At 74.9% G+C, this 56,401-nt stretch carries 51 protein-coding genes (1 of these 51 running past the window's edge); 17 read left to right on the forward strand and 34 right to left on the reverse strand.

What is annotated here, in order from left to right:
- Positions 1-3: 3 nt before the first annotated feature.
- Positions 4-1,290, reverse strand: coding sequence for a tyrosine--tRNA ligase (gene tyrS, locus GA0070606_RS04885; RefSeq protein ID WP_091107309.1), 1,287 nt, complete (start codon positions 1,288-1,290; stop codon positions 4-6).
- 77 nt (positions 1,291-1,367) lie between these two features.
- Here tyrS and GA0070606_RS04890 point away from each other — a divergent pair, with 77 nt between their 5' ends.
- A complete protein-coding gene (locus GA0070606_RS04890; protein ID WP_176737238.1) occupies positions 1,368-1,778 on the forward strand; it encodes a PaaI family thioesterase in 411 nt (136 codons plus the stop codon).
- A gap of 169 nt (positions 1,779-1,947) precedes the next feature.
- Here GA0070606_RS04890 and GA0070606_RS04895 read toward each other — a convergent pair whose 3' ends face one another.
- The 3 genes from GA0070606_RS04895 to GA0070606_RS04905 all read right to left on the reverse strand — a co-directional run bounded on the left by GA0070606_RS04895 (position 1,948) and on the right by GA0070606_RS04905 (position 4,570).
- Positions 1,948-3,264: a hemolysin family protein gene (locus GA0070606_RS04895; protein WP_091095448.1), complete on the reverse strand. Its 1,317-nt coding sequence runs from the start codon at positions 3,262-3,264 to the stop codon at positions 1,948-1,950.
- 117 nt (positions 3,265-3,381) lie between these two features.
- A complete protein-coding gene (locus GA0070606_RS04900; protein WP_091095450.1) occupies positions 3,382-4,026 on the reverse strand; it encodes a hypothetical protein in 645 nt (214 codons plus the stop codon).
- Between the two features lie 61 nt (positions 4,027-4,087).
- Positions 4,088-4,570: a GNAT family N-acetyltransferase gene (locus GA0070606_RS04905; RefSeq protein WP_091095452.1), complete on the reverse strand. Its 483-nt coding sequence runs from the start codon at positions 4,568-4,570 to the stop codon at positions 4,088-4,090.
- 142 nt (positions 4,571-4,712) lie between these two features.
- Between GA0070606_RS04905 and ppdK the strand changes: the two genes are divergently transcribed.
- The 6 genes from ppdK (at position 4,713) to GA0070606_RS32865 (ending at position 12,898) form a co-directional block, all read left to right on the forward strand.
- Positions 4,713-7,370: a pyruvate, phosphate dikinase gene (ppdK, locus tag GA0070606_RS04910; protein WP_091095454.1), complete on the forward strand. Its 2,658-nt coding sequence runs from the start codon at positions 4,713-4,715 to the stop codon at positions 7,368-7,370.
- Positions 7,371-7,382: 12 nt separating this feature from the next.
- Positions 7,383-7,853, forward strand: a complete 471-nt coding sequence (locus tag GA0070606_RS04915) for a hypothetical protein (RefSeq protein ID WP_091095456.1) — start codon at positions 7,383-7,385, stop codon at positions 7,851-7,853.
- A gap of 404 nt (positions 7,854-8,257) precedes the next feature.
- Positions 8,258-9,268, forward strand: a complete 1,011-nt coding sequence (locus GA0070606_RS04920; protein WP_091095458.1) for an alcohol dehydrogenase catalytic domain-containing protein — start codon at positions 8,258-8,260, stop codon at positions 9,266-9,268.
- Positions 9,269-9,338: 70 nt separating this feature from the next.
- A complete protein-coding gene (pflB, locus tag GA0070606_RS04925; protein ID WP_091095460.1) occupies positions 9,339-11,582 on the forward strand; it encodes a formate C-acetyltransferase in 2,244 nt (747 codons plus the stop codon).
- A complete protein-coding gene (pflA, locus tag GA0070606_RS04930) occupies positions 11,579-12,328 on the forward strand; it encodes a pyruvate formate-lyase-activating protein (protein ID WP_091095462.1) in 750 nt (249 codons plus the stop codon). Before pflB ends, pflA begins: the two co-directional genes overlap by 4 nt.
- A 273-nt stretch (positions 12,329-12,601) precedes the next feature.
- Positions 12,602-12,898 (forward strand): hypothetical protein, encoded by a 297-nt coding sequence (locus GA0070606_RS32865; RefSeq protein ID WP_218105984.1) that lies wholly within the window; start codon positions 12,602-12,604, stop codon positions 12,896-12,898.
- Here GA0070606_RS32865 and GA0070606_RS04940 read toward each other — a convergent pair.
- A complete protein-coding gene (locus GA0070606_RS04940; protein WP_091095464.1) occupies positions 12,868-13,344 on the reverse strand; it encodes a cyclic nucleotide-binding domain-containing protein in 477 nt (158 codons plus the stop codon). The genes GA0070606_RS32865 and GA0070606_RS04940 overlap by 31 nt on opposite strands.
- A gap of 256 nt (positions 13,345-13,600) precedes the next feature.
- Between GA0070606_RS04940 and GA0070606_RS04945 the strand changes: the two genes are divergently transcribed.
- From GA0070606_RS04945 to GA0070606_RS04955, 3 genes are all read left to right on the forward strand, one after another.
- Positions 13,601-16,186: a cation-translocating P-type ATPase gene (locus tag GA0070606_RS04945; protein ID WP_091095466.1), complete on the forward strand. Its 2,586-nt coding sequence runs from the start codon at positions 13,601-13,603 to the stop codon at positions 16,184-16,186.
- Between the two features lie 42 nt (positions 16,187-16,228).
- Complete coding sequence (locus GA0070606_RS04950; protein WP_091095467.1) at positions 16,229-17,128, forward strand: universal stress protein; 900 nt, start codon at positions 16,229-16,231, stop codon at positions 17,126-17,128.
- Positions 17,129-17,328: 200 nt separating this feature from the next.
- The gene (locus GA0070606_RS04955; RefSeq protein WP_091095469.1) at positions 17,329-18,210 is read left to right on the forward strand and encodes a universal stress protein; all 882 of its coding nucleotides are present in this window, start codon (positions 17,329-17,331) and stop codon (positions 18,208-18,210) included.
- 53 nt (positions 18,211-18,263) lie between these two features.
- Here GA0070606_RS04955 and GA0070606_RS04960 read toward each other — a convergent pair whose 3' ends face one another.
- From GA0070606_RS04960 to GA0070606_RS04985, 6 genes are all read right to left on the reverse strand, one after another.
- Positions 18,264-18,887, reverse strand: coding sequence for an FMN reductase (locus tag GA0070606_RS04960; protein WP_091095471.1), 624 nt, complete (start codon positions 18,885-18,887; stop codon positions 18,264-18,266).
- Positions 18,884-19,990, reverse strand: coding sequence for an LLM class flavin-dependent oxidoreductase (locus GA0070606_RS04965; protein WP_091095473.1), 1,107 nt, complete (start codon positions 19,988-19,990; stop codon positions 18,884-18,886). Before GA0070606_RS04965 ends, GA0070606_RS04960 begins: the two co-directional genes overlap by 4 nt.
- 133 nt (positions 19,991-20,123) lie before the next feature.
- Complete coding sequence (locus GA0070606_RS04970; RefSeq protein WP_245724907.1) at positions 20,124-20,756, reverse strand: DNA-3-methyladenine glycosylase; 633 nt, start codon at positions 20,754-20,756, stop codon at positions 20,124-20,126.
- A 153-nt stretch (positions 20,757-20,909) separates the two neighbouring features.
- Entirely contained in the window at positions 20,910-22,181 is a 1,272-nt protein-coding gene (locus GA0070606_RS04975) for an SGNH/GDSL hydrolase family protein (RefSeq protein WP_091095476.1), read from the reverse strand.
- A 14-nt stretch (positions 22,182-22,195) separates the two neighbouring features.
- Positions 22,196-22,675 (reverse strand): cupin domain-containing protein, encoded by a 480-nt coding sequence (locus GA0070606_RS04980; protein ID WP_091095478.1) that lies wholly within the window; start codon positions 22,673-22,675, stop codon positions 22,196-22,198.
- A gap of 37 nt (positions 22,676-22,712) precedes the next feature.
- Positions 22,713-23,303, reverse strand: a complete 591-nt coding sequence (locus GA0070606_RS04985; RefSeq protein WP_091107311.1) for a dihydrofolate reductase family protein — start codon at positions 23,301-23,303, stop codon at positions 22,713-22,715.
- A gap of 161 nt (positions 23,304-23,464) precedes the next feature.
- Between GA0070606_RS04985 and GA0070606_RS04990 the strand changes: the two genes are divergently transcribed.
- The 3 genes from GA0070606_RS04990 to GA0070606_RS05000 are packed head-to-tail and all read left to right on the forward strand — an operon-like array spanning position 23,465 to position 27,120.
- Positions 23,465-26,281, forward strand: a complete 2,817-nt coding sequence (locus GA0070606_RS04990; RefSeq protein ID WP_141721590.1) for an ATP-binding protein — start codon at positions 23,465-23,467, stop codon at positions 26,279-26,281.
- 12 nt (positions 26,282-26,293) lie between these two features.
- A complete protein-coding gene (locus GA0070606_RS04995; protein ID WP_091095483.1) occupies positions 26,294-26,713 on the forward strand; it encodes a DNA-binding protein in 420 nt (139 codons plus the stop codon).
- A gap of 50 nt (positions 26,714-26,763) precedes the next feature.
- Positions 26,764-27,120 (forward strand): MmcQ/YjbR family DNA-binding protein, encoded by a 357-nt coding sequence (locus tag GA0070606_RS05000; protein WP_091107313.1) that lies wholly within the window; start codon positions 26,764-26,766, stop codon positions 27,118-27,120.
- A 104-nt stretch (positions 27,121-27,224) separates the two neighbouring features.
- Here the strand turns inward: GA0070606_RS05000 and argH are convergent, their stop codons facing one another.
- The 11 genes from argH to GA0070606_RS05055 form a co-directional block, all read right to left on the reverse strand.
- Positions 27,225-28,688 carry an argininosuccinate lyase gene (gene argH / locus GA0070606_RS05005; protein WP_091095485.1) on the reverse strand — a complete coding sequence of 488 codons (1,464 nt, stop codon included), beginning with the start codon at positions 28,686-28,688 and terminating at the stop codon, positions 27,225-27,227.
- A 17-nt stretch (positions 28,689-28,705) separates the two neighbouring features.
- Positions 28,706-29,908 (reverse strand): argininosuccinate synthase, encoded by a 1,203-nt coding sequence (locus GA0070606_RS05010; protein ID WP_091095486.1) that lies wholly within the window; start codon positions 29,906-29,908, stop codon positions 28,706-28,708.
- Positions 29,905-30,420: an arginine repressor gene (locus tag GA0070606_RS05015; RefSeq protein WP_091095488.1), complete on the reverse strand. Its 516-nt coding sequence runs from the start codon at positions 30,418-30,420 to the stop codon at positions 29,905-29,907. Before GA0070606_RS05015 ends, GA0070606_RS05010 begins: the two co-directional genes overlap by 4 nt.
- Positions 30,417-31,394 (reverse strand): ornithine carbamoyltransferase, encoded by a 978-nt coding sequence (argF, locus tag GA0070606_RS05020; RefSeq protein WP_091095491.1) that lies wholly within the window; start codon positions 31,392-31,394, stop codon positions 30,417-30,419. The genes GA0070606_RS05015 and argF overlap by 4 nt, the downstream gene beginning before the upstream one ends.
- Positions 31,391-32,749: an acetylornithine transaminase gene (locus GA0070606_RS05025; RefSeq protein WP_245724567.1), complete on the reverse strand. Its 1,359-nt coding sequence runs from the start codon at positions 32,747-32,749 to the stop codon at positions 31,391-31,393. Before GA0070606_RS05025 ends, argF begins: the two co-directional genes overlap by 4 nt.
- Positions 32,746-33,687 carry an acetylglutamate kinase gene (gene argB / locus GA0070606_RS05030; protein ID WP_091095493.1) on the reverse strand — a complete coding sequence of 314 codons (942 nt, stop codon included), beginning with the start codon at positions 33,685-33,687 and terminating at the stop codon, positions 32,746-32,748. Before argB ends, GA0070606_RS05025 begins: the two co-directional genes overlap by 4 nt.
- Entirely contained in the window at positions 33,684-34,856 is a 1,173-nt protein-coding gene (gene argJ, locus GA0070606_RS05035) for a bifunctional glutamate N-acetyltransferase/amino-acid acetyltransferase ArgJ (RefSeq protein ID WP_091095495.1), read from the reverse strand. Before argJ ends, argB begins: the two co-directional genes overlap by 4 nt.
- A gap of 175 nt (positions 34,857-35,031) precedes the next feature.
- Complete coding sequence (gene argC, locus GA0070606_RS05040; RefSeq protein WP_091095496.1) at positions 35,032-36,033, reverse strand: N-acetyl-gamma-glutamyl-phosphate reductase; 1,002 nt, start codon at positions 36,031-36,033, stop codon at positions 35,032-35,034.
- 160 nt (positions 36,034-36,193) lie between these two features.
- The gene (locus tag GA0070606_RS05045) at positions 36,194-37,219 is read right to left on the reverse strand and encodes an NAD-dependent epimerase/dehydratase family protein (protein WP_091095498.1); all 1,026 of its coding nucleotides are present in this window, start codon (positions 37,217-37,219) and stop codon (positions 36,194-36,196) included.
- A gap of 8 nt (positions 37,220-37,227) precedes the next feature.
- A complete protein-coding gene (locus tag GA0070606_RS05050) occupies positions 37,228-38,010 on the reverse strand; it encodes a glycosyltransferase family 2 protein (protein ID WP_245724568.1) in 783 nt (260 codons plus the stop codon).
- A gap of 8 nt (positions 38,011-38,018) precedes the next feature.
- Complete coding sequence (locus GA0070606_RS05055; RefSeq protein WP_091095499.1) at positions 38,019-39,224, reverse strand: nucleotide sugar dehydrogenase; 1,206 nt, start codon at positions 39,222-39,224, stop codon at positions 38,019-38,021.
- Positions 39,225-39,498: 274 nt separating this feature from the next.
- On the opposite strand from GA0070606_RS05055, the gene GA0070606_RS05060 reads away from it, so the two are divergent.
- A complete protein-coding gene (locus GA0070606_RS05060) occupies positions 39,499-41,325 on the forward strand; it encodes an AfsR/SARP family transcriptional regulator (RefSeq protein WP_091095501.1) in 1,827 nt (608 codons plus the stop codon).
- On the opposite strand, the gene GA0070606_RS05065 is transcribed toward GA0070606_RS05060, so the two are convergent.
- The 3 genes from GA0070606_RS05065 to GA0070606_RS05075 are packed head-to-tail and all read right to left on the reverse strand — an operon-like array spanning position 41,295 to position 44,266.
- Positions 41,295-43,142, reverse strand: a complete 1,848-nt coding sequence (locus GA0070606_RS05065; RefSeq protein WP_091095503.1) for an ABC transporter ATP-binding protein — start codon at positions 43,140-43,142, stop codon at positions 41,295-41,297. The genes GA0070606_RS05060 and GA0070606_RS05065 overlap by 31 nt on opposite strands.
- Complete coding sequence (locus GA0070606_RS05070) at positions 43,139-43,678, reverse strand: TlpA family protein disulfide reductase (protein ID WP_091095505.1); 540 nt, start codon at positions 43,676-43,678, stop codon at positions 43,139-43,141. The genes GA0070606_RS05065 and GA0070606_RS05070 overlap by 4 nt, the downstream gene beginning before the upstream one ends.
- 36 nt (positions 43,679-43,714) lie before the next feature.
- Positions 43,715-44,266 (reverse strand): MauE/DoxX family redox-associated membrane protein, encoded by a 552-nt coding sequence (locus GA0070606_RS05075; RefSeq protein WP_091095507.1) that lies wholly within the window; start codon positions 44,264-44,266, stop codon positions 43,715-43,717.
- Between the two features lie 156 nt (positions 44,267-44,422).
- Between GA0070606_RS05075 and GA0070606_RS05080 the strand changes: the two genes are divergently transcribed.
- Positions 44,423-44,638 (forward strand): hypothetical protein, encoded by a 216-nt coding sequence (locus GA0070606_RS05080; protein WP_091095509.1) that lies wholly within the window; start codon positions 44,423-44,425, stop codon positions 44,636-44,638.
- Between the two features lie 152 nt (positions 44,639-44,790).
- Here GA0070606_RS05080 and GA0070606_RS05085 read toward each other — a convergent pair whose 3' ends face one another.
- The 9 genes from GA0070606_RS05085 to GA0070606_RS05125 form a co-directional block, all read right to left on the reverse strand.
- Positions 44,791-45,261 (reverse strand): S26 family signal peptidase, encoded by a 471-nt coding sequence (locus tag GA0070606_RS05085; protein ID WP_091095511.1) that lies wholly within the window; start codon positions 45,259-45,261, stop codon positions 44,791-44,793.
- A 3-nt stretch (positions 45,262-45,264) separates the two neighbouring features.
- Positions 45,265-47,844, reverse strand: coding sequence for a phenylalanine--tRNA ligase subunit beta (gene pheT / locus GA0070606_RS05090; RefSeq protein WP_091095513.1), 2,580 nt, complete (start codon positions 47,842-47,844; stop codon positions 45,265-45,267).
- Positions 47,845-47,883: 39 nt separating this feature from the next.
- Complete coding sequence (gene pheS, locus GA0070606_RS05095; protein ID WP_091095515.1) at positions 47,884-48,966, reverse strand: phenylalanine--tRNA ligase subunit alpha; 1,083 nt, start codon at positions 48,964-48,966, stop codon at positions 47,884-47,886.
- A gap of 217 nt (positions 48,967-49,183) precedes the next feature.
- Entirely contained in the window at positions 49,184-50,023 is an 840-nt protein-coding gene (locus GA0070606_RS05100) for a TrmH family RNA methyltransferase (RefSeq protein ID WP_091095517.1), read from the reverse strand.
- A gap of 32 nt (positions 50,024-50,055) precedes the next feature.
- Positions 50,056-50,448, reverse strand: a complete 393-nt coding sequence (gene rplT / locus GA0070606_RS05105) for a 50S ribosomal protein L20 (RefSeq protein WP_091095519.1) — start codon at positions 50,446-50,448, stop codon at positions 50,056-50,058.
- Positions 50,449-50,479: 31 nt separating this feature from the next.
- Positions 50,480-50,674 carry a 50S ribosomal protein L35 gene (gene rpmI / locus GA0070606_RS05110; RefSeq protein WP_007458415.1) on the reverse strand — a complete coding sequence of 65 codons (195 nt, stop codon included), beginning with the start codon at positions 50,672-50,674 and terminating at the stop codon, positions 50,480-50,482.
- 20 nt (positions 50,675-50,694) lie between these two features.
- Entirely contained in the window at positions 50,695-51,345 is a 651-nt protein-coding gene (gene infC / locus GA0070606_RS05115) for a translation initiation factor IF-3 (protein WP_091095520.1), read from the reverse strand.
- Between the two features lie 486 nt (positions 51,346-51,831).
- Positions 51,832-52,305 carry a PH domain-containing protein gene (locus GA0070606_RS05120; protein WP_091095522.1) on the reverse strand — a complete coding sequence of 158 codons (474 nt, stop codon included), beginning with the start codon at positions 52,303-52,305 and terminating at the stop codon, positions 51,832-51,834.
- Positions 52,306-52,372: 67 nt separating this feature from the next.
- Positions 52,373-53,260, reverse strand: a complete 888-nt coding sequence (locus GA0070606_RS05125) for a Crp/Fnr family transcriptional regulator (RefSeq protein ID WP_245724569.1) — start codon at positions 53,258-53,260, stop codon at positions 52,373-52,375.
- Between the two features lie 173 nt (positions 53,261-53,433).
- On the opposite strand from GA0070606_RS05125, the gene GA0070606_RS05130 reads away from it, so the two are divergent.
- Together GA0070606_RS05130 and GA0070606_RS05135 are read left to right on the forward strand one after the other, a co-directional pair.
- The gene (locus GA0070606_RS05130; protein WP_091095524.1) at positions 53,434-54,264 is read left to right on the forward strand and encodes a hypothetical protein; all 831 of its coding nucleotides are present in this window, start codon (positions 53,434-53,436) and stop codon (positions 54,262-54,264) included.
- Positions 54,261-56,401: the 5' portion of a hypothetical protein gene (locus tag GA0070606_RS05135; RefSeq protein ID WP_091095526.1), read on the forward strand. Its footprint extends 112 nt past the window's final position; only the first 2,141 of its 2,253 coding nucleotides appear in the window; it begins with the start codon at positions 54,261-54,263; the stop codon falls past the right edge of the window. The genes GA0070606_RS05130 and GA0070606_RS05135 overlap by 4 nt, the downstream gene beginning before the upstream one ends.

Genomic DNA, 56,401 nt, shown 5'->3' on the forward strand with positions numbered 1-56,401 from the left:
CGCCTAACCGCGCAGCTCGACCCCGGCGAACGACCGCTTGCCGCGGCGCAGCACCAGGTAACGGCCGTGCAGCAGGTCCTCGGCGCCGACCCTCGCGTCGGTCTCGGTGACCCGCGTGTTGTTCACGTAGGCGCCGCCCTCGGCGATCACCCGGCGGGCCTCCTTCAGGCTGGGGACCAGGCCGGAGTCGCGCAGCAGCCCGGCCACGTCCGGCAGCTCGTCGAGGTGGACGAGGCCCGCCTCGGTCAGCGCGGCGCGCAGCGTCGCCGGCGCGAGCTCCTCCAGGGAGCCCCGGCCGAAGAGCGCCTGGCTGGCGGCGACCACCTGCGCCATCTCCCGTTCGCCGTGCACGAGCGTGGTCAGCTCCTCGGCCAGCGCCCGCTGGGCCGCCCGCGCGGCGGGCCGCTCCGCCGTCTCCTTCTCCAGCGCCTCCAGCTCCTCGCGCGAGCGGAAGCTGAAGTAGCGCAGGTAGCGGCTGACGTCGCGGTCGTCGACGTTGACCCAGAACTGGTAGAACGCGTACGGGCTGGTCATCTCGGGGTCGAGCCAGATGGCGCCGCCCTCGGTCTTGCCGAACTTCGTCCCGTCCGACTTCGTGACCAGCGGGGTGGTGAACGCCTGGACGGGGCCGGCCCCGCGCCGACGGATGTAGTCCACCCCGGCGGTGATGTTGCCCCACTGGTCGGAGCCGCCGAACTGGAGCTGGCAGCCGTACCGGCGGTGCAGCTCGAAGAAGTCGTTGGCCTGGAGGAGCTGGTAGCTGAACTCGGTGAAGCTGATCCCGCTCTCCAGTCGCGCCCTGACCACCTCCCGGGCGAGCATCTTGTTGACCGGGAAGTGCTTGCCGACGTCGCGGAGGAACTCGACCACCGACATCTCGCCGGTCCAGTCGAGGTTGTTGACCAGCCGCGCGGCGTTCTCCCCCTCGTACGAGACGAACGGGGCGAGCTGGTCGCGGATCCGGGCCACCCAGCCGGCGACCACCTCGGGCGGGTTGAGGGTGCGCTCGGCGCTCTCCTTCGGGTCGCCGATCTGGCCGGTCGCGCCGCCGACGAGCAGCAGCGGCCGGTGCCCGGCGAGCTGGAGCCGACGGGCCGTGGCGACCTGCATGAGATGGCCGACGTGCAGGCTCGGCGCGGTCGGGTCGAAGCCCACATAGAAAGCGGCGGCACCGCCGTCGAGCAGCGGGCGCAGCTCGTCGAGGCCGGTGGAGTCCTGGATCAGGCCACGCCACCGCAGGTCATCGGTCAGGGAGTCCCGCCCGGATGGCGGGAGGCTGCTGTCGGTCACGGTCACCGATTCTCCCCCATGACGGGGCGTCGACCGTAGCGGGTTTGCCGCGCCGGGCGGCGTAGGCTGGCGAAACCATGATCGGGAAGGGGAACGCGGTGGAGATGCCGGATCTGTCGGGCGGCTTCGTCGCCCTGCTCGGCCTCACGTTCGACGAGGTCGGCGGGGACCGCGTGGTGATCCGCTGGAAGGTCCGCCCCGAGCTGCACCAGCCGTTCGGCATCCAGCACGGCGGCGTCTACTGCGCGGTGGTCGAGACGGCCGCCAGCGTCGGCGGGTCGCTGTGGCTGGGCGACCGTGGCCGGGTCGTCGGCGTGTCGAACCAGACGGACTTCCTGCGCGCGGTCCGCGAGGGCGAACTGACCGCCGTCGGCACGCCCGTGCACCGGGGGCGCAGCCAGCAGCTCTGGCAGGTGGAGATCACCGACGCCGACGGCCGGCTCGTGGCACGGGGTCAGGTGCGGCTGCAGAACCTCGCCCCGGCCTGATCCGACGCGGCCGGGAAACCGGCGCGGCCGGGAAACCGGCGCGGCCGGGAAACCGGCGCGGCCGGGAAACCGGCGCGGCCGGGAAGCCGACGCGGCCTGGGACGTCCGGCCGGGACACCCGGGGAGCGCGGCGACGTGCGTGTCGCGCCGGCTCGCCGCGAGACGCCGGTCAGCCGCGGGCCTCGTCCAGCGTCGGCTCCTCGGCCTCGTCAGGCGCGGCGGGCCGGCGCAGCCGGACGCCGGTGATCGCGCGGTGGTCGATGCCGGTCACCTCCAGCTCCCAGCCGTCGACGCTGACGCTCTCCCCCGCGACGGTGGGGATGTGCCCGAGGCAGGTGAGGACCAGCCCGGCGATGGTGGTGTAGTCGCCGGCGGGGCGGCCGGGCAGCTCCACGCCGACGTCGGGTAGGTCGTGCACGGGGAAGGTGCCGGGGAGCAGCAGGGCGCCGTCCGGCTCGGTGCGCACGGCCCGCACGTCCCGGTCGGTCTCGTCGTAGATCTCCCCGACGATCTCCTCGAGGATGTCCTCCAGGGTGACGATCCCGTCGACCGCGCCCCGCTCGTCGACCACCAGGGCGATGTGCTGCCGTTCGGCCTTGAACTGGCGCAGCGCGTCCACGACCGGCAGCGAGTCCGGCAGCAGCATCGGCGGGCGCACGCACTCGTCGACCGGGCGGTCGTCGCGGACGCCCACCAGGTCGCGCAGGTGGATCACCCCGACCGCGTCGTCCAGGCCGCCGTGCCGGGTCACGGGCGCCCGGGAGTGGCCGGTGGCGGCCAGCAGCAGCCGCGCGGACTCCGCGGTGGTCCCGCTGTCGAGCGTGAAGACCTGCAACCGGGGTACGAGCACCGCCTTGAGCTGCCGGTCGGCGATCTCCACCGCCCCGGCGATGATGGTCCGCTGTTCCTTGGTGAAGCCGTGGTTGCCGGAGACGATGTCCCGCAGCTCGTCGGGGCCGATCTCGTCGGGCTCGTGCTTCGGGTTGAGCCCGACCAGGCGTACGACGAGGTCGCTGGTGGCGCCGAGGGCCCAGACCGCCGGGCGGGTGATGCTGGCCAGCAGGTCCAGCGGGCGGGCCACGAGCAGCGCCCACCGCTCGGCGGCCTGCATGGCGATCCGCTTGGGGGCCAGCTCGCCGAAGACCAGGGTGACGAAGGTCAGCGCCAGGGTGACCACCACGATCGCGACGGTCTCGGCGGCGCCGCCCAGCGCGGACAGCAGCGGCACCAGGGGCCTGGCCAGCGACACGGCCGCCGCGGCGGAGGCCAGGAAGCCGGCGAGGGTGATGCCGATCTGGATGGTGGCGAGGAACCGGTTCGGATCCTTGGCGAGGCGGGCCAGCACCCGGCCGGCCCGGCTGGCGCGCTCCAGCCGCTGGATCTGGCTGTCCCGCAGCGAGACCAGCGCCATCTCGCTGCCCGCGAAGACCGCGTTGAGGACGACCAGGACGCCTACCAGGGCCAGTTGGCTCCAGATGCTCTGCACGCCCGGATCTCCTCACGCGGACCGGTGCCCCTCGGCACCGCCGGCCGAGGGCCGACCGGCGTAGGCCGTTCTGTGCCCACCGGGCCGGCCGGTGAATCCTCGGCGGCCCGGAAGTGCTCAGGCTCGCTCGGGGGCCGGCGAAGCCGGCAGATCCAGCACGTACGAGCGGCCCTCGGGGCGGAACCCGAGCCGGTGGTAGTAGGGGGCGACCATGCCGGGCGGGGTGACCACGCGGCGGAAGCCCCGGTCGGTGAAGAGGCGGCTGCGCCGGTAGACGAACTCGCCCGGGGTGAAGTCCCGGAACCGGCGGGTGACGTAGTCGAGGTCGACCTGCGCCACGCCGTCGGGTTCGGCGTGCGACAGCACCACGCCGACCACCTCGTCGGCCCGCAGGACGAGGAAGGCGGAACGCTCGGCGGAGGTGCCGGGCGGCCAGCGGAAACCGGGGTTGAACCGGGCGATGTCGGCGGCGTGCACGCGCAGCGTGTGGGCCAGGAACTGGTCGTCTACGCCGACCTCCACGACCTGGTAGGTCGCGTCGTCGTGGCGGGTGGCGAGCATGGCGCGCAGATACCAGACGTTGATCACGGCCAGCACGACGTTCAGCCCGACCATCGGCCAGACCTGCACCGCGGCGTTGTAACCGATCAGGATCAGACAACCGAGCAGGTTCAGGGCGCGTAGCCGCAGGATGCGTGTCTGCAGCAGCGACCAGACCAGCAGCGCCGAGCCGGTCCAGCCGATCAGTTCCAGCCAGTTCACCCCGCGAGAGTAGTGGCCGCCCTGGTCAGGCCGCTCGGTGGGCGGTGGCGCGCGGGGCGGCTCACCGGTCGGCGAGCTCCAGCACCCACTCCTCCACCTCGGTGCCGCGGGCGTTGGCGTACCCCTTGTCCTCGCCGGTGACGACGAAGCCGCACTTGCGCAGCACGGCGAGGGAGGCGCGGTTGTCCTTGGCGGCGCGGGCGTGCACGGGCCGCCGCGGCAGCTCGCGCAGCAGGGCGGTCAGCGCCGCCGTGGCGTGCCCCCGGCCCCAGCGCCGCGGGTCGATCCAGTAGCTGACCTCGGTCTTGTCGTCGACCGGGAAGGCGGTCACGTAGCCGACCACCTCGTCGCCGACGACCGCCGTGCGGGCGACGATCCGCTCGTCGGCGCGCAGCCGGCGCCAGTGCGCGTCGAACCGGGCGCGATCGGCCGGGTCCTCCGGGCCGAAGGCTGCCATCCAGTTGGCCTCGGCGTCCTGCTGGTGGCTGAAGAAGGCGGGCAGGTCGTCGTCGCGCACGGGGCGCAGGCGCAGGTCGGCGGTCACCGCCCGAGGATAGGGCCGGGGGCCGACATTCCGGGACCTCCGGCCCGGTCGACGTCCCGTCCGGCCCTGTCGGGCGCGGTGGCCGCGTTGCTACCAACGAGGAGGGACGACGTTCCCGGCGGACGCGGAGGAGGCCGGCATCATGGCGAAGTACGTCTACGACTTCATCGAGGGCGACCGGAGCAGAGCCGACCTGCTCGGCGGCAAGGGCGCCAACCTGGCCGAGATGACCCGGCTGGGGCTGCCGGTGCCGCCCGGATTCACGGTCACCACCGAGGCGTGCCGGGCGTACCTGGCCGAGGGGCAGCCGCCGGTGGGGCTGTTCGACGAGGTGAACGCGCACCTGCGGGAGGTCGAGGCGCGGCTGGACCGTCGGCTCGGCGACCCCCGCGACCCGCTGCTGCTGGCCGTCCGCTCCGGTGGGCGGTACTCGATGCCGGGCATGATGGAGACGATCCTGGACATCGGGCTCAACGACACGACGGTGGCGGGGCTGGCCGCGCAGAGCGGCGATCCCCGCTTCGCCTGGGACTCCTACCGCCGGCTGATCCAGATGTTCGGCCGCACCGTCCACGGCGTGCCGGCCGAGGAGTTCGAGCGGGAGCTGGCGGCGGTGCGCGCCACGGCCGGGCCGGCGGGACCGGACGCGGCGCAGCTGCGGGCGCTGGTCGAGACGTACAAGAAGGTGTTCGCGGCGCAGGTGGGGCACGACTTCCCGCAGGCCCCGCACGAGCAGCTCTACCTCGCCGTCCGGGCGGTGTTCGAGTCGTGGAACTCCGAGCGGGCGGTGCTCTACCGCCGGCAGGAGCACATCCCGGGCGACCTGGGCACGGCGGTCACCGTGATGGCGATGGTGTTCGGCAACCTCGGCCCGGACTCGGGCACCGGGGTCGCGTTCACCCGCGACCCCGCGACCGGGCAGCCCGGCGTCTACGGCGACTACCTCGTCGACGCGCAGGGCGAGGACGTGGTGGCCGGCATCCGCAACACGGTCGCGCTGCCGGAGCTGGAGCGGATCGACCCGGCCAGCTACCGCCGCCTGACGGAGATCATGGTGACGCTGGAGCGGCACTACCGCGACCTCTGCGACGTCGAGTTCACCGTCGAGCGTGGGCGGCTGTGGATGCTCCAGACGCGGGTCGGCAAGCGGACCCCGGCGGCGGCGTTCGTGATCGCCGCGCAGCTCGTCGACGAGGGGTTGATCACCCTGGACGAGGCGCTGCACCGGGTCACCGGGGCGCAACTGGCCCAGCTGATGTTCCCCGCCTTCGACCTCGCCGCCGCGCCGGCGCCGCTGGCCACCGGGGTGGGCGCCTCGCCGGGCGCGGCGGTGGGCCGGGTGGTCTTCGACTCCGCTGCCGCCGCGGCGGCCACCGAGCCGGTGATCCTGGTCCGCCCGGAGACCAACCCGGACGACCTGCCCGGCATGATCGCCGCGCGGGGGGTGCTCACCTCGCGCGGCGGGAAGACCTCGCACGCGGCCGTGGTGGCCCGTGGCATGGGGCGGACCTGCGTGTGCGGGGCCGACGCGCTGCGGATCGACCCGGAGCGCGGAGAGTTCACCGTCGGCGACCGGGTGGTGCGCGCCGGCGACGTGATCTCCATCGACGGCACCACCGGCCGGGTCTACCCGGGACGGGTGCCGGTGCGGCCCTCCCCCGTCGCGCGCTACCTCGCCGGTGAGCTGGCACCCGAGGGCGACCGCCTCGTCACCGCCGTGCACCGGCTGCTCTCGCACGCCGACGCGGTCCGCCGGCTGGGCGTACGTGCCAACGCGGACACCCCGGACGACGCGCGGCGGGCACGCGAGCTGGGGGCCGCCGGGATCGGGCTCTGCCGCACCGAGCACATGTTCCTCGGCGCCCGGCGGGAGCTGGTGGAGCGGCTGATCCTGGCCGAGGACCCGGCCGAGCGGGACGCCGCCCTGGACGCGCTGCTGCCGTTGCAGCGAGCGGACTTCGAGGGGATCCTCGCCGCGATGGACGGGCTGCCGGTCACCGTCCGGCTGCTCGACCCGCCGCTGCACGAGTTCCTGCCCCCGCTGCACGAGCTGACCGCCCGGGTGGCCCGCGCCGAGGCGCGGGGCGAGGACCCGGGCCGCGACGGCACGCTGCTGGCCGCGGTACGCCGGATGCACGAGAGCAACCCGATGCTCGGCCTGCGCGGCGTGCGGCTCGGCCTGGTGGTGCCCGGCCTGTTCGCCATGCAGGTGCGGGCCGTCGCCGAGGCCGCGGCGCGGCGGGTCCGCGCCGGCGGCGAGCCGCGGCCGGAGATCATGGTGCCGCTGGTCGGCGACGTCCGGGAGCTGGCCGCCGTGCGCGCCGAGGCGGCGGCGGTGCTGGCGGGTGTGCCGGGGATCCCGCCGATCCCGGTCGGCACGATGATCGAGACGCCGCGCGCCGCGCTGACCGCCGGCGAGATCGCCGCCGAGGCGCACTTCTTCTCCTTCGGCACCAACGACCTGACCCAGACCACCTGGGCGTTCTCCCGTGACGACGTGGAGGGCTCGTTCTTCGGCACCTACCTGGAGCGCGGCGTGTTCGGCGTCTCCCCGTTCGAGACCGTCGACGCCAAGGGGGTCGGCCGGCTGGTGCGGCTGGCCGTGGCCGAGGGGCGGGCCGCCCGCCCGGAGCTGACCGTCGGCGTCTGCGGGGAGCACGGGGGCGACCCCGACTCGATCGGCTTCTTCGCCGACGCCGGCCTGGACTACGTCTCCTGCTCGCCGTACCGGGTGCCGATCGCCCGGCTGGCGGCCGGGCAGGCCGCCACCGGGGGCGGCGCCGTCCCCGACTCCCGCTAGGAGGTGTCCGCGATGACCGCCATCCTCAACCCCACCGGGCCCGCCCCGTTCACGCCGCCGGCCCGCCCGGTTCCCGCGCCGGCCGCACCGCCGGCCCGCGACGCCACGCCCCCGCCGGCGCCGGTTCCCGTGCCGGTGGGGCCGGTGCTGGAGCTGCCGGGCACGCCCACGGCGGCGCTGGTGCCGGTGACCCACCGGGGCCGCCCGGTCGGCGCGTTCGTCCTGCACGGCGGTCGGGTCCGCTACCGGCCCGTGTTCGACCCGGACCGGCTGCTCGGCGCGGCCGCCGGGGTGCTCGCCGTCGGTCTGGCCGCCGCCGGGGTGGCGGCGCTGGGCCGGCGCCGGCCGCCGGCCATCGGCGCGCTCAGCATGGGGCCGGGCGGCTGGGTCAGCCTCAAGGGCCTGCCCCTCCCGGCGCCACGGGCGCCCCGTCCGTGGTGGGCCCGGGCGCTGCGCGCCCGCCGGCTGGTGGTCGAACGCTGAGCCCGCGGGCGCCGGAGCGCTCCGGCGCCCGCACACCGGCCGCACCCCGGTGCGGCCCCGCTGTCCCGGCACGACGCGGCCGTCCACCCCCGCCGGCCGCGTCGTCCGGGACAGCGCCATGCCCCCGGACGCCCCCGGCGACCCGGCTGCCGACGCGCGCGCCGGGCCGGCACCGCGCCCGGCCGGCACCGCGCCGGGCCGACCGGCCAGCATCCCTCCGCGCCGGGCCCGGCCGACGCGTCCGGTGCGGGCTCGCGCGGCGACGCCGGTCACGGACGCCCCGGCGACCGGCCCGGTCGGTGGGGGCCGGAGGTCCCGGGCCGGGACGGTCCTGCGCCTCTGCCCCGGTCCGGCCCCGGCCGGCACGCTGGTGGTGGAAGCGAGACACGAGCTGGGAGGCCCCGATGCGCGCCACGGTTGTCACCGCGTTCGACCGTCCACTGGAGATCTTCGACGTGCCGGTGCCGGAGCCCGGGCCCGGCCAGGTGCTGGTCCGGATCGAGGCCAGCGGCCTGTGCCACACCGACATCCACGCCGCCCGCGGCGACTGGCCGGTCAAGCCGAACCCGCCCTTCGTCCCGGGCCACGAGGGCGTCGGCATCGTCGAGCGGATCGGCCCCGGGGTCACCGAGCACGCCGTCGGCGACCGGGTCGCGCTGCCCTGGCTCGGCTGGGCCTGCGGCACCTGCGAGTACTGCGTCACCGGCTGGGAGACGCTGTGCGAGTCCCAGCGCAACACCGGCTACGCCATCGACGGCGCGCACGCCGAGTACGCCCTCGCGTCGGCCCGCTACGCGGTCCGGGTGCCGGCCGGCGTCGACCCGGTCGAGGCGGCCCCGCTGACCTGCGCCGGCGTCACGACGTACAAGGCGGTCCGGGTGGCCGGGGTGCGGCCCGGCGAGCGGGTGGCGATCTTCGGCATCGGCGGCCTCGGCCACCTCGCCCAGCAGTACGCCCAGTTGCACGGCGCCGAGACGGTGGCCGTGGACGTCACCGAGGAGAAGCTGGCCCTGGCCACCTCCCTCGGCGCGACGCACACGGTCGACGCCGCCCGGGTCGACCCGGTCGAGGCGATCACCGCCCTCGGCGGCGTCGACGTGGCGGTCGTGCTGGCCGCCAGCCCGACCGTGATCGCGCAGGCGCACGCCTGCCTGCGTCGCGGCGGCCGGCTGGTGCTGGTCTCGCTGCCGAAGGACAACACGATGAGCCTGCCGGTCTTCGAGACCGTCCTGAAGGGGATCACCGTGATCGGCTCGATCGTCGGCACCCGCGCCGACCTGGCGGAGGTGTTCCGCCTGCACTCGGCCGGCCGCACCCGGGTCGTCCACGAGGTGCGCAAGCTCGACGAGATCAACGAGGCGATCGAGGACGTGCTCGCCGGGCGGGTCGCCGCCCGGCTGGTGCTCCAGCCCTGACCACGGTGCCCGGCCGCCTGTCCCGAGGGCGGCCGGGCGCCACCCCACCGACGCCCGGAAGGGACCGGACATGACCGCGAACCAGCACCTGGACCCGTGGCGGGGCTTCGCCGGCGGCGCCTGGCGGGACTCCGTCGACGTGGCCGACTTCATCCGGCGCCACCACGAGCCGTACACCGGGGACGGGTCGTTCCTCGCCGGACCGACCGACCGGACCCTGGCGGTCTGGGGGGCGTTGCGGGAGCTCTTCGTCGCCGAGCGCCGCCGGGGCGTGCTCGACGTGGACGCCGCCACCCCGTCGACGATCACGTCGCACGGCCCCGGGTACATCGACCGGGAGCGGGAACTGATCGTCGGCCTGCAGACCGACGCGCCGCTGCGGCGGGCGATCATGCCCGCCGGCGGCCTGCGGATGGTCGAGGCCGCCCTGCGGGCGTACGGCTTCACGCCGGACCCGGTCGTGCACCGGATCTTCACCACGTACCGCAAGACCCACAACGACGCGGTCTTCGACGCCTATCCGGCCGACGTGCTGGCGGCCCGCCGCTCGCACGTGATCACCGGGCTGCCGGACGCGTACGGTCGCGGGCGGATCATCGGCGACTACCGGCGGGTGGCGCTGTACGGGGTGGACCGGCTCGTCGCCGAGCGCCGGGCGCTGAAGGCGGCGCTGGACGCCCGGCCGTCGACCGACGACGTGATCCGCGAGCGGGAGGAGCTGGCCGAGCAGGCCCGCGCCCTCGGCGAGCTGAAGGAGATGGCCGCCGGCTACGGCGTCGACGTGTCCACGCCCGCCGCCACCGCGCAGCAGGCCGTGCAGTGGTTGTACTTCGCCTACCTGGCGGCCACCAAGGAGCAGAACGGCGCCGCGATGTCGCTGGGGCGCACCGCGACGTTCCTCGACGTCTACCTGCGCCGGGACCTCGCCGAGGGCCGGCTGACGGAGACCACCGCCCAGGAGCTGGTCGACGACTTCGTGATCAAGCTGCGGATCATCCGGTTCCTGCGCACCCCCGAGTACGACCAGCTCTTCTCCGGCGACCCGACCTGGGTGACCGAGTCGCTGGGCGGGATGGGCGCCGACGGCCGGCCGCTGGTGACCCGGACGAGCTTCCGCTACCTGCAGACCCTCTACAACCTGGGCCCGGCGCCGGAGCCGAACCTGACCGTGCTCTGGTCGCCGCGGCTGCCGGAGGGGTTCAAGCGGTTCTGCGCGCAGGTGTCGCTGGACACCAGCGCCATCCAGTACGAGAACGACGACCTGATCCGCCCCGCGTACGACGACGACACCGCGATCGCCTGCTGCGTGTCGGCGATGCGGGTGGGCCGCGACATGCAGTTCTTCGGCGCCCGGGCCAACCTCGCCAAGGCGCTGCTCTACGCGATCAACGGCGGCCGCGACGAGCTGACCGGCGAGCAGGTGGCGCCGGCCGCGCCGCCGGTCGGCGGGGAGGTCCTCGACCACGCCGAGGTGCTGGCCGCGTACGACCGGACGCTGGACTGGCTGGCCGAGACGTACGTCGACGCGCTGAACGTCATCCACCACATGCACGACCGGTACGCGTACGAGCGGCTGGAGATGGCGCTGCACGACCACCCGGTGCGCCGGTTCATGGCCACCGGCATCGCCGGCCTGTCGGTCGCGGTGGACAGCCTCGCGGCGATCCGGTACGGCCGGGTGAAGGTGCTGCGCGACGACAGCGGCCTGGCCGTCGACTACGTCGTCGAGGGCGAGCCGCCCACCTTCGGCAACAACGACGACCGGGCCGACGAGATCGCCGTGTGGCTCGTGGAGACGTTCGCGGAGAAGCTGCGCCGGCAGCGCACCTACCGCGACGCCGAGCTGACGCTGTCGGTGCTGACCATCACCTCCAACGTGGTGTACGGCCGGCACACCGGCAACACCCCGGACGGGCGGCGCGCCGGCGAGCCGTTCGCCCCCGGTGCCAACCCGATGAACGGGCGGGACACGCACGGCCTCGTCGCGGCCGCGCTGTCGGTGGCGAAGCTGCCGTACGACGCCGCCCGGGACGGCATCTCGCTGACCGGCACGGTCACCCCGGACGGGCTGGGCCACACCCGGGAGGAGCGGATCACCAACCTGGCCGGGGTGCTCGACGGGTACGCCGACGCGGGCGGGTTCCACCTCAACGTCAACGTGCTCGACCGGGCGACGCTGCTCGACGCGATGGACCACCCCGAGCGGTACCCGCAGCTGACGGTGCGGGTGTCCGGGTACGCGGTCAACTTCGTCCGGCTCACCCCCGAGCAGCAGCGGGACGTGGTGTCCCGCACGTTCCACGGCGCGCTGTGAACACCGCCGGGCGGGAGCTGACCGGGGCCGTGCACTCCTTCGACCTGTCGATCGGGGTGGACGGTCCCGGCACCCGGTTCGTGGCCTTCCTCGCCGGGTGCCCCCTGCGCTGCCGCTACTGCCACAGCCCCGACACCTGGTACCGGCGCAGCGGCCGGCACCGGACGGTGGCCGAACTCGTCGCCGAGATCGAGCGGTACCGGCGGTTCGTCACGGTCGCCGGCGGCGGGGTGACGATCAGCGGCGGGGAGCCGTTGCAGCAGCCCCGGTTCACCGGCGAGGTGCTGCGCCGCTGCCACGAGCTGGGCCTGCACACCGCGCTGGACACGTCCGGCTTCCTGGGCGAGCGCGCCGACGACGCCCTGCTCGGCGCCACCGACCTGGTGCTGCTGGACGTGAAGTCGTGGGACCCGGCGACGTACCGGGCCGTGACCCGCACCGGCGAGGTGGCGCCCACGCTGCGCTTCGGCCGCCGCCTGGCGGCCCGGGGCACCCCGATCTGGATCCGCTTCGTGCTGGTGCCCGGGCTCACCGACGCGGTGTCGAACGTCGCCGGGGTGGCGGACTTCGCCGCCTCGCTCGCCACGGTCGAGCGGGTGGAGGTGCTGCCGTTCCACCGGCTCGGCGCGCACAAGTACGCGGAGCTGGGGCTGCGGTTCCCCCTCGCCGACACCGAGCCGCCGACGGCGGAGCTGCTGGACCGGGTCCGTGGGCAGTTCGCGGCGCGCGGCCTGACGGTCTGCTGAGGCGCGGCGCCGTGCAGTTCGCGGCGCGCGGCCTGACGGTCTGCTGAGGCACGGCGCCGTGCAGTTCGCGGCGCGCGGCCTGACGGTCCGCTGAGGCACGGCGGCCGTGCAGTTCGCGGCGCGCGGCCTGACGGTCCGCTGAGGCACGGCGGCGGTGCCGCAGCCGGAGAAAGCCGGGCACGACCCGCGGCGCGCGGTACGCGGCCGGCCGTCGGGTCGCCGGTCGTGCCGGTTCGCCGCCCGCGCGGCCGGCGGTGGGCGGACAATGGCGGGATGGGACGAGACGTACGCGCGCTGCGGACGACCGGGGCGCGGGCCAGCGGCGCGGTGGCGACGGGCGCGCGGGCGGCCGGCGCGGCCTCGCTCGGCGCGCTGGCCGTGGGGGCGCTGGCGGTCGGGGCCGTCGCCGTCGGGGCGCTGGCGATCGGGCGGCTCGCGATCCGGCGGGCGGTGGTGCGGGAGCTGCGCGTCGGCCGGCTGGTGATCGACGACCTGGTGGTACGCGGCCGCCCCGTCGACGGCGGGACGGGCCGGGCGGGTCAGGCGGCGGGCGGGGTCACCGCGGGGTAGCCGTACAGCTCGAGCAGGCGGCCCCGGGCCGCGTGCAGCCGGTCCACGACCACGCTCATGAAGCGGGTGGTGAGCTGGCGGCCGAGCGCGTCGTCGGACTCCATCAGCCGGCGCACCCCCTCGGCGGTGAACTCCACGGCGGTGCTGCGCTGCGCCGCCACCGCCCCGAACTGCCAGCGGTAGGGCGGGAACAGCCACGACCAGCCGAGCACGCCGCCCGGGCCGATCGTCTCGATCTCGACGTCGCCGCGGCCGGGCACCGGGAAGTCGAGCGCCACCTGCCCGGCGCGGACCAGCCAGAAGCGCCCCGCCGCCTGGTCGGCCCGGAACATCCGGTGCCCGGGGTGCCAGACCACCGGGCGGGCGTAGCCGGCCAGCCGGGGCAGCCACGGCTCGGGCAGCCCGGCGAGGAACGGGTGCGCGCGGAGCACGTCGAGGGTGGTCATGCGGGTGCCTCCTTCGCCCGGCGGGCCGGCGGTGGCCGGGCCTGCGACGCGGTCGTCCGTCCTGGCGCCCAGTGCACCGCGCGCCGGCCCCCGGCGGCAAGGGCCGTTGGTCCCTGGCCGCGCGGGCGGAACTCCTCTGCCGGTTTCGTCGGGTCGGGGCGAGGGTGGAGTTCGGTGAGGGCGCCGCCACGGCGCCACGGCAGAGCGGAGGGCGACGTGGGCATGTCCGGGACACGGCGGGGGCGGGGGCGTACCGGTGCCCGTTGACACCTCGACCAGGCCGCCCGCCGGGCTCAGCTCCGCGGCGGCCGCCGCCCGGCTGCGCGCCGACGGTCCCAACGCGGCGGCCGCGCCGCCCCGCCGGCACCTGGCCTCGCGGGTCCTGCACCAGCTCACCGATCCGCTGGTGGCGCTGCTGCTGGCCGCCGCCGTGGTCACCACCGTGCTGCGGGACTACCCGGACACCGCGGTGATCGTGCTGGTCGTGCTCGTGAACACCGCGATCGGGGTGGTGCAGGAGGTCCGGGCCGACCGGGCGATCGCCGCGCTGGACCAGCTCGCCGCGCCCACCGCCCGGGTCGTGCGGGACGGCCGCGACCTCGTCCTGCCCGCCGCCGACCTGGTCCGGGGCGACCTGGTGCGGGTGGAGGCCGGCGACGTGGTCCCCGCCGACCTGCTCCTCGCCGAGGCCGCCCGGCTGACCCTCGACGAGTCGGCGCTGACCGGCGAGTCCGTCCCGGTGGCCCGGAGCGCGGGCGAGGAGGCCAGCGCGGGAACGGTGGTGACCACCGGGCGGGCCACCGGCACGGTGGTACGCACCGGCGCGGCGAGCGCGCTCGGCCGGATCACCGCCCTGGTGGCGTCCACCCGGCCCGCCGCCACCCCGTTGCAGCGCCGCCTCGCGGGGCTCGGCCGGGTCCTCGGCTTCGCCGCGGTGGTGCTCTCCGGGCTGGTCTTCGTCGTCGGCGTGGTCGGCGGCCGGCCCGTCGTCGACATGGCGGTCACCGCGGTCAGCCTGGTGGTGGCGGCGGTACCCGAGTCGCTGCCCGCGGTGGTCACCCTCGCCCTCGCCCTCGGCGCCCGCCGGATGGCCGGGGCGCGGGCGATCCCCCGCCGGCTGCACGCCGTGGAGACGCTCGGCTCGGTCACCGTGATCGCCTCCGACAAGACCGGCACGCTCACCGAGGGCCGGATGGCCGTGCAGCACGCGGTCACCGCCGACGGCTCCCGCTACGGCGTCACCGGCACCGGCTACGCGCCGCGCGGCGCCGTGCACCACCGGGGCGAGCCGGTGGCCGTACCGGACGATCTGCGCCGCCTGGCGCGGGCCGGGCTGCTCTGCAACGACGCCACCCTCGCGGCGCCCACCGATGAGCGGCCGGAGTGGGCCGCCGTCGGCGACCCGCTGGAGGCGGCGCTGGTCGCGTTCGCCGCCCGCTGCGGCCTCGACCCGGAGACCACCCGCGCCGCCTGGCCCCGGGTCACCGAGCACCCCTTCGACCAGGAGCTTCGCCGGATGACCACGGTGCACCGCTCCTGCGACGGCCGCTACCTCGTGGTGTGCAAGGGCGCGCCGGAGAACGTGCTGACCGCGCCGCTGGTCGACGCCACCGCCGAGGAGATCGCCGAGCTGACGGCCACCGCGCACCGGCTGGCCGCCGAAGGGCTGCGGGTGCTGGCGGTCGCGTCCGCCGTCACCGACGCGCCGCCTGCGGACCCGGCCCGGCCGGCCGGGCTGCGGCCGGCGGGGCTGGTCGCCGTCGGCGACCCGCTGCGCGCGGGGGCGGCCGACATCGCCGGCAGCTTCGACGACGCCGGGGTCCGGCTGGTGCTGATCACCGGCGACCATCCCGCGACCGCCGCCGCGATCGGCGGCCAGCTCGGGCTGTGGCGCGAGGGCGACCCGCTGGTACGCGGCGACGACGGCGACCCGGCGCGGGCGCACCCGCGGGCCCGGGTGTTCGCGCGTACGCAGCCGGAGCAGAAGCTCGACATCATCGCCGGGTTGCAGTCCCGGGGCCACGTGGTGGCGATGACCGGCGACGGGGTGAACGACGCTCCCGCCCTGCGCCGCGCCGACATCGGGGTGGCGATGGGCGGCGGCACGGAGGTCGCCCGGCAGGCCGCCGACCTGGTGCTCGTCGACGACGACCTGTCCACCGTGGCCGCCGCGATCGGCGAGGGCCGCCGCATCTACGACAACATCCGCCGGTTCCTGCGGTACGCCCTCTCGGGCGGGGTCGCCGAGATCGCGGTGATGCTGCTCGGGCCGCTGTTCGGGCTGGCCGTACCGCTGCTGCCGGCGCAGATCCTCTGGGTGAACCTGCTCACCCACGGCGTGCCGGGCGTGGCCCTGGGCGCGGAGCCGGCGGAGCCGGGCACGCTGCGCCGCGCGCCGCGCTCCCCCTCGGAGTCGGTGCTCGGGGCCGGCCTGGGCCGGGACGTGCTGGTCACCGGCGCCCTGATCGCCGCCGTGGTGCTCGGCGCGGGCGTCGCCGCCGCGCACTGGGGCCGCCCCTGGCAGTCGGTGGTGTTCGTGGTGCTCGGCCTGGCCCAGCTCGGGGTCGCGCTCGCGGTCCGGGCGCCGCGGGCGCGCGGCGCGGGGCGGGGCAACCGGGCGCTGCCGGTCGCGGTGGCGGTGTCGGCGCTGCTCCAGGTGGCCGGTGTGCTGCTGCCGCCGCTGCGGGACCTGCTCGGCACCGCGCCGCTCGGCGCGGCCGAGCTGGCGGCCTGCGCCGCGGTCAGCGTGCTGCCCGGACTGGTGCTGCGGCTGGCCCGCCGTTCGGGCGGGCGGTTCGGGACCAACGGCCCGGCGGCCGGGACGACCGCCTCTGACCGGTAGCGTTCGGGCGGAGCAGGCTGAAGGCGTAGCAAGGGAGGAAAGATGACCATCAACACCGGTGCCCCGGTCGTCGTGGGTGTGGACGGTTCGGCCGCCGCGCTGGATGCGGTCCGGGTGGCGGCGCGGGAGGCGGCGCAACGGCAGCGCCCGCTGCGGGTGGTGCACGCCTTCATCTGGCCGCTGATCCCCAACGCCCCGCTGGACGCGGTGCCGGGCGCGCCGGCCGACGCCGGCCTGCGCAACCAGGCCGAGCGCTACGTCGCCGAGGCGGTCGCCGAGGCCGGCAAGGTCGCCCCCGACGTGGCGGTGACCGGCGCGGTGGTCGACGGCGCGGCGACCCCCGTCATGCTCGACGAGTCCCGCGAGGCCGCGCTGATGGTGCTCGGCCACCGCGGGCTGGGCGGCTTCGCCGGGCTGCTGATCGGCTCGGTGACCGTGCAGGTCTCCGCCCACGCGCTCTGCCCGGTCCTGGTGGTGCGCGGCGAGGAGCGCGCCGACGGGCCGGTCCTGGTGGGCGTGGACGGTTCCGAGTGCTCCATGGAGGCCGTCGGGTTCGCCTTCGAGGAGGCGTCCCGCCGGGGCGCCCCGCTGCTCGCGGTGCAGGCCTGGCTCTACCCGACGCCGGTGGGCCCCGGCGACATCCTGCCCCTGGTGTACGACCTCGACGCCTACGCGGCGGAGCAGGAGCGGACGCTCGCCGAGTCCCTCGCGGGTTTCGCCGAGCGCTACCCGGACGTGCCGGTGCGGCACCGGCTGGTCCGCGGCACCCCGGCCCGGGTGCTGGTGGAGGAGTCGAAGGCGGCCCAGCTCACGGTCGTCGGGGCGCGCGGCCGGGGCCCGCTGAGCGGGCTGCTGCTCGGTTCCGTCAGCCACGCCGTGCTGCACCACGCGCACTCCCCGCTGGTGATCGTGCGGCACCCGAAGCGGGCCACCGCGTCCTGACCTCTCCGAGCGCCGATCCCGTCGCGCCGACCGCTCCCCCGGCCGGCGTGACGGGGCCGGTTCCGGCGCGCGGCGCGACGGGAGGCCCGGCGGGGACACGCGCGCGACGGGCCCGGTTCCGGCGCGCGGCGCGACGGGGAAATCCCGGTGGGCCGGCGCGACCGCGTCGACAATGACCTGATCGACTTCTGGGAGGGCTGATGAACCGACCCGTCGTGGTGGGGGTGGACGGATCGCCGCCGAGCCTGGTGGCGGCGGAGCACGCCGCCCGGGCCGCCGTGCAGCGGTCCCGCCCGCTGCACCTGGTGCACGGCTACCTGCACCCGCTCGGCTACGGCGTGCCGGTCAACCCGTACGACCTGGGGTTGCCGGCGCCGACCGAGGACGGGCAGAAGATGCTGGAGCAGGCGGCCGCCGACCTCGCGGAACGCTGGCCCGGGCTGACCGTCGAGGTGCGCCAGGTGGCCGGTGGGCCGGGCGCGACGCTGGTCGAGGAGTCCCGTCGGGCGGAGCTGGTGGTGGTGGGCAGCCGGGGTCTGGGCGGCTTCGCGGGGCTGCTGCTCGGCTCGGTGGGCACGCAGGTGGCCTCGCACGCGCACTGCCCGGTGCTGGTGGTCCGTCCCGCCGAGGAACCGATCCCGGTCGCCGGGCCGGTGCTGGTCGGGGTGGACGGTTCGGAGCCGGCCGAGCTGGCCGTCGGGTACGCCGCCGACGAGGCGACCCGCCGCGGGACCGGCCTGGTGCTGGCGCACGTCCGGCCGCCGGACGGGGAGCGTCGGGTGCCCGACGAGGTGACGGAGACGGGGTCCGCCGCGCACGCGGAGTCGGCCGGGCTGCTGGCCACGGCCGCGGCGGCGGTCCGCGGCAGCCACCCGGGGCTGCCCGTCGAGGAGCGGGTGCTGTCGGCCGCCAAACCGGAGCAGGCGCTGATCGAGGCCAGCGGCGACGCGGCGCTGGTGGTGGTCGGCTCGCGGGGCCGGGGCGGCTTCGCCGGGCTGCTGCTCGGCTCGGTCAGCCAGGCGCTGGTGCAGCACGCGCACTGCCCGGTGCTGGTCGCCCGCCCGTACGGCCACGCCCGCTGAACCGCCCCCGGCCCGCCGGCCCCCGGGAAGAGGGTCGGCGGGCCGGGCGTCGGTCAGTGGTCGCGCCCTCCGAGCAGCTCCTCGAAGCTGGTGGTGAGGGCGAACGGGTCCACGGGTCCGGCGGACGGCGGGCGCCGCCGGATCTGGTCGGCCAGCTCGCCCGCGGCGCGGTCGGTCCGCGCGCGCAGCGCGCCGTCGGCGGCGCCGGCGGCCCAGTCCTCCGGCGCGGCGAAGACCGCCGTGGGCACCACGACCGACCGCAGGTACGCGAACATCGGCCGCAGGGCGTGCTCCAGGGCGAGCGAGTGCCGGGCGGTGCCGCCGGTGGCGCCGACCAGCACCGGCCGGTCCGCCAGCGCACCGGCGTCGACCAGGTCGAAGAAGGACTTGAACAGCCCGTTGTACGACGCGTTGAAGATCGGGGTGACGGCGATCAGCCCGTCCGCGCCGGTGACCGTGTCGAGCACCTCCCGCAGCGCCGCCGACGGGAAGCCGGTGAGCAGGTGGTTGACGATGTCGTGGGCGTGCTCGCGCAGCTCGACGGGGCGGACGTCGACGTCGTCGCCCCGCCGGGCCAGCTCGTCGCGGGTGGCGGCGGCGAGCTGGTCGGCGAGCAGCCGGGTCGACGAGGGCTGACCGAGCCCGGCCGACACCACGGCGAGGGTGCGGCGGGTCATCGGCCCGCCTCCGACCCGGCCCGCTCGGCACGCGCGGCGGCGGCCCGCAGCGAGGCGTGCGTGGGCGCCTCGGGCACGTGCGCCGGGCGCAGCGACTCGAACTCCTTGCGCAGCACCGGAACCACCTCCTCGCCGAGCAGGTCGAGCTGCTCCAGCACGGTCTTCAGCGGCAGGCCGGCGTGGTCGATCAGGAAGAGCTGCCGCTGGTAGTCGCCGACGTAGTCGCGGAAGCCCAGCGTCCGGTCGATGACCTGCTGCGGGCTGCCGACGGTCAGCGGGGTCTGCGCGGTGAACTCCTCCAGCGACGGGCCGTGGCCGTAGACGGGGGCGTTGTCGAAGTAGGGGCGGAACTCCCGCACCGCGTCCTGCGAGTTGCGCCGCATGAACACCTGCCCGCCGAGGCCGACGATCGCCTGGTCGGCGGAGCCGTGGCCGTAGTGCGCGTAGCGCTGCCGGTAGAGCTCGACCATCCGCTGGGTGTGCTCCCTGGGCCAGAAGATGTGGTTGGCGAAGAAGCCGTCGCCGTAGTAGGCGGCCTGCTCGGCGATCTCGGGGCTGCGGATCGAGCCGTGCCAGACGAACGGCGGCACGCCGTCGAGCGGGCGGGGCGTCGAGGTGAACGACTGCAGCGGGGTGCGGAAGCGGCCGGACCAGTCGACCACGTCCTCGCGCCAGAGCCGGCGCAGCAGGTCGTAGTTCTCGATGGCGAGCGGGATGCCGTTGCGGATGTCCTGCCCGAACCACGGGTAGACCGGGCCGGTGTTGCCGCGCCCCATCATCAGGTCCACCCGGCCGTCGGCGAGGTGCTGGAGCATCGCGTAGTCCTCGGCGATCTTCACCGGGTCGTTGGTGGTGATCAGCGTGGTCGACGTCGACAGCAGCAGCCGCTCGGTGCGGGCGGCGACGTAGCCCAGCATGGTGGTGGGCGACGACGGCACGAACGGCGGGTTGTGGTGCTCGCCGGTGGCGAAGACGTCGAGGCCGACCTCCTCGGCCTTGAGCGCGATGGTGACCATCGCCTTGATCCGCTCATGCTCGGTCGGCTCCCGACCGGTGGTCGGGTCGACCGTGACGTCGCCGACGGTGAAGACTCCGAACTGCATGACCAGCTCCTCGCGTTGTCCGCCGGGGCCGGAGCGGCTCCCGGACGCACCGCACAACATATTTGACGAGTCAACTATTCCGCGAGGGGTGCCGCCGCCGGTGGGCGCCGTCACCCCGGCCCGGCGGCGCCGGTCAGGCGCGGCTGCGGGGAACGTGCCGGCGGTAGGCGCTGACCGTCGGGTCGTCGGCGATCCAGAAGCGCCACGGCACGTCGTGCGCCCCCGTCACGCCCACCCTCGGGCCGTCGGCCACCGCGTCCGCCGGCACCGGCCGGTCGGCCGGGCGCAGCCGGACCGGGCCGTCGCCGAGCAGGTAGCGACCGTAGACGCTCCTGTCGATGCCCAGCGCCGCGCAGAGCCGGGCGGGCCCGCGCGCGAGATCGACGTCCCGGCGTACGGCGGTGCGGCGGGCCCGGGCCTCGTCGAGGCCGTCGACCACCTCGCCGGCGCGCAGCAGCACCGCCGAGGCCTCACCGTCCGGCCCGGTGACCACGTTCATGCACCAGTGCATGCCGTAGGTGAAGTAGACGTAGGCGTGCCCGGCCGGGCCGAACATGACCGCGTTGCGCGGGGTGCGTCCCCGGTGCGCGTGCGACGCCGGGTCGCCGGCCGTCCCGGCGTACGCCTCGACCTCGGTGATCCGGACGGTGACGCCGCCCGCGGAGAGCCGGCAGCCGAGCAGGCCCCGCGCCGCCGGCACCACGGGCCCGGCGAGCAGGTCGGCCAGCCCCGTGAGGCCGGCGGGACGGGAGTCGGAGTACGCCACCACAGGCCCGACCCTATCCGCGCGGCGCACCGACCGCCGCTCGACGCCGGCCTCGTCGCGGCGCCCGACCTCATGCCGCCCGCCCGCCCGCACGCGCCGCGGCGGCCGCGCGGCTACGAGAGCACGCGCGGCCGTCAGGTGGCGACCGGACCGTCAGAGGTGGCGCAGCTCGATGGCGTCGGCGATGGCCTGCGCCCCCGCGTCGTTCGGGTGCAGCCGGTCGCCGCAGTCGTACGCCGGCCGCAGCCCGGGGCCTTCCGGGTCGGCGAGGGCCCGGTCGACGTCGGCCACCGCGTCGAACTCGCCGCTGCTGCGGATCCAGTGGTTGACCGCGACCCGGGACTCCTCAGCCCGTCCGTACACGCTGCCCGCCACCGGGGACAGGGTGGTGCCGACGACGGTGATCCCCCGGGCGCGGGCGATGTGGATCAACGCCCGGTAACCGGCCACGAGGTGGTGCTCGTCGACCTTCGGCGAGGGACCGCAGCCGAAGTCGGGCAGCTCGCTGGTGCCGAGGTCGTTGATGCCGGCCGCGACGATCACCGTACGCACCCCGGGCTGGTCCAGCACGTCCCGGCGGAAGCGGGTCAGCATGCTCTCGCCGTAGCAGGTCGAATCGGTGAGCAACTTGTTGCCGTTGATGCCGACGTTCGCCACACCCATCGGCACGCCCGCGGCGGCCAGCCGCTCGGCCAACTGGTCCGGATAGCGGTTGTCCGCGCCGGACGTCGAGCCGTAGCCGTCCGTGATGGAGTCACCCAGGGTCACCACCGTGCCGCGCCCGGGCCGAGGCCCGCCCGCGACGTCCACTCCCGTCAGGTAGTACCAGGAGTCGCTGACCTCGCCCGCGAACGCGCGGCCGTCGCGGTCGTACCGGTGGTCGCCGGCAGCGCGGTAGGTGGTGGTCAACCCGTTCTCGTGGAAGGTGGCGGGGCCGGTCGACCCGGCCAGGTACAACGTGACGGTCAGCCGCTCCAGCGGCCTGGTGCGCAGGAACACCACGTCGGTGGCGACGTCGCGGCCTGCCGGGATCGTCACGCCGGCCGACCGGCCGAAGGTGAGCCGCCGGACGGTGCCGGGCCGCACCGCCGCCCCGGCGGTGGTCCGGCCGATGGTCGCCCCACTGACCCGCAGCGGCCCGGTGCCGTAGCGGTTGGACAGCCGGATCCGCAGCCGGCTGCCACCGACGCTCAGCCGGACCACCTGCCGCACCGACTGGTTCCGGAAGCCCTCGGTGGACCAGTTCGGCCCGTCCCACTCGTTGCCCGGCACCGGGTGCTGCGGAGCGCTCGCCCAGCCGGCCGACCAACCGCCGCGCGCGTCGCCGTGGGGCACGGCCGTCGCGGGTGCCGCCGGGAGCGCGGTGGTCAGCCCGACGGCCAGCAGGGCCACGGCGACCGCGAGGCGGCCACGTCTCGAATGCATCTGAACACGTCCTCTCAGAGCCAGTAGGTGTCGTGGTGGAGGAAGAAGTCGGCCCGTTCCTCCTCGCTCAGCGCCGCCAGCCCGGACAACTCGTCGAAGTAGCCCTCCCTGGGAGCGCCCGGCGCGAAGTGCAGCAGCATCGAGGCGGGTTGACCGGACTCGTTGCGGAACGCGTGGATTCCGCCCTCCGGGACGTGGACGAAGTCACCCGGCCCGGTGTCGATCCAGCGCCTGCCGTCGTAGATCCGCACCGAGCCGGCGAGGATGAAGAACGACTCGGAGATACTCCGGTGGAAGTGCGGGGCCGGCCCGCTCGGTGCCGGACCCATGTCCCAGCGATAGAGGCCGAACTGGCCGTTGGTGGTGGCTCCGGTGGCCAGGTAGTGCGCCTCGCCCCCGTCGGCGTGGCGCAGCTCGGGCGGCGAGTGGGCCGTGCGGTACGTCGCGGTGGTCTCACCCGTGGCGCCGAGGTACCGCGGTGGGGGGTACGTCATTGGTGCTCCTCTTCGACGGGTCGCGGGGGACGAGGCGTTACCGCTTCTTCGCCGGCCGGTAGCGCAGGACGACCACGCCCGAGCTGAACGCGGTCTGGCCGACGAGTTCCAGGCTGGCCGCGCCGCCGTGGCGGAACAGCAGGTCACCGTTCTCCACCAGCCCGTCGCCGACGAGCACGGGGTGCAGCCAGAACCGCAGCTCGTCGAGGAGGTCGTGGTCGAGCAGGGTACGGGCGAGCCGGCCGAACCCGTACGTCAGGATGTCCTTGCCGGGCTGCCGCTTGAGCTCGCCGACCTCCTTGACCACGTCGCCGGAGATGATCGTCGAGTTGCTCCAGTCGGCGTCCTGCAGGGTCGTCGAGACCACGTACTTCGGCATGCTGTTCATCCGGTCGGCGAAGCCGGCCTCGTCGCGCGGCATGCTCGGCCACGCCTGGGCGAATCCCTCGTAGGTGGTGCGTCCCAGCAGCAGGGCGTCGCTGGCGAACAGCTGCTCCAGGGCGTACCGCTGCCCCTCCTCGTTCATGTACGACATCATCCACAGGTGCGGATTCGCGATGACCCCGTCCAGAGAGACGTACGTCGAAGCGATCACCTTCCTGGCCGGCGCGGCGTTCGTGTCGGTCATCGGTTGCGGTCCCTTCTCGTCGCGGCCGGATCTCGCACCGGCCGCCCTGTCGATGACCATCGTGCTGCCGGGCGTGGGCGGCGGGCATCCGTGTCGGCCACGGATCCGATCACGGAAGCCTGGTACGGACGCTGCCCGGCGCGGTGCGGAACAATGGGAGCGTGCCCCGTCCGACCGCCACCGAACGACCGTCCAAGCGCGAGGCCGAGGTGCTCGCCCTGCTGGGTCTGCGCCTGTCGAACACCGAGATCGCCGAACGGCTGTTCATCTCGGTGCGCACTGTGGAAAGTCATGTGTCGTCGTTGCTGCGCAAGTACGGCGTCGCCGACCGGATCGCGTTGGCGGCCCTCGGCGGATCGCCGCCGGACGGCCAACTGCCGGCCGGCCGGCTGGTCGGGATGCCGGAGCCACGCACGGCGTTCGTCGGGCGCGGGCCCGAGCGGGACGCCATCCTCGCCGCGCTCGACCGCAACCGGCTGGTGACCCTCGTCGGTCCGGGTGGGGTCGGCAAGACCCGCCTGGCATGTGCGGCCAGCGCGGCGGCGGCGCCCTCCTTTCCGTTCGGCGGGGCGTTCGTCGATCTCGTACCGGTCCGGGACGGCTTCGTGGCGCAGGCCGTGGCGACCGCGCTCGGGGTCGCCGAGCAGGCCCAGCAGCCGTTGCTGGCCGCCATCGTGAGCCGTCTCGGTCAGGACCGTGCCCTGCTGGTGCTGGACAACTGCGAGCACCTGCTCGACCCGGTCGCCGGCTTCGTCGAGCGGATCCTGTCCGCCTGCCCCGGCACGACCGTCCTGGCCACCAGCCGCGAGCGACTCGCCGTGCCCGGCGAGCAGGTCGTCCCGGTGGCTCCGCTGCCGGCGGCGACCGACGCGGTGGCACTGTTCGACGACCGGGCGCGGGCGGCCGACCCGGACTACAGCGCGGACCCGACGGTCGTGGCCGAGTTGTGCGCCCGGCTCGACGGCATGCCCCTGGCGATCGAGCTGGCCGCCGCACGCAGCGCCTCGCTGGGCGTGCCCGGCCTGCTGGCAGCCGTCGACGACATGCTGCGCCTGCTGGCCGGTGGGCGCCGGGCGGACGGGCGGCACCGCTCGCTGCGGGCGGTCATCGACTGGAGCCACGACCTGCTGGACGTCGAGGAACGCGCGCTGTTCCGCCGCCTGTCGGTCTTCGTCGGCAGCTTCGACCTGACCGCCGCGGCGGCGGTCAGCCCGCAGGCCCGGCCCGGCGTGGTCGCCGACCTGCTCGCCCGACTGGTGGAGAAGAGCCTCGTCGTGCGGGTGCGGGGCGCGGTGAGCCGGTGGCGGCTGTTGGAGACGGTGCGCGCCTTCGCCATCGAGCAGCTCACGGCAGCCGGCGAGGAGCCGGCGCTGCGGCAGCGGCACCTGGACTGGGCCGCGGCGACCGCGGTCGGCCTCGAGCGGCGGCTGGGCGACCGCCCGAGGCCCGGAGACGGGTCGCAGCCGCCGGCGGCGGACACGTCGCCCGACGAACGGCGACCGGAGTTTCCGGCCGTCGCCGACGACCTCAGGGCCGCCCTGGCGAACTGTCCGTCGGGGCCGAGCCCGCTCGCCCACCGGCTGGCCCGCGCGCTCGGCCGCCTCACCTACGCGCACCGGTTCCTCCTCGAGGCCGCCGACCACTTCGAGCGGGCGGCCGCCTTCGCCCCCACCCCGAAGGACGCCGCCCGGGATCTGCGCAGCGCGGCCGACTGCGTCGTCATCGTCACCAACTCCAGCCCGCGGGCCTTCCGTCAGCTGATGGCGGCGGCCGAACGGGCCGAGGCAGCCGGCGACGGCGACGCCCGGGCCGTCGCGCTGGCACGGGCGGTGGAACTGGCCAACCGGTTCAGCTCGGAGCCGGCGGCCGAGATGCCTCAGCACCGGCTGCGTGACCTGCTGGACCAGGCGGTCGCCAGTGGGGCGCCGGACCGGCCCACCGTGTCCGCCTGCCTCGCGCTGGCGAGGGCGTGGACAGCCGGCGGGCAGTGGCGCGCACCCGACCCGCAACTCGCCGCCGCCGCGCTGGCCGCCGCCCGCTCCGCCGGCGACCCGGTGCTGGTCAGTGCCGCTCTGGAGGCGGTGAGCGTGGCCGCCACCACGGCCGGACGGCTGCGCGAGGCGCACCGGGTCACCGGGGAACGGATCGCCCTGCTGCCCAGCCTGCCGCGCGACGATCCGTACGCCGGTGTGGAAATCGTCGACGCGTTGCACATGGCGGCGGGCTGCGCGATCGTCGCCGGCGATCTGCGGGCCGCGCTGGCCGGGGCGCTGCGCGTCACGCACGACGACCTGTTGAGCAATCACCCGTACGGCCCGGCGAGCAAGCTGGTGCCGGCCCTGGCCCTCAGCGGGTGGTTGGCGGAGGCGGTGCGGCACGCGGACGCCATGTGGGCCGGTTGGCTACGGGCGGGCAGCCCGCCGGCGCCGTGGCTGTCGGTGGCCGTCCTGACGTCCGCGCTCGCCCACGGCCTGCTCGGCGATGATGCGGGCTGTGCCCGGTGGCGCAGCCGGGCCCTCCAGGTCACCGGACGCGTCGACGCCGGGCACCCGCTCGGCCTCGTGCCGTTCTTCACCTTCGTGGACGCGCGGGTCGCCGTGCACGCCGGGCGGGTGGAGGACGCGGCGGCGCTGGTCGAGCGGGCCTTTGGCACGCCGGGCAGGTACGAGCCGTACGCCCGGGCCGCGGCGGCCGAACTCGCCGTCGTCGCCGGGCTGCCGGACGCGGCCGAGCGCCTCGCCGCGGCGGCGCCGGCGTGCGCGGAGAACGACTGGGCGATGGCCTGCCTGACCCGCGCCACCGGGCGGCTGCGCCACGACGAGCGGGTGCTGGCCGCCTCGGCCGAGGCCTTCGACCGCGCCGGCGCCCGGTTCGAACGGGCCTGCACGCTGCTGTTGCTGCCCGACCGGGCGGCCGAGGGGCGCAACGAGATAGCCGCACTGCATAAACGGTTCGTTGACAACGGCGCGTTGGCATGATCCGATGAGGGTATGACCGACCACGTCTTCGCCACGCCGGACGCGGGTCGTGCCCGCGCCGAACGCACCTACTCGGCCCTGCACCACATCGCCGAACGCCACGCCGGCACCGAGACCCGCCGGCGCCGGCACACCAACCCCTACGTCCCCGACACCTACGAGGCGGTCGCGCTGGTCACCGCCCTGGCCGCCGGCGGCGCCGAGGTGGAGCCCGGGGAGGAGCCGGTCGACGACGCCGACCTCGTCGCGGCGCTCACGCTCGTGCCGCACCTGCGCGCCGAGGTCGACACCATGGAGGCCGGGCTGCTGACGCTGGCGCGCGCCCGAGGGCTCACCTGGCAGCAGATCGCGTACGGGCTGGGGCTGGGCAGCGCGCAGGCGGCCAAGCAGCGCTTCGAGAGGCTCTCCGCCCGCACCGCCACCACCGACTGACGCGGCCGGTGGGCCAGACTGGGCACGGGATCGGTGTCGAGGAGGACGCGATGACGCGCGAGGAGATGCTGGCGTACTGCCTGGGCAAGCCGGGGGCGTGGCTGGACCAGCCGTGGGAGGGCGACGAGGTGGTGAAGGTCGGCAGCCGGATCTTCGCCTTCCTCGGCTCCGTCGACGGCGACGACCCGACGGTCGGGGTGAAGTGCGGCCCGAGCCGGGAGATCGCCGACGAGTGGCTGCACCGGCACCCGGGCGACGCGCGGCCGTCGCCGTACATCGGGCGCTCCGGCTGGAACACGCTGCGCCTGGCCGGCGGGATCGACGACGAGGAGCTGACCGAGGCGGTCGACGGCTCGTACGACGCGGTGGTGGCGAAGCTGCCGAAGCGCGAACGCCCCGGGGCGTGAGCACCTCGGGGAAACTGCCGCACCTTCGGGGAAACCGCCGCCGCAGGCGACGGCGAGGCAGCGGTTTCCCCGAAGGTGAGCGGATTTCTCCGCAACGGCACCCCTCAGCGGGGCACGACCCGCTCGGCGGCCCACTCCCGCCAGCCGGCCAGCTTGTCCGCCGCGGTGGCGAGCTGGTCGGCGACCGGGCCGGGGCCGGTCGAGCCCGGCGTGATCCGGGCGGCGAGCGCCGACCGCACCGACAGCACGTCCCGCACGGACGGGTCGAGGTGCTCGCTGACCGCCGCCAGGTCGTCGTCGCTGACCTCGTCGAGGGCGCAGTCCCGGGCCACGCAGAGCGCCACCAGCCGGCCGGTGATCTCGTGCGCGTCGCGGAACGGCACCCCCCGCCGGACGAGCCAGTCGGCCACCTCGGTGGCCAGCGAGAAGCCCACCGGCGCGGCGGCGACCAGCCGGTCCACCCGCACCGTCATCGTGGAGACCATCCCGGCGAGGGCCGGCAGCAGCAGCTCCAGGGTGTCGACCGCGTCGAAGGCCGGCTCCTTGTCCTCCTGCATGTCCCGGTCGTAGGTCATCGGCAGGCCCTTGAGCATGGTGAGCACGGCCATCAGCCCACCCACCAGGCGGCCGGACTTGCCCCGGGCCAGCTCGGCGATGTCCGCGTTCTTCTTCTGCGGCATGATCGACGAGCCGGTGGCGAAGGCGTCGTCCAGCTCGACCCAGCCGAACTCCTGGGACGTCCAGAGCACCACCTCCTCGCCGAGGCGGGACAGGTGCACGCCGATCATCGCGGTGACGAAGAGGAACTCGGCGACGAAGTCCCGGTCGGCCACGGCGTCCATCGAATTGGCGAAGGACGTGCGGAAGCCCAGCTCCTTGGAGACGGCCACCGGGTCCAGCGGCAGGCCGGAGCCGGCCAGCGCGCCCGCGCCGAGCGGGCTGACCGCCGTGCGGTGGTCCCAGTCGCGCAGCCGCTCCAGGTCGCGCAGCAGCGGCTGCACGTGAGCCAGCAGCCAGTGCCCGAAGGTGACCGGCTGGGCGTGCTGGAGGTGGGTCATCCCCGGGGCGGCGGTGTCCACGTGCCGCCCGGCCTGCTCGACGAGGGCCTCGGCCAGCTCGACCAGCCGCGCCGCCACGCCCCGGGCGTGGTCGCGCAGATAGAGTCGCAGGTCGGTGGCGACCTGGTCGTTGCGGGACCGGCCGGCGCGCAGCTTGCCGCCGAGGCTGCCCAGGCGTTCCAGCAGCCCGCGCTCCAGCGCGGTGTGCACGTCCTCGTCGTCGACGGTCGGGCGGAACTGGCCGGAGGCGCAGGCCGCCTCCAGGTCGTCCAGGGCGGCGAGGATGCGGCCCAGCTCCTCCGGGTCGAGCAGGCCCGCGCCGGCGAGGACCCGGGCGTGCGCCCGGGAACCCGCGATGTCGTACGGGGCGAGGCGCCAGTCGAACTGCACGCTCACCGACAGCCGGGCCAGGGCTTCGGCGGGACCGCCGGCGAACCGGCCGCCCCAGAGGCTGGTGCGGTTGGTGGCGGCGCTGTTCTCGGTCAGGCTCTTGTCGTCCACGTCGCCCATTGTGGTGCCCACGATCCTCAGCCTCCCAGCCGGGCGTCCCGCGCCGCGGCCATCCTGCTGGGCAGGCCCCAGAGCTGGACGAAGCCCTTGGCCAGGGACTGGTCGAAGGTGTCGCCGGTGTCGTAGGTGGCCATGCCGAAGTCGTAGAGGCTGGCCTCGGAGCGCCGGCCGGTGACGGTGGCCCGGCCGCCGTGCAGGATCAGCCGCACCTCGCCGCTGACGTGCCGCTGGGCGTCGTCGATGAACGCGTCGAGGGAGCCCTTCAGCGGGGAGAACCAGAGGCCGTCGTAGACCAGCTCGCCCCAGCGCTGGTCGACGCTCTTCTTGAACCGGGCCAGGTCCCGCTCGACGGTCACCGCCTCCAACTCCTGGTGGGCGGTGATCAGGGCGATCGCGCCCGGCGCCTCGTACACCTCGCGGCTCTTGATGCCGACGAGGCGGTCCTCGACCATGTCGAGCCGGCCGACGCCCTGCGCGCCGGCGCGCCGGTTGAGCTCCAGGATCGCCTGGTACGGGGTGACGGTCTCGCCGTCGACCGCCACCGGCACGCCGGCGTCGAAGGTGATCACGACCTCGTCGGCGTCGCGCGGCTCGGCCGGGTCGGACGTGTAGGAGTAGAGGTCCTCGACGGGTGCGTTCCAGACGTCCTCCAGGAAGCCGGTCTCCACGGCGCGGCCCCACAGGTTCTGGTCGATCGAGTAGGGCGACTTCGCCGACACGTCGATCGGCAGCCCCTTCTCCTCGGCGAAGGCGATCGCCTTGTCCCGGGTCCAGGCGAAGTCCCGGGCCGGCGCGACGATCTTCAGGTCGGGGGCGAGCGCGCCCAGCCCCACCTCGAAGCGGACCTGGTCGTTGCCCTTGCCGGTGCAGCCGTGCGACACGATGGTGCCGCCGTGCTTGCGCGCCGCGGCCACCAGGTGCTTGACGATCAGCGGCCGGGACAGCGCGGAGACCAGTGGGTAGCGGTCCATGTAGAGCGCGTTGGCGCGGACGGCCGGCAGGCAGTACTCGGCGGCGAACTCGTCTCGCGCGTCGACCACCTCCGACTCGACGGCGCCGCAGTCCAGGGCGCGCTGCCGGATGGCGTCGAGGTCCTCGCCACCCTGCCCGACGTCGACCGCCACCGCGATCACCTCGGCGCCGGTCTGCTCGGCGAGGTACGGAATGGCGACGGAGGTGTCGAGCCCCCCGGAGTAGGCGAGTACGACCCGCTCGGTCATGGTGTGGTGCTCCCTTCGACGTTCTCTTCCCCGCGGGCCCAGCCGGCCAGCTTGTCGCCGAGCGCGGCCCCGCCGCCCGCCTCGCGGGCCACGACGAGGATGGTGTCGTCGCCGGCGATGGTGCCGACCACCTCGGGCAGTCCCGCCCGGTCCAACGCGCTGGCGAGGTACTGGGCTGCGCCCGGCGGGGTACGCAGCACGGCGATGTTGCCGCTGGAGTCGACCCCGTTGAGCAGCTCGCGCAGCAGCCGGACCAGCCGGGCCGGCGCCGCCTCGGCGTCGCGCAGCGGCCGGTGGCCGTCCTCGGGGATCAGGTAGACCGCCCGCCCGTCGCCGCCGCGTACGGTCACCGCGCCCAACTCCTTGAGGTCGCGGGACAGGGTGGCCTGGGTGACGCCGATGCCGTCGCCGGCGAGCACGTCGGCCAGCTCGGTCTGCGAGTGGATGGCCCTGTCGCGGATCAGCTCGACGATGCGGGCGTGGCGGGCGGCACGGGTCAGCGGGGCGGTCATGGTGTCTCCCTGGTCGCGTCGGCGCCCGGCGCCGCCGCGTCCGGGGCGGCGGGCGCGGCCCCGAGGAGGAACGTCAGCAACGCCTTCTGGGCGTGCAGCCGATTCTCCGCCTCGTCGAACACGACGCTCTGCGGGCCGTCGAGCACCTCGTCGGTGATCTCCTCGCCGCGGTGCGCGGGCAGGCAGTGCAGCACGACGGCACCGGGGGCGGCGTGGCCGAGCAGCGCGGCGTTGACCTGGTACGGCAGGAACGGGGTGAGCCGGTCCAGCCCGTCGTCCTCCTGCCCCATCGACGTCCAGGTGTCGGTGGCGACCACGTCGGCCCCGGCGACCGCTTCGACCGGGTCGGTCAGCGCCAGCACCGACCCGCCGGTGCCGGCGGCGATCTTCTCCGCCCGGGCGAGCACCTCCGGATCGGGGCCGAAGCCGGCCGGCCCGGCGACCCGGACGTGCATCCCGGCGGTCGCCCCGGCGAGCAGGTACGAGTGGGACAGGTTGTTGGCGGCGTCGCCGACGTAGGCCAGGGTCCGGCCGGCGGTGCCGCCGCAGTGCTCGCGGATCGTGAGCAGGTCGGCGAGGAGCTGGCAGGGGTGGAATCCGTCGGTGAGCGCGTTGACCACCGGGACGGTGGCCGCCTCGGCCACCTCGGCGATCCGGTCGTCGCCGTGCGTACGCAGCACGATCGCCGCGACGTAGCGGGAGAGCACCCGCCCGGCGTCGCCGAGGGTCTCGCCCCGCCCGAAGTGGGTCACCTGGGTGTCCACCACGAGGGGGTGCCCGCCGAGTTCGGCGATGCCGACGTCGAAGGAGAACCGGGTACGCAGGCTCTGCTTGTCGAACAGCACCGCCACCGACCGGGGTCCGGCCAGCGGCCGGTGGCCGAACCGGTCCGCCTTCATCCGTGCCGCGAGGTCGAGCACGGCCGACTGCTCGGCGGGGCTCAGGTCGTCGTCCCGCAGGAAGTGCCGGATCATGCGCTCGTCTCCGTCGTGCTCGTCTTCGCCTCGGCGCCGCCGGTGGACGGTCCGGGCGCGGTGGGCGGTGTCGACGCCGTGGGCGACGCCGAGGCGGTCGGCGCGGCCGGCGGCGTCGAGATCTTGGTGGGTTCCGGCCCTCGGAGGGGCCGTTTGTCACCAAGATCCGGCGCGGAGCCGGCGGCGGCCGGGGACGCCGCGTCGAGGGCGCCCGGGAGGGCGGCCAGGAAGGCGTCGACCTGGGCGGCGGTCAGGATCAGCGGCGGGGCGAGCCGGACCACGCCGGGCTGCACCGGGTTGACCAGGAAGCCGGTCTCCCGCAGCGCCTCGGCGAGCACCTTCGAGACGGGCGCGGCGAGCACGACGCCGAGCAGCAGGCCCGCGCCGCGCACGCCCTCGACCAGCGGGTGGCCGAGCGCCTCGATCCCCCGGCGCAGCCGCTCGCCGACCCGCTTGACGTGGTCGAGCAGCCCCTCGTTGGCGATGGTCGCCACCACCGCGAGTGCGGCGGCGCAGCTCACCGGGTTGCCGCCGAAGGTGGTGCCGTGCGAGCCGGGGGCGAGCAGCTCGGCGGCCCGCCCGAAGGCCAGGCAGGCACCGATGGGCAGGCCGCCCCCGAGCCCCTTGGCCAGGGTCACCACGTCGGGCTCGACGCCCTCGGCCTGGTGGGCGAACCAGTGGCCGGTGCGGCCGACGCCGGTCTGCACCTCGTCGAGCACCAGCAGGGCGCCGTGCCGGGCGGTGATCCGGCGGGCGGCGGCCAGGTAGCCGGCCGGCGGGACCACGACGCCGTTCTCGCCCTGGATCGGCTCCAGGATCACCATGGCGGTGGCGTCGGTGACGGCCGCCGCCAGGGCGGCGACGTCGCCGTAGCCGACGTGGGTGACCTCGCCGGGCAGCGGGCGGAACGGGTCGGCCTTGGCGGGCTGGCCGGTGAGCGCGAGCGCGCCCATGGTGCGGCCGTGGAACCCGCCCGTCGTGGCCACCACGTGCGTGCGACCGGTCAGCCGGGAGAGCTTGAACGCGGCCTCGTTGGCCTCCGCGCCGGAGTTGGCGAAGAACACCCGGCCGGGCCGCCCGGCCAGGGCCAGCAGCAGCTCGGCGAGCGTCACCGGCGGCTCGGCGACGTAGAGGTTGGAGACGTGCCCGAGGGTGGCGACCTGCTTCGACACGGCCGCCACCACGGCCGGGTGGGCGTGACCGAGGGCGTTGACCGCGATGCCGCCGACGAGGTCGACGTACTCCCGGCCGGCGTCGTCGACCACGACGGCGCCGGAGCCGGAGACGAGGGCGAGCGGTGGCCTGCCGTAGTTGTCCATCATGGACTGCGCCCAGCGCTCGACGAGGGTGCTCATGCCGGGACCGTGCCTTCCTTGTCGGCGGCGGGCGGGGTGGTGGGTGCGGTCCTGGCGCCGACGACCATGGTGCCGAACCCTTCGGAGGTGAAGACCTCCAGCAGTGTGGAGTGGGCGACCCGGCCGTCGACGACGTGCGCGGCGGGGACCCCCTGCCGCACCGCCCGCAGGCAGGCCTCCATCTTGGGCACCATGCCGCTGGACAGCGACGGCAGCAGCTCCGCCAGCTCGTCGGCGGTGATCTCGCTGACCAGGCTGCTCGTGTCCGGCCAGTCGGCGTAGAGGCCCGGCACGTCGGTGAGGACGACCAGCTTGCGGGCGTCGAGGGCGACGGCGAGCGCGGCGGCGGCGGTGTCGGCGTTCAGGTTGTGCAGCACCCCGTCGGCGTCGGGCGCGACGGTGGAGATGACCGGGATGCGGCCGGCCGCGATCAGGTCGGTGACCGCCGAGACGTCGACCGACTCGACGTCGCCGACCTGCCCGACGTCGACCGGCTCCCCGTCCACGTACGCGGGCCGCCGCACGGCGGTGAACAGCCCGGCGTCCTCGCCGGAGAGGCCGACCGCGAACGGGCCGTGGGCGTTGATCAGGCCGACGAGTTCCCGGCCCACCTGGCCGACGAGCACCATCCGGACCACGTCCATCGCCTCCGGGGTGGTGACCCGCAGGCCGCCCCGGAACTCGCTGGCGATGCCGAGCCGACCCAGCATGGCGGAGATCTGCGGGCCGCCCCCGTGCACCACGACCGGCTTCAGGCCGGCGTAACGCAGGAAGACCATGTCGGCGGCGAAGGCCCGCTGCAGCTCGGGGTCGACCATGGCGTTGCCGCCGTACTTGACCACGACGGTCGAGCCGGAGAAACGGGCCAGCCAGGGCAGCGCCTCGATCAGCGTGGCGGCCTTGGCCTGGGCGCGGGCGAGGTCGGTGGTGAGGCTCATGTCGAGTAGGCCGAGTTCTCGTGGACGTACGCGTGGGAGAGATCGTTGGTCCAGATCGTCGCCTCGGCGGCACCGGCGTGCAGGTCGATCCGGATGGTGACGTCCCGCCCGGACAAGTCGACCTTCGACCGGTCCTCGGCGGCGGCGCCGGAGCGGCACACCCAGACCCCGTTCACCGCGACGTCGACCGCGTCGGGCTCGAAGGCGGCGGCGGTGGTGCCGACGGCCGCGAGGATCCGGCCCCAGTTCGGGTCGTTGCCGAACAGCGCGGTCTTGACCAGGTTGTTGCGGGCCACCGCTCGACCCACCTCCACCGCGTCGTCCTCGCTCGCCGCGCCGACCACGTCGACGGCGATCTGCTTGGTGGCGCCCTCGGCGTCGGCGACGAGCTGCTGGGCCAGGTCGTGGGCGGCGGCGGTCACCGCGGCGGTCAGCTCTGCCCCGGTGGGCTCGATGCCGGAGGCCCCGCTGGACAGCAGCAGGACGGTGTCGTTGGTGGACATGCAGCCGTCGGAGTCGATCCGGTCGAAGGTCACCCGGCACGCCTCCCGCAGCGCGGCGTCGAGGACCTCGGGGCCCGCCACCGCGTCGGTGGTCAGCACGCAGAGCATGGTGGCCATCGCGGGGGCGAGCATGCCGGCGCCCTTGGCCATGCCGCCGACGGTCCAGCCGCTGCCCCGGGCCACCGCGGTCTTGGGCCGGGTGTCCGTGGTCATGATGGCCTCGGCGGCCGCCGGGCCGCCGTCGCGGGACAGCCCGCGGATCGCGGCGCGTACGCCGGGGAGCAGCTTCCGCATCGGCAGCCGCTCGCCGATCAGGCCGGTCGAGCAGACCGCCACGTCGCCGGCCCCGAGCATCAGCCGAGGGCTGGCCGAGGTGAGCGCGGCGGCGGCGTGCTCGGCGGTGGCGTGGGTGTCCTGGAAGCCGGCCGGGCCGGTGCAGGCGTTGGCCCCGCCGGAGTTGAGCACCACGGCGCGGACGACGCCGCCGCGCACCACCTGCTGGGTCCAGAGCACCGGCGCGGCCTTGACCCGGTTGGCGGTGAACACGCCGGCGACCCCGGCGTCCGGCCCGTCGTTGACGACCAGCGCGACGTCACTCGCGCCGCTGGCCTTGAGCCCGGCGGCCACCCCGGCCGCCCGGAACCCCCGCGGCGTCGTGACACTCACTGGTCCGCTCCTTCGTTCGCGACCGCGGGGCTCCGCCGCGCCGCACTCCTCGCGCTCACCGGTGCCGCTCCTTCGTTCGCGACTGCGGGGCTCCGCTGCGCTGCACTCCTCGCGCTCACCGGTGCCGCTCCTTCGTTCGCGACTGCGGGGCTCCGCTGCGCTGTACTCCTCGCGCTCACGGTGCCACCCCCCAGATGGACAGGCCCGTCGTCTCCGGCAGGCCGCACATGAGGTTGGCGTTCTGCACGGCCTGGCCGGCGGCGCCCTTGCCGAGGTTGTCCAGCGCGCTGAGCACGATCATCCGGCGGGAGTCGACGTCGACGGTGGCCTGCAGGTGGCAGGAGTTGGAGCCGAGGGTGGCGGCGGTGTGCGGCCAGGCGCCCTCGGGCAGCACGTGCACGAACGGCGCGTCCGCGTACGCCTCGGCGAGCACCGCGCGCGGGTCCACGCCCCGCGCCGGCACGGCGGTCACGGTGGCGAGGATGCCGCGCGGCATCGGCGCGAGCACCGGGGTGAGCGACAGGCCGGTCGCTCCCGTGGCCTGCTTGATCTCCGGTACGTGCTGGTGGGTGCCGACGCGGTAGGGCGACAGGTCCCCCATCACCTCGCTGCCGAGCAGGTGCGGCTTGGCCGCCTTGCCGGCGCCGGAGGTGCCGGAGGCCGCGACGACCACCACGTCGGCCGGGGAGGCGGCGCCGGCGGCGATCAGCGGGGCCAGCGCGAGGGTGATCGCGGCGGCGTAGCAGCCCGTGTTGGCCACCCGCGTGGCGCCGGCGATCAACTCCCGCTGGCCGGGCAGCTCGGGCAGGCCGTAGGTCCACTGCCCCGCGTGCGTGCCGCCGTAGTAGTTGGCCCAGGCGTAGGGGTCGGCCAGCCGGTGGTCGGCGCCCAGGTCGACGACGCGGACGTCGGGCGGAAGCTGGGCGGCCAGGGCGGCCGACTGGCCGTGCGGCAGGGCCAGGAAGACCAGGTCCGCGTCGGCCAGCGCCGCCGCGTCGGTCTCGCCGAGGACCATGTCCAGCCCGGCGAGCTGCGGGTGTACGACGTCGAGCCGGTGCCCGGCCTGGCTGTGCGCGGTGGCGGCGACCAGGTCGAACTCCGGGTGCCCGGCGACCAGGCGGATCAGCTCGCCCCCGGCGTAGCCGCTCGCCCCGGCCACCGCGACTCGGATACCCATACCCACCTCCGCATGACTATGCAGCAAAGGCTAGCAGGCAGTGATCCGATATCGCAAGTTCATGCAGTCGGCCGCATAATCAGCGGCGAGGCGGGCCGGACGCGACGCAGGCCCCGCGCCGCGGGATCGCGACACGGGCCTCGTCGAGGGGCGGCACCGGTCAGAGGCGGCCCTCCTCGACCGCCCGGGTCACCCACGGGATCACCTCGTCGAGCATCTCGTCCAGCGAGGTGGACGCCGTGAAGCCCAGCACCTCCCGGGACTTGGTCACGTCCGGCACCCGCTTCTGCACGTCGTACCGGTAGGGCTCGTCGGAGACGTACCGGAACGGCACGTCCGCGCCCTTGATCTTGCGCCAGATCAGCTCGGCCAGTTCCAGGACGGTGGTCGACTCGGCGGTGGAGAGGTTGAAGTCCTCGTTGTGCGCCGCCGGGTGCTCGATCGCCGTGGCGATCCCCCGGGCCAGGTCGCCGCCGTACGTGTAGTGGCGCACCTGGTTGCCCTCGCCGAGGATGCGCAGCGGGTCCTGCCCCTTGACGATCTTCTGCACCAGGTCGGGCACGACGTGCGACATGGCCAGCTTGACGTTGCCGGAGAGCACCTCGGCCTGACCCAGCGCGCGCCCCTCCCCCACGCCGACGCAGTTGAACGGCCGCACGATCGTGTACGGCAGCTGATACTGCTCCCAGGCCGCCCGGGCGTAGTACTCCACCGCCAGCTTCTGGAACCCGTACGACGACAGCGGCGGCGGGATGCGGCGCTCGTCGCCCTCCCGGCTGGGCCAGTGCTGGGTGGACTCGAAGACCATCGAGGAGGAGAGGTAGGTGACCTTCGCCAGCCGGCCGTCGCGGCGGGCGCGGATCGCCGCGTCGCAGGTGGCCGCCATGATCCGCTCGTTCGTGGCGAGCAGGTCGTAGGCGTACGCGTGGAAGTAGGAGATGCCGCCGATCATCGCCGCCCCCGCGACCAGGTGGTCGCAGCCGTCGAGCAGCTCGGTGAGCAGGTCCACGTCCCGGGCGTCGCCCTCGACGAAGCGGAACCGGGGGTGCTCGTCGTAGCTGTGGGTGACCGGGCCGTACTTGGAGAAGTTGTCGACGCCGACCACCTCGTGACCCCGGTCGAGCAGCTCGGAGACGAGATAGCCGCCGATGAAGCCGGCCGAACCAGTTACCAGGACCTTCGCCACGTGCGCTCCTATGCGGTCGTCTCGAACTCGGTGCTGCCCTGCGGGTCGCGCTGGGCCGGCACGGCCCCGGTCGGGGCGGCGCGGCCGGCCAGGCTCTCCCGGCTCAGCCGTCGACCGTAGGCGAAGAAGTACCAGCGCAGGTAGCCGGGGAGGAAGCGACCCAGGTCGAAGTGGGACTCGCCCAGCGGGCGGTCCAGCCAGATGGTGGGGATCTCGGCCACCGGCAGGCGCAGCCGGGTCGCCTTCGCGGTCAGCTCCAGCCCGATCTCGAAGCCCGTCCGCGACTCGATGCCCACCTCACGGACGAACGCGGTGTCGTACGCCTTGAAGCTGTTGGTGGCGTCGCGGGTGCCGACGCGGGCGAAGGTGTAGAGGCTGCGCCCCGCCCAGCGCGACATCAGCCGCTTCAGCCGGGGCCCGCCGACCTGCTGGCCGCCGGGCATGTAGCGGGACGCGGCGGCCACCACCACCCCCCGGTCGACCAGCCGGGCCAGCTCGTCGATCTGGCGGGGGTCGTCGCAGCCGTCGGCCATGGTGACCACCACGACCGGGGCGCGCGCCGCGTCGATGCCGAACCGGATCGCGTTGGCCGGGCCGCGACCGTAGGTGTTGAGCACCGCCCGCACCCGAGGATCCGTGCGGGCGACCTCCTCGACGTACGGGACGGTGGTGTCCTCGGGCGTGTCGTGCACGACGAGCACCTCGGCGGGGAGCAGCACCTCCCGCAGCATCCGCTCAAGGCAGCGCAGGATCGCCTCGCCCTCGTCGTAGACGGGGACGATCACCGACACCCGGGGCCTCACACCCGCACCCCCTGCCCGGTCAGCCCCCACATGTCGATCACCGGCTTGTCGGTTTCCAGGCGGGCGTACTGCTCGTGCGGTGCGGCGATGACCAGCAGGTCGGCCCGGCGCAGCACCTCCGGCAGGTCGACGAACCGGTCGTCGGCCACGTAGGGATCCGTGCAGAGCGTCTCGCGGGTCTTCAGCGCCAGGATCTTGCGCAGCTTGTACGCCAGGCTCTCCCGGGGATCGTCGCTGCCGCCCTTGAACGCCATGCCGAGGATGCCCACGGTCAGCTCCGACAGGTCGAAGCGGTCCTCCAGCCGCGACACCAGGTAGAGGGGCAGCCCCTCGTTGATCAGCATCGCGGAGTGGCCGAGCACGAAGTTGTTCCGGTTGAACGCGGCGAGCTGCATGGTGTCCTTGAACAGGCACGGCCCGGCCGCGAAGCCGGGCATCGGCAGGTCCGCCGCGCGGGGGTAGTCGTACGCCACGGCGTGCCGGATCCGGGCGAAGTCGAGCCCGAAGTCGTTGGCCATCATCCAGAACTGGTTGGCGGTGGCGAACTTGATGTAGCGCCAGGTGTTGGTGAACAGCTTCGCCAGCTCGGCCTCCTCCGGCTCGAGCGGCACGATCTGCTCGGTGAGGTGCCGGAAGAGCTTCTCGGCGCGCGCCAACGCCGCGGGCGTACGGGCGGCGACGATCTGCGGCAGCGCGAACAGCTCGGTCATCGCCCGCCCCTCGGCGATCCGCTCGGGGCAGAACGCCACGTCGGCGCGGATGCCCTTGCCGGCGAGGAGCTTCTCGGTCAGCGCGGTCACGCCGGGGTAGACGGTGCTGCGCAGCACGACCAACTGCCCGTCGCGCAGGTGCTCGGCGCAGCGCTCCAACGCCCGGGGCACCGCGCCCAGGTCGGGGTTGAGGTGCTCGTCGACCGGGGTGCCGACCACGACGACGAGGTGCTCGGAGGCGCCGACGCTCACCGGATCGGTGGTGGCCCGCAGCCGGCCGGCGGCGACCGCCTCGGCGAGCGCCTCGTCCGCGCCGGGCTCGGCGAAGGGCAGGGTGGCCGCGTTGACCGTGGCGACCGCCTCGGCGTTGATGTCGTACAGCACCACGGAGAGGCCGCGGGAGGCGAAGGCGATGCCCAGCGGCAGCCCCACCCGGCCGCAGCCGCCCACGACGCAGACATCGACGGAGGTGACCGGCGAATCATCAGACATGACTGGTCTCCCGTGGGGGTGGCGGGTGTGACAGCGGCAACAGTCGGAATTGAAGCAGGTTATCCGCTCGGATGTGACTCACGGGTAGCAAAAAGTTTCGACCGAGCTGACCATTCGGCGGATCGGTTGCCGAGAGTCACCACCCGGACACCGAAGGCGATCGAGGGGTCGGTGGCGACGCGTGACCCCGCGATCACTCATCGACTGGCATAATTGGCCGCGCGGCGGTGTGGGGCCGGGAGACCGGCCCGCGGGGGCACACGACGGAGGTCGCATGGCGCTGACGTTCCAGATCCTCGGTCCGGTCCGGGTCTGCCGCGACGGTCGACCGCTGCGCCTGCCCGCCGGCCGCCCCACCGCCATGCTGGTCACCCTGCTGCTGCACGCCGGCGTCGCCGTCCCGGTCGAGCGGCTGCGTGAGGAACTGTGGGCCGGGCCGGCCCCCGCCTCCGCGGTGGCGAACCTGCGCAGTCACGCCAGCCAGCTGCGCCGCCTCCTCGCCGCCCCCGACGAGCCGGCCAGGCTGCACGCCCGGCACGGCGGCTACCGGCTCCGGGTCGCCCCCGGCGAGCTGGACGCCGCCGAGTTCGAGCGGCTGGCCGCCGAGGGGCACGCGGCCTGGAGCACCGGCGCGCCCGACCTCGCGGCGCCGCTGCTGGAGCGGGCGCTGGCGCTGTGGTCGGCGGCGGACCCGCCACCGGCGTACGGGCCGGCGACCGCCGCCGCGTTCGACGGGCTGCGCGAGCGCCGGGCCGCCGCCCGGGAGGCGTACGCCGCCTGCCGGCTGGACCTCGGCGACCGGGGCAGCCCCACGCTGCTCGCCCTGCTGCGCGCCCACCTGGCCGAGCACCCGCTGCGCGAGCCGGCCTGGGCGCTGCTGATGACCGCCCAGTGCCGCGCCGGCGACCAGGCCGCCGCCCTGGAGACGTACCGGGCCGCGTGCCGGTCCCTCGCCGGGGAGCTGGGCGTCGCCCCCGGCCCCGAGCTGACCGACCTGTACCGCACGCTCCGGCGGCACGAGGCCCGCCCCGCGCCGGCCGTGGACCGCCCGACCGCCCACGCCCGGGACCGCCCCACCGCGCCCCGGCCGGTGCCGCACGAGCTGCCCTGCGCCGCCGCGCCCTTCGTCGGCAGGCACGCCGAGCTGGCCCGGCTGCGCGCCGCGCTGACCGCCACGTCCGGGCAGCCGGTGACCGTCGCCGTCTACGGCATGGCCGGCGCCGGCAAGTCGGCCCTCGGGCTGCGCGCGGCGGCCGAGGTCCTCGACGCCTTCCCCGACGGCCAGCTCCACCTCGACCTGGGCGGGTCGGTGGCGGGCGTCCCGCTCTCCCCCGTCGAGGTGGCCGCCCGGGTGCTGCGCTCGTTCCGGGCCGCCTCGGGCGGGGCGGAACGCGCCGGCCTCGCGGAGGCGCGCGCCCGGGTCCGGTCACTGCTGTTCGGCCGGCGGGTGCTGCTCGTGCTCGACAACGTCGCCGACCCGGCGCAGGTCGACGGGCTGCTCCCGGCGCGCGGCGGCTGCGCGCTGCTGCTCACCAGCCGCTGCCCGGTGCCCGACGGCGACGCCCGGCCGCTGCGGCTGGACCCGCTGCCGCCCGACGACGGGCTGGCCCTGCTGCGCGCCACCGCCGGCGACCGCCGGGTCGACGAGGAGCCGGAGGCGGCCTCGACGGTCGTCGCGCTCTGCGAGGGGCTGCCGCTGGCGTTGCGCACGGCGGCCCGGCGGCTGGCCGAGGGGCCGCACTGGACGATGGCGCGGCTGGCCCGGCTGCTGCGCGACGAGCGCTACCGGCTAGCGGAGACCGGGCTGCGCCCCCGGCTGACCGCGAGCTACCGCCGGCTCGGCTGGGCCGCGCCGGTGTTCCGCCGGCTGGGCGGGGCCCGGACGGGGCCGGTCACCGCCGAGCTGGCCGCCGCGCTGACCGGCGTGCCGGCGGAGGACGCGGCACGCGCCCTGGACCGGCTGGTGGCGGCGCAGCTCGCCGAGCCGGCCGGGCCGGGTAGCTACCGCATCGGCGAGCTGGTCCGGCTCTACGCCGCCGAGCTGGCCGCCGCCGCCGAGCAGCCGTCCGGTCAGACCGGCGCCGGGGTGCCCTCCCGGTAGCCGCGCGCCTGGAGGGTGAACAGCCGCGCGTACCCGCCGCCGGCGGCGAGCAGGTCGTCGTGCCGGCCGTGCTCGGCGATCCGACCGTCGGCCAGCACGACGATGGTGTCCGCGTCCCGCACGGCGTTGAGCCGGTGCGAGATGAGCAGGCTGGTCCGCCCCCGGCGCAGCTCGCGCAGCCGGGCGTGCAGGTCGTGTTCGGCCTCGGCGTCCAGCCCGGAGCTGGGCTCGTCGAGGATCAGCAGGTCCCGGTCGGCGCGCAGGAAGCCGCGCGCCAGCGCCACCCGCTGCCACTGACCGCCGGAGAGGACCACCCCGGCCTGCGGGTCGTCGCGGTCCGGGCCGTCGAAGAAGATCCGGGTGAGCAGCGTGTCGTACCCCCGGGGCAGCGCGGTCAGGGCCTCGTCGACACCGGCCTGCCGCGCGGCGGCCCGCAGCCGCTCCCGGTCGTCGCGGGCGGTGAGGTCGCCGACGGCGATGTTCTCCGCCGCCGACAGGTCGTACGGCATGAAGTCCTGGAAGACCGCGCCGAGCCGCTCCCGCAGCGCCGCCGGGTCGAACTCCCGCAGGTCGGTGCCGTCCCACCGGATCGTGCCGCGTTCCGGGTCGTAGAACCGGCAGAGCAGCTTGACCAGGGTGCTCTTGCCGGCGCCGTTCAGCCCCACCAGCGCGGTCGTCCCGCCGGCCGGCAGGAACAGGTCCACCCCGCGCAGCACCCACGGATGCCGCGGCGAGTACCGGAACCACACGTCGCGCAGCTCGATGCCCTCCCGCAGCGGCGGCACCGGCCGGGCCCCGGCCGGCACCGGCAGGTCCGGCTCGGCCCGGCGGACCTGGTCATAGTGGTCGAACAGCAGCAGCGCCCGGTGGATCGCGCCGAGCTGACCGACCAGGCCACCCAGCGCGCCCTGCACGCCCGGCACGGCGGCCAGGTAGATCACCACGTCGCCGGGGGTCAACCGGCCGGCGGCGGCCGCCGCGACGGCGTAGACCACGCCCGCGCCGGCCACGCCCGCGCCGAGCAGCCCCAGCAGGCCCTGGGCGCGCAGCTCGCGGCGGTCCAGCCGCTGCTCGACCCGGTGCATGCCGTGCAGCTCGTCGAGCATCCGGTCGCCGAAGAACCGGCCCAGGCCGAAGAGCCGGACCTCCTTGGCGGCGGGCACCCCCACCAGCAGTTGGGCGAAGAACAGGTCGCGCCGCTGGAAGTGCTCCAGGTGCAGCACCATCGCCGCGCGGGCCCGGTTGAGGCGCAACTGCATCCAGAGCGTGGGCAGCGCCGCGACCAGCACCAGCAGCCCGATCACCGGGCTGAGCACCAGCAGGACGCCGAGGAAGCCGCCGAGGGCGAGCAGGCTCTGCACCGCGCCGAGGGCGTTGCCGGTGAGCTGGGTCGGCCCGAGGTGCCCGGTCTGCTGCGCCGCCTGCAACCGGTCCTGGAACTCCGGATCCTCCAGCCGGACCAGGCCGACCAGGCGCAGCACCGCGTCGTGCAGCCGCCGCCGCACCAGCCGGGTCACCGCCCGGTCCCGCTCCCGCTCGACGTACGCGCGCACGTGCGGCAGGACCACCCCGGCCGCCGCGGCGACCGCCAGGCCGACGCCGAGCAGGGCCAGCGACGCCCCGCCGCCCGGCCGCTCGCCGGTGAGCCCGTCCAGCACCAGCTTGGTCAGCCAGGCGACCAGCACCGGCGTCAGCCCGGCCAGGACGGCCAGCACCACGTCCCCGGCGGTGCCGCCCGGAGCGGCCCGCCAGGTGAGCCCGAGCGCCTCCCGGGCGTGCCGGACGGCCTGCCGGGGAGCCAGCCGGGGGCCGGTCACCGCGCCACCGGCAGGTCCAACCGGGCGATGCCGAACGCCGTGGACGCCACGACCCCGCGCTCGTCGAGCAGGCCGAACGCGGGGAAGCCCTTGATCCCGAACGCGATCGGCAGCGGCCCGCTGCCCGGCTCCACGAAGACCGTCGCCAGCCCGGCGAACTGGGCCGCGTACGGCTCGGTCTCCGGGCCCTTGCCCACCACCACGACCCAGACGTGCTCCGCCCCGCCCGGCATGCTCCGCGCCCGGTCGATCAGCAGCGGCACCTGCTCCTCGCAGTGCTCGCAGCTCGGCGTCAGGAACGCCACCAGCGTCATCGGCGGGATGTCGGCGCGGGTGCGCACCTGGCCGTCGACGGTGGTGGAGACGAAGTCGCCGGGCAGGGAGCCCACCTCCAGCATCACCTCCGGCGGCTGGTTGTGGCGGTCGTTGAGCAGGTCGGTGTGCTCGCGCAGCCGGCGGACCACGCCGAGCAGCAGCACCAGGTTGAGCAGGCCGAGCGCGCCGACGAGGACGACGGCGACGGTCAACAGCGCCATGGGAGGGCTCCTTCGGATAGCCGGGGCGACAGGGGGTCAGGGTCGGCCCGCCGGGCGGGCCGGACGGGACGGAGTGGGTGCGAAGAGCGCGACGAGGTCGTCGAGGCGGACCACGACCGCGGCGGCGGGGACGGCGGCCGCGGCGGCGATCAGCGCCGCCGCGGTGGACAGCGGCGGGCCACCGACGGCCCAGCCCAGCAGGCCGAGCAGCGCCACCGCGAGGAGGACCAGGTTGCGCGCCACGTGCCGGGCGCCGATCGGGGCGTCGCCGGCGCCGAAGCAGCGGCAGGCCGGGCGGGCGCCCCGGCGCAGCGCGTTGGCGATCGCGGCGGTGAGCACGCCGAGCAGCCCGGCGGCGAGCAGCAGCCCGGCGGGGACGGTGGACGGCACGGCGAGCAGCACGACCACGGCCGCCTCGGTGGCCACCGCGAGCCGGGCCACCGCGCGGGTCCGCCGCGCCGGCACGCCGAACTGACCGACCGAGGCCACGAAGGCGGCGAAGCCCGCCCGGGTACGCAGCTTGCCGACCACCGCGGTGAGGAACACCAGGGCCAGCGACAGCCGCGCGGCCAGCTCCACCGCTCGCATCCGGTTCCTCCTCCTCGGCGCGGGGAGGCTCACGCTAGGAGCGGCGGATACATCGCGGATACATCGACCCGCTTCGCCGACGGCGCCGCTGTAGGGCCGGTGTACCGGGCGGCCGTAGCGTCCCCGCAACGACCGGTATCGGAAGGAGGTGAACGGATGTTCCGTCGACTCGAAAGCCTGGGCGAGCGGATGCTCGGCGTGTTCGTGCCCAGGGTGACGGCCGCGGCCGGCTGCCCGCCGGACCCGTGGTGTGCCGTGTGCGGCACGTGCCACCTGAAGCGGTGCAGCCAGAACGGGGCCTGCCAGACGTTCTGCGGCTCGTGCGGGTACTACTGCAGCGCGGGGGCGAAAAGCATGACCGCCCTCTGCTGAGACCGGCACCGGCGTGCCGCCCGGCCGCGGCCGGGCGGCACGTCATCCGAGCCGGTCATCGACACCTGGACCGGGCCGGTCGGTCGACGTGCGGAGCGGGCCGGCCATCGACACGGGAGCGGACCGGTCGGTGGACACGCCGGCCCGGCCGGTCAGTCGGCGCGCAGCCGGGGCCGGACCACCACTCCCAGCAGGTCCGTCTCCGGGACGTAGCCGCACTCGCGGGAGTCGTAGCTGAACGGCGGGTTGTCGCCGAGCACCACCAGCTGTCCCGGCGGCACGACCCGCTCCGGCCGCTGCCGCAGCAGGGGCACCCGGTCGACCGGCACCGGCTCGCCGGGCACCGCGTACGCCCGCTTGATCAGCAGGCCCGGCCCGCCGTCGCCGGGCCGGGTGGGGTGGCCGGCGGTCATCGCCTCCGGGGCCACCACCACGACCACGTCGCCGGGGCGGACGCGGGCCAGCGGCACCCGCCGGGCCAGCACCCGGTCGCCCGCGCGCAGCGTCGGCTCCATGCTGCGTCCCACCACGGACACCAGCAGCAGGTGCCGACGGGCCCAGAGCAGGCCGGCGGTGGCCGACGCGAGCACGCCGGCCACCACCAGCCATCCGACGCTCGGCACCGGTCAGGCGCCGCGCAGGGTGGCGCCGAAGCGCTCGGCGGCCCGGGCGACCGCCGCGTCCCGCGCGGCCACCGCCTCCTCGACCGTCAGCGTCCGGTCCGGGGCCCGGAAGGTGAGCTTGTACGCCAGCGACCTGCGGCCCGCCCCGAGCTGCTCGGAGGCGTACACGTCGAACAGGCGCACCCCCTCCAGCAGCTCGCCGGCGCCCTCGACGAGGGCCTGCTGCACCCGCGCCGCCGGCACCGAGGAGTCCACCACCAGCGCCACGTCGATCAGCGCCGGCGGGAAGCCGGAGACGACCGGCGCGGGCGCCGCCGGGGCGGGCGGCAGCGCGTCCAGGTCCAGCTCCATGGCGCTGGTCCGCCGGGGCAGCTCCAGCGCCGCCAGCACCGCCGGGTGCAGCTCGCCTGCGTGCCCGACCACCGTGCCGTCGACGAGCAGCTCGGCGCAACGGCCCGGGTGCCAGGGCGCGTGCTCGGCGGCCCGGACCTCGACCCGGTCGGCCGGGATGTCGGCGGCGGCGAGGACCGCCCGGCCGGCCTCCACGGCGTCCGCCCAGCCGGCCTGACGGCCCGCGCCCCACCAGCCGGCCGGCTCGACGTCGCCGGTCAGCACGACGGCGACGTGCCGGGGCTGGTCGGGCACCACGGCGTCGGCGGCGGCGAACTCCTCGTCGGTGGGTCGCCGGTCCACGCCCATCGCCGGCGGGCGGCCGACGCCCGGGCGCGGGTGGAAGACGGCGCCGATCTCGTAGAGGGCCAGGTCGCGCTGGCCCCGGCCGAAGTTGCGCCGGACGATGCCGAGCAGCGGGCCGAGCAGCGTGGTGCGCAGCAGCGGCTCCTCCTCCGACAGCGGGTTGGCCAGCCGCACCGCCCGGCGGCGCGGGTCGCCCTCCGGCAGCCCGAGCTGGTCGGCCAGCTCCGGGGCGACGAACGGGTGCACGAGCACCTCCACGTACCCCCGCTCGGCCAGCGACCGGGCCACCGCCCGGCGGCGGCGCTGCTGCCAGGTCAGGCCGCGCCCGGGCGGCGCGGGCGGCAGCACCGACGGCAGACGGTCGTACCCGTCGAGGCGGACGACCTCCTCGACCAGGTCTGCCGGGTCGGTCAGGTCGGGCCGCCAGGTCGGCGGGGTGACGGTGAGCACCGCGCCGTCGCCGGCGGCGACGCCGACCGCGCCCGGGTCCTCGACCAGCCGGTCGGTGCCCTGGGCGACCGCGCAGCCGACCTGCTCCAGCAGGGCGACCACCCGCGCCGGCGGGTAGCTCACGCCGATCCGCCGGGTCGGCAGGTCCGCCGGCAGGACGACCGGGGTACGTGGCCGGACGTGGTCGATGTCGAGGATCTCGTCCCCGGCCGTGCCGCCGGCGTGCTCGGTGAGCAGTCGCACGGCGCGCTCGATGGCGACCAGCGGCAGGGCCGGGTCGACGCCCCGCTCCCAGCGCTTCGCCGCCTCGCTGAACAGCTTGTGCCGCCGGGCGGTGCGCCCCACCATCGCCGGATCCCAGTGGGCGGCCTCGAAGAGCACGTTCGTGGTGCCCGCGACGACCTCGCTGGTCTCCCCGCCCATCACGGCGGCGAGCGAGATCGGGACGCCGGCGCCCTCGCCCGCGACGGGGTTCGGCAGCCCGGCGTCGCAGATCACCATGTCCTCGGCGGCGAGCTCGCGGGTGACCCCGTCGAGGGTGGTGAGCTTCTCCCCCGCCTCGGCGCGGCGGACCACCAGCGGCCCGGCGATCCGGTCGGCGTCGAAGGCGTGCATCGGCTGGCCCAGCTCCAGCATCACGTAGTTGGTGATGTCGACCGGCAGCGAGATGCTGCGGATGCCGGCGACGGTGAGCCGCCGCTGCATCCAGCCGGGGGTCGCCGCCGTCGGGTCGACGCCGCGCACCAGCCGCGCGGCGAACCGGTCGCAGCCGACCGTGTCCCGCACCTCGACCGGGTACGCGGGCGTGTCGGTGCCGCCGGGCGCGGGCGCCAGGGCCGGGTCGCGGAACGGCACGCCGAGGGCGTGCGACAACTCCCGGGCGAGACCGCGCAGGCTCAGCGCGTACCCCCGGTCGGGGGTGATCTCCAGCTCGACCACGACGTCGTCGAGCCCGACGACGGGCCGCGCGTCGTCGCCCGGCTTGGCCGGGGTGTCCTCCGGCAGCACGATGATGCCCGAGTGGTCGTCGCCGAGGCCCAGCTCCTTCGCCGAGCAGATCATGCCGTTGGAGTTGCGCCCGTACGTCTTGCGCGCACCGATGGCGAAGCCGCCGGGCAGCACGCCGCCGGGCAGGATCACCACGACCCGGTCGCCCTGGGCGAAGTTGCGCGCCCCGCAGACGATCTCCTGCGGCTCGCCGGTGCCGTTGGCGGCGCCGACGTCGACCCGGCAGAACCGGATCGGCTTCTTGAAGCCGGTCAGCTCCTCGATCTCGAGCACCTCGCCGACGACCAGCGCGCCGGTGACGGTCTCCCGCAGGTCCACGACGGAGTCGACCTCGATGCCGAGGTCGACCAGGGCCTGCTCAAGGTCGGCCGTGGGCAGGTCGGCGGGGAGGTCGACGTACTCCCGCAGCCAACTGACAGAAACTCGCATGACTCAGACCACCGTCTCCGTGACTCGTACCCGCATCGCCTACGCCCCGACCCCGAACGCGCGGGTGAACCGCACGTCGCCCTCCACCATGTCCCGCATGTCGCTGACCCCGTGCCGGAACATGACCGTCCGGTCGATGCCCATGCCGAAGGCGAATCCCGAGTAGACCTCCGGGTCGATGCCGCAGGCGCGCAGCACCCGCGGGTTGACCATGCCGCAGCCGCCCCACTCGACCCAGCGCGGGCCGTCGCGGTGCTCCGGGAACCAGACGTCGAACTCCGCGGACGGCTCCGTGAACGGGAAGTAGTGCGGCCGGAAGCGGGTCTTCGCGCCCTCGCCGAACATCGCCCGGGCGAAGTGGTCCAGGGTGCCGCGCAGGTGCGCCATCGTGATGCCCCGGTCCACCACGAGGCCCTCGACCTGGTGGAAGACCGGCGCGTGGGTGGCGTCCAGCTCGTCGGTGCGGTAGACCCGCCCCGGCACGATCACGTAGATCGGCGGCCTGCGGGTCAGCATGGTGCGCGCCTGCACCGGCGAGGTGTGGGTACGCAGGACCAGGCCGGAGCCCTCCGACGCGCCGTCGGCGGGTGCGATGTGGAAGGTGTCCATCAGGCCGCGGGCCGGGTGGTCGGCGGGGATGTTGAGCGCGTCGAAGTTGGTCCACTCCAGCTCGACCTCGGGCCCCTCGGCCACCTCGTAGCCCATCCCGACGAACAGGTCGCTGATCTGCTCCATCAGGGTGCTGATCGGGTGCCGGGCGCCCCGGGGCCGCCGGTCGTGGGGCAGCGTCACGTCGACGCGCTCCTCCACCAGCACCCGCTGCGCCTGCTCGCGCTCCAGGACCTCCTGACGGGCGGCGTACGCGGCCTCGACGGCGCGGCGGGCCTCGTTGACCCGCTTGCCGGCGTCGGACTTGGCGGCCGGCGGCAGCGCGCCGATCTCGCGCCGGGCCAGCGAGATCGGGGACCGGTCGCCGAGGTGCGCCGGGCGCAGCGCGGTCAGCGCGTCCGGGTCACCGGCCTCGGCGAACGCCTTCTCGGCGGCGGCGACGGCCTCGGCCAGGGCGGCCGGGTCGAGCAGGGCGACCTGCTTCGGGTCGTACGGATCGTTGCGGTAGCTCATGGCGTACGGGCACTCCCTCACGGCGGCGCCAGCCCTCACGGGGCGGCTAGGCGAGTCTACGGACGCGCGGCTGTGCCGCAGCCCGCCGGTGGGAGTTACGCGGAAAGCAGGTCAGGCCCGCCGCCCGCCGACACCGGCGGGCTGGCTAAACGAACGCCGTGGCGCGTTCATGGGCGGACGCTCTCCTCTGCTGGACGGCTCGCGGGACCGGCGCGGGTCACCGCTGCGCTCTCGCTGAAGCGTACAGGCAGACGGCGGCTGCCGCAGCCAGGTTCAGGCTCTCGGCGCGCCCGTGCAGCGGCACCCGGACGCGGGCGTCGGCGGCGGCCGTCAACTCCTCGGGCAGGCCGTGCGCCTCCGAGCCGAACAGCCAGGCGGTGGGGGCGGCGAGCCGCCCGGCGTCGGCCAGGTCGTCGAGGTCGTCCTCGCCGTACCCGGTGGTGGCGAACACGGCGAGCCCGGCGGCCCGCAGCGCCGCGACCACGTCGACCGGATCCGGGGCGCGGACCACGTCGACGTGGAAGAGGCTGCCGGCCGACGCCCGCACGCACTTGCCGTTGTACGGGTCGACGGCGTCGCCGGCGAAGACCACCGCGCCGGCCCCCGCGGCGTCGGCGGTGCGCAGCACGGTGCCGGCGTTGCCCGGGTCGCGGATCTCGGCGAGCACCGCGACCAGGCGGGGCCCGCCGGCCAGGGCGCGTTCCAGGGGCACGTCGAGGTGCCGGCAGACGGCGACGAGGCCCTGCGGGGCGACCGTCTCGGCGAGCGCGGCGAGGGCCTCGTCGGTCACCTCGGAGACCGGCACGTCGGCGCGGGCGGCGTCGGCGGCCAGCCCGGCGTGGCGGTCGAGGGCGGCGGGCGTACCGAAGAGTTCGGCGACCACCCCCGGGCGGGCCAGGGCCTCGCGGACCGCCTGCGGCCCCTCGGCCAGGAACCGGCCGGCGGCCTCGCGGTCCCGGCGGCGCTGGAGCCGGCGGGCGGCGACCACCCTGGGGGTACGCGGGGTGAAGGGGCCGGAGACAGCGTCGAGGCGTCTCCCGCGCGACGATGACTGCATGGGAGACGCCTCGATCTGCTGGTGCGGGTGGATCAGGCGGCCTGGGCCGCCGCGCCGCCGGTGCCCTCGGCCGTGACCGCGGCCCGGGCCAGCTCGACGATCGCCGCGAACGCGGCGGCGTCGTTGACGGCCATGTCGGCCAGGATCTTGCGGTCGACCTCGATGCCGGCCAGGCGCAGGCCCTGGATCAGGCGGTTGTAGGTCATCCCGTTGGCGCGGGCGCCCGCGTTGATCCGCTGGATCCACAGCTGCCGGAAGTCGCCCTTGCGGTCGCGACGGTCCCGGTAGGCGTACTGCATCGAGTGCAGCACCTGCTCCTTGGCCTTGCGGTAGAGGCGGGAGCGCTGACCGCGGTAGCCGCTCGCGGTCTCCAGCAGGGTACGGCGCTTCTTCTGGGCGTTCACAGCCCGCTTGACGCGTGCCATCTCAACTCCTTCTTACGTCAGGTGGCGCGCGTCAGCGGCCGAGCAGCTTCTTGATGCGCTTGACATCGGCCTTGGCCAGCACGACGGTGCCGGTCAGCCGACGGGTCTGGGTGGAGGGCTTCTTCTCCAGGTTGTGCCGGAGGCCGGCCTGCTGGGCAACGATCTTGCCCTTGCCGGTCACCTTGACCCGCTTACCCATCCCCGTGTGGCTCTTCATCTTCGGCATGTGGAACGTCTTCTCCCCTGTTACTCGCCGCTGTTGTCGGCGGCGGTGCCGGCCTCGCCGGCCGCTGCGGTCTCACCGGCCGCCGCGGTCTCGCCGGCTGCCGAAGCGGCGGCCTCGTCCGCGTTCCGGTCCCGGGCCCCACCGCGGGACGCCGTCGCGGCGACCGCGGAGGCCTTGACGGCCCGGTGCGGGGCGAGAACCATGATCATGTTTCGACCGTCCTGCTTCGGAGCGGCCTCGACGTACCCCAGCTCCGTGATCTCCGACTCGAGCCGGCGCAGGAGCCGGTAACCCAGCTCCGGGCGGCTCTGCTCGCGACCGCGGAACATGATCGTCACCTTGACCTTGTCGCCGGCCTTGAGGAACCGCACCACGTGACCCTTCTTGGTCTCGTAGTCGTGCGGGTCGATCTTCGGCCGGAGCTTCATCTCCTTGATGACGGTCTGCTGCTGGTTACGCCGCGCTTCGCGCGCCTTGAGTGCGCTCTCGTACTTGAACTTGCCGAAGTCCATGAGCTTGCACACCGGCGGGCGCGCCATCGGCGCAACCTCGACCAGGTCCAGGTCTACGTCCGCGGCCAGCTGAAGGGCGCGCTCCAGCGGGACGATGCCCACCTGCTCACCCTCGGGGCCGACCAGTCGGACCTCACGTGCCCGGATCTGCTCGTTCACGCGTGGTTCGACGCTGATGGGGCCTCCTCGAGTCAAAGTCTCCTGCGTGGCCGACCCTGCGGCTCCCGGGTGGGAGCCGACCCGGAAAGCAGAAGGCCCCGGCGCATGCCAGGGCCCGCTCGACCGGTCGGCACGATCACATGATCGCGCATCCGGCGCCGGGACGTGCCCGGAACCGGGGACCGGACCCGGCCACCGTGGCGGCGACTCGGGTGGGAGCAGGCGCTCCTCTTTCATGGCTGTCGAATCACGGGCGAGGATCGCACGCTGAGACAGCCTGGTCGACTCGACAACACTACACCCTCGCCCCGAGCACCCCAAACCGGGCACCCCCGCCGGGCCGGCTCACGACGGCGGACAGCCAGGCTGGCCCGGCGACACCGCCGGCGGAGCGGCGGCGGCGGACCGAGACAGGCAATACCCCGGGGTCGGGCCGCGCGGCAGTACCGGCCCGGCGCGGTCCGTGGCCGGCCGGTCGGCGGCGGGTCAGCGGCCGGCGGCGCCCTGCGCGAGGCGGGCCTGGTGCGTCTGGTGCAGCCGGCGCAGCGCGCGGACCCCCTCGACGGCCCGCTCCTTGTCGGCCGCCTGGAGGGCGACCATCGGCAGCAGGTCGTCGTCGTGCAGCTCCAGGCTGGCCCACGGCGCGCCCCGGTCGAAGCGGACCCCGCGGACGACCTCCCACGGCAGCTCGTACGACCCGATGACGTTGCGCACCCGCACGCCGCGCACGTCCGCCTCCACGCGGGGCCGGGTGAAGAGCAGGAAGCCGAGGGCGCCGAAGACGCCGAGACCCACCATCGCGATCTGGTCGCCCCGCTGGAAGCTGCCGTAGCCGTTGCCCGTCGCGCCGGTCAGCGACGTGGCCACCAGGCTGAACACCACGACCAGCACGGCCGCCGAGGCCCAGCAGACCACCCGGATGCGGCGGGGGCGGAGGCTGATCGTCTCGGTTTCACTCACCCCACCAGTCTGCCATCCGCTCCGGGCCGGTCCCCCGCCGCCACACTTTCGGCTCGCTCGGCGTCTGTCAGCCCTCCTCGACCTCCAACTCGCCCATCTGCCGAAGGCGAGGCAGGTCGCGAACGGTGATCCGGCGGTAGTCCGTGTCGACCAGGCCCTCCGTGCGCAGTTCACGCAGGGCCTTCTGGATGGAGGTCTCGGCGGCGCCGCAGATGCTGGCCAGCTCGGGCTGCGTGAGCCGCACGTCGATGACCACCCCGTCACGAATCTGGCGGCCATGGGTGCGGCAGAGCTCGGCGACGACCCGGGCGACCCTGATCTTGACCGGGTAGGAGGTAAAGTCGATGCGTCGCCGGTTGGACCAGCGCAGCCGGTCGGACACCATCGCCGCCAACTCCAGGGCGGCGTCGGGGTGCTCCTTGAGGAACGTCTTGAACCGGTCGGGCTGAATGACCCGGTAGGTCGCCGGCCCGCAGGTGGTGACGCTCGCCGAGCGGGGCCGATCGTTGAGTGCCGACATCTCGCCGACGAGGTCGCCGCCGACGCGCATAGCCAGCAGCGCCGCCCGCCCGTCCGGAAGGGTCGCGGTGACCTTCGTCAGCCCTTCCTCGAGCAGCACCAGGTGGGACTCCCGTACGCCCTCGTGGATGACGATCTGCCCGGGCGGCACCTGCCGGCGGACGCCCAGCTCCAACAGGGCGACCCGGACCGACGGGCCGAGCCGTTGCAGGAAGGTCCCGTACGGCCAAATGACGGCGGACGATTCGGCCGGTAGTCGCATCAGCGGTCTCATCCTCCTCGGCCAACGGCAACCGTCGAAGCGTAGCCGCCCCTGTGCGTTACGCGACGCCCGTGGCCACATGGCGGCGACGACGAGCTGAACGATCACCAACGCCAGCAGGACGCCCGGCGGCCAGCCGACCGCGAGCAGCAACTCCACAAGACCGATCCTCATATGACCAGGACACCGGCCCACCGCCTGTCAGACACCCGCGCAGGAGGGAATGACGCACCGACGACAGTTCCGGACGATGCCGTACTTCTATGGGGTCCCGGTGGGCCCGTCTCGGTTCGATGTCCCTGCGGTGCCCGCCCGAGGGACGGGTAGGGCGATGAAGGGCGGCACGAATGCGACACCCCGAACGACGGCTGTTGATCTCCGTGGACATGGAGCGGTACAGCCGGCGAACCAATCTCCAGCAGTACGAGGCGCAGAAACACTTCCGGGACCTCCTGCACGAGGCCGCTGGCGATGTCGGACTGGACCGTGTCGCCTGGACCACGCAGCAAGCCGGTGACGGCGAACTGGCGATCCTTCCCCGGGACGTTGCCGAGTCCCGCGTCATCGGCCGTTTCGTACCGGAGCTGAACAGGCGGCTGCGCGGCTACAACAGCAGCCGGGTGCCGGCCGCCCGGATCCGCCTGCGGATCGCCGTCCACCAGGGGCTGGTGCACCTCGACGGGGCCAACGGCTTCCCCGGCAACGCCGTCGTCTTCGTCTGCCGGCTGGGCGAGGCCGAGCCCGTGAAGGAAGCTCTGGCGGCCTTTCCCGACGCCGGGGTGGCGCTGATCGTGTCGACGGAGATCTACCGCGACGTCGTCACCGAATACCCGGAGGAGATGCGCCCGGAGCGGTTCCGGCGGGTCGAGGTGGTCCATCCGGACAAGGGCTTCCGGGAGGACGCCTGGCTCTGCGTCGTGGACGAGGACATGTCGGCCACGCCGTCGGACGCGGCCTCGACGCCCCCGCCCCCGCCCCGGAAGGCGGGATCCGGTGCGGAGCATCGGCGGGAACCGTCGGGTTCCCCGGTGACCGGCACGCGGCCGGGCACGGGTGGCATCCGGACGGGCGACGTCCGGGTCGACGGTCAGAACGCGATCGGGCACGGCGCCACGGCGATCGGATCCGTCGGCCGCGATGCGACGTTGGGCGGCGGGCCGGAGGGCCGGGAACCGTGACCACATCCGACTTCCCGTACGCACACGGCGACGACGCCGACGACCCGGACAGGCCCCGCGACGCACTCGACGACGACGGGTATGACCGTGACGAAGAGAACCCCGTGGCGGGCCCGGGCTCGTCCGACGGGCCGGCGGACCCGCTCGGGTCGACGGACGGCGGCGAGGCGGACGAGCCGGAGGAGCCGCTCGAGTCGGCGGATGTCATCCGCAGGCTGGCTGGTCTGCTCGGCGGCCCGTCCATCGGTCTCGGCGACGTGCGGGTACGGGGGCAGAACGCCACCGGGCACGGCGCCGTCGCGATCGGCACCGTCAACCTGACGACCGCGGGAGCCGACGGCGCCGGACGGATCTGGTACGAGAGCCTGAGCGAGCACGACGTGCGGGAACTAGCGGAGGGATACGCGCCGACGCCGAGCGACCAGCAGCTCGACCGTCACCTCAAGCGCCGCCACCTGGTGTGCCTGTCCGGTCCGTCCTCCAGTGGCCGGTTCACCTCCGCCGTCCTCGCGGCGGCCCGCAGGCACGGGCACGACGGAGCCAGCGTCCTCGGTGCCGAGCAGCCCGCGGACCTGCTCGGGTCGAGCGAGCGCCTGCCCGGCGGACGCGGGTACGTGCTCCGGCTCGCGGACACCGCAGCCGCCGCGGTCGACGGGTTCACCCTGGTGGCACTCGCGGCGCGGGCTGAGACGACCGGCTCGACGCTGGTCCTGGTGGGCGACTTCTCCCGGCGCCGTCAGGATCTCGCCGGGCATGTGGTGGAGCATCGGGTAGCACCGGCGGTGGAGGTGTTCAGGACGCGGCTGCGCCAACAGCTGACGGGCCGATGCGTCGGCTGGTGCGCGGACGGATGCGACGGCGCCTGCGTGGACCGGTACATCGATGAAGGCTGCGTCACACACCCGCTGCTCTCGGCGTACCTCGCTGGTGAGCCCCGTCCAAGCGAGGTGGTTCCCGTGGTGGAGCTGATCGCCCGGACGGTCCCGCACGGACCCGCCCTGACCGAGAGGTTGGAGCAGTTGCTGCCCCGCCAACTGCGGGAGCGGGCCACGCAGATCCTGGACGTCGGACGGCACGACGGCATCGACGGCTGGGCGGCCGACCAGGCCCGCGCGTTCCGGCTGGCTTGCGCCGTACTCGCCGGGCAGCCGGTGACGGAGATCCGTCAGGCGGCCCAGCGCATGCTCGGAGCCGATCTCACCGGAATCGCGCCCACCGGCCCTCAACTGCGCGGGCCGGACCTCGACACGTTGCTCGGCTCGGCGCTACGCCAAGCCGTCGTCGTGGTCAGCGACACCCGATCCGCGGGCGGCCAACGCATCGAGTTCGGCACCGGCAGCGAGCAGCTCCGCTCGACGTTGCTCGAGGTCTCCTGGACGGACTGGTGGCCTCCCGCACAGCTGCTCGGTTGGCTGGCGGGCCTGGTCCGCTCCGACGTGCCGGGCGTCCGGCAGGCGGCCGCGGGTGCCATCGGCTGGTCAGCCGGGCAGGACGTGCGGGCAGCTCTGCAGACGGTCGGCGACCTCGCCCGGGAACGGCGGGCGGGCGTTCGACAGGCCGCCGCCATCGTGCTAGTGGCGATGGCGATGCAGCCCAGGCTTCGTCAGCGCGTGCGGACCGAGCTCGATCAGTGGGCGGCCGGGCCGGCGGCGCACCTGCGGGACACCGTCGCCCGGGCGTACGGCCTCGGCCTGGCCCGCCTCTGGCCCGACGCCGCCCTGATGCAGCTGCGCCTGGTAGCGCAGGCCCGCATGCAACGGCGGAACAACTCGGTGGTCCGAGGCCTCGTCGAGGTCTACCGGGACGGCCACGCCGCCGCACTCGTGCCGGAGCTGGTCGACTGGACCGCGTCCGACGATCCGGAGGTGCGGCTGCATGCGGCGCGAACGATACGCGTCCTCGCCGACCGCTGGGCGGAGCCGCCCAGGGAACACTGGCCCGAGCTGCTGGATCTCATCCGCCAGCGGGTCATCGAGACGGGCGACGTCGCGGCGCTCTGGTCCGTGGCGTTGAGCATGCCGCAGACGGCCTACCGGTCATGGCGGACGCTCGGCCTCTGGCTCAACCGCGCCGACGGTGACTCCGAGGTGACGGTCCACTGCCTGGCCCTGCTCCGGCGCGTGATCGCCGGCCGGCC

The sequence above is a fragment of the Micromonospora citrea genome (genome assembly GCF_900090315.1).
In the GTDB taxonomy this organism is placed as follows: Bacteria; Actinomycetota; Actinomycetes; order Mycobacteriales; family Micromonosporaceae; genus Micromonospora; species Micromonospora citrea.

Excerpts from the sequence above, each read along its gene's own strand:
- GA0070606_RS05075 (WP_091095507.1), bottom strand. The coding sequence starts at position 44,266 with ATGCGAGCGGTGGAGCTGGCCGCGCGGCTGTCGCTGGCCCTGGTGTTC.
- GA0070606_RS04985 (WP_091107311.1), bottom strand. The coding sequence starts at position 23,303 with ATGACCGACACGAACGCCGCGCCGGCCAGGAAGGTGATCGCTTCGACG.
- argH (WP_091095485.1), bottom strand. The coding sequence starts at position 28,688 with ATGGGCGACGTGGACGACAAGAGCCTGACCGAGAACAGCGCCGCCACC.
- GA0070606_RS04980 (WP_091095478.1), bottom strand. The coding sequence starts at position 22,675 with ATGACGTACCCCCCACCGCGGTACCTCGGCGCCACGGGTGAGACCACC.
- GA0070606_RS04940 (WP_091095464.1), bottom strand. The coding sequence starts at position 13,344 with ATGACCACCCTCGACGTGCTCCGCGCGCACCCGTTCCTCGCCGGGCTG.
- GA0070606_RS05100 (WP_091095517.1), bottom strand. The coding sequence starts at position 50,023 with ATGCAGTCATCGTCGCGCGGGAGACGCCTCGACGCTGTCTCCGGCCCC.
- ppdK (WP_091095454.1), top strand. The coding sequence starts at position 4,713 with ATGGCGAAGTACGTCTACGACTTCATCGAGGGCGACCGGAGCAGAGCC.
- argC (WP_091095496.1), bottom strand. The coding sequence starts at position 36,033 with ATGGGTATCCGAGTCGCGGTGGCCGGGGCGAGCGGCTACGCCGGGGGC.
- argF (WP_091095491.1), bottom strand. The coding sequence starts at position 31,394 with ATGATCCGGCACTTCCTGCGGGACGACGACCTGAGCCCCGCCGAGCAG.
- argB (WP_091095493.1), bottom strand. The coding sequence starts at position 33,687 with ATGAGCCTCACCACCGACCTCGCCCGCGCCCAGGCCAAGGCCGCCACG.
- GA0070606_RS04950 (WP_091095467.1), top strand. The coding sequence starts at position 16,229 with ATGACCATCAACACCGGTGCCCCGGTCGTCGTGGGTGTGGACGGTTCG.
- GA0070606_RS05125 (WP_245724569.1), bottom strand. The coding sequence starts at position 53,260 with ATGAGGATCGGTCTTGTGGAGTTGCTGCTCGCGGTCGGCTGGCCGCCG.
- GA0070606_RS32865 (WP_218105984.1), top strand. The coding sequence starts at position 12,602 with ATGGGACGAGACGTACGCGCGCTGCGGACGACCGGGGCGCGGGCCAGC.
- GA0070606_RS05070 (WP_091095505.1), bottom strand. The coding sequence starts at position 43,678 with ATGGCGCTGTTGACCGTCGCCGTCGTCCTCGTCGGCGCGCTCGGCCTG.
- pflB (WP_091095460.1), top strand. The coding sequence starts at position 9,339 with ATGACCGCGAACCAGCACCTGGACCCGTGGCGGGGCTTCGCCGGCGGC.
- GA0070606_RS05130 (WP_091095524.1), top strand. The coding sequence starts at position 53,434 with ATGCGACACCCCGAACGACGGCTGTTGATCTCCGTGGACATGGAGCGG.
- pheT (WP_091095513.1), bottom strand. The coding sequence starts at position 47,844 with ATGCGAGTTTCTGTCAGTTGGCTGCGGGAGTACGTCGACCTCCCCGCC.
- GA0070606_RS04995 (WP_091095483.1), top strand. The coding sequence starts at position 26,294 with ATGACCGACCACGTCTTCGCCACGCCGGACGCGGGTCGTGCCCGCGCC.
- GA0070606_RS05080 (WP_091095509.1), top strand. The coding sequence starts at position 44,423 with ATGTTCCGTCGACTCGAAAGCCTGGGCGAGCGGATGCTCGGCGTGTTC.
- rplT (WP_091095519.1), bottom strand. The coding sequence starts at position 50,448 with ATGGCACGCGTCAAGCGGGCTGTGAACGCCCAGAAGAAGCGCCGTACC.
- GA0070606_RS05060 (WP_091095501.1), top strand. The coding sequence starts at position 39,499 with ATGGCGCTGACGTTCCAGATCCTCGGTCCGGTCCGGGTCTGCCGCGAC.
- GA0070606_RS04920 (WP_091095458.1), top strand. The coding sequence starts at position 8,258 with ATGCGCGCCACGGTTGTCACCGCGTTCGACCGTCCACTGGAGATCTTC.
- GA0070606_RS05000 (WP_091107313.1), top strand. The coding sequence starts at position 26,764 with ATGACGCGCGAGGAGATGCTGGCGTACTGCCTGGGCAAGCCGGGGGCG.
- GA0070606_RS04965 (WP_091095473.1), bottom strand. The coding sequence starts at position 19,990 with ATGCAGTTCGGAGTCTTCACCGTCGGCGACGTCACGGTCGACCCGACC.
- pheS (WP_091095515.1), bottom strand. The coding sequence starts at position 48,966 with ATGAGCTACCGCAACGATCCGTACGACCCGAAGCAGGTCGCCCTGCTC.
- GA0070606_RS05055 (WP_091095499.1), bottom strand. The coding sequence starts at position 39,224 with ATGTCTGATGATTCGCCGGTCACCTCCGTCGATGTCTGCGTCGTGGGC.
- GA0070606_RS04975 (WP_091095476.1), bottom strand. The coding sequence starts at position 22,181 with ATGCATTCGAGACGTGGCCGCCTCGCGGTCGCCGTGGCCCTGCTGGCC.
- GA0070606_RS04890 (WP_176737238.1), top strand. The coding sequence starts at position 1,368 with ATGATCGGGAAGGGGAACGCGGTGGAGATGCCGGATCTGTCGGGCGGC.
- GA0070606_RS04915 (WP_091095456.1), top strand. The coding sequence starts at position 7,383 with ATGACCGCCATCCTCAACCCCACCGGGCCCGCCCCGTTCACGCCGCCG.
- GA0070606_RS05025 (WP_245724567.1), bottom strand. The coding sequence starts at position 32,749 with ATGAGCACCCTCGTCGAGCGCTGGGCGCAGTCCATGATGGACAACTAC.
- GA0070606_RS04955 (WP_091095469.1), top strand. The coding sequence starts at position 17,329 with ATGAACCGACCCGTCGTGGTGGGGGTGGACGGATCGCCGCCGAGCCTG.
- rpmI (WP_007458415.1), bottom strand. The coding sequence starts at position 50,674 with ATGCCGAAGATGAAGAGCCACACGGGGATGGGTAAGCGGGTCAAGGTG.
- GA0070606_RS04960 (WP_091095471.1), bottom strand. The coding sequence starts at position 18,887 with ATGACCCGCCGCACCCTCGCCGTGGTGTCGGCCGGGCTCGGTCAGCCC.
- GA0070606_RS05015 (WP_091095488.1), bottom strand. The coding sequence starts at position 30,420 with ATGACCGCCCCGCTGACCCGTGCCGCCCGCCACGCCCGCATCGTCGAG.
- GA0070606_RS05010 (WP_091095486.1), bottom strand. The coding sequence starts at position 29,908 with ATGACCGAGCGGGTCGTACTCGCCTACTCCGGGGGGCTCGACACCTCC.